The 57,671-nt window shown below is 63.4% G+C and carries 45 protein-coding genes and 1 pseudogene (1 of these 46 only partly in view); 25 read left to right on the top strand and 21 right to left on the bottom strand.

What is annotated here, in order from left to right:
- Window positions 1-767: the 5' portion of an N-methyl-L-tryptophan oxidase gene (gene solA, locus AB0N24_RS15515; protein WP_364125929.1), read on the bottom strand. 418 nt of this gene lie to the left of the window's left edge; only the first 767 of its 1,185 coding nucleotides appear in the window; it begins with the start codon at window positions 765-767; the stop codon falls past the left edge of the window.
- Window positions 768-937: 170 nt separating this feature from the next.
- On the opposite strand from solA, the gene AB0N24_RS15510 reads away from it, so the two are divergent.
- The 4 genes from AB0N24_RS15510 to otnC all read left to right on the top strand — a co-directional run bounded on the left by AB0N24_RS15510 (window position 938) and on the right by otnC (window position 4,889).
- Window positions 938-1,840, top strand: coding sequence for a LysR substrate-binding domain-containing protein (locus tag AB0N24_RS15510; RefSeq protein ID WP_364125926.1), 903 nt, complete (start codon window positions 938-940; stop codon window positions 1,838-1,840).
- 377 nt (window positions 1,841-2,217) lie between these two features.
- On the top strand, window positions 2,218-2,946 hold the full coding sequence (locus AB0N24_RS15505; protein ID WP_364125923.1) for an aspartate/glutamate racemase family protein: 729 nt from the start codon (window positions 2,218-2,220) through the stop codon (window positions 2,944-2,946).
- 30 nt (window positions 2,947-2,976) lie between these two features.
- Window positions 2,977-4,263: a 3-oxo-tetronate kinase gene (gene otnK, locus AB0N24_RS15500; RefSeq protein ID WP_364125921.1), complete on the top strand. Its 1,287-nt coding sequence runs from the start codon at window positions 2,977-2,979 to the stop codon at window positions 4,261-4,263.
- Window positions 4,245-4,889 (top strand): 3-oxo-tetronate 4-phosphate decarboxylase, encoded by a 645-nt coding sequence (gene otnC, locus AB0N24_RS15495; protein WP_364125918.1) that lies wholly within the window; start codon window positions 4,245-4,247, stop codon window positions 4,887-4,889. Before otnK ends, otnC begins: the two co-directional genes overlap by 19 nt.
- A gap of 111 nt (window positions 4,890-5,000) precedes the next feature.
- Here otnC and AB0N24_RS15490 read toward each other — a convergent pair whose 3' ends face one another.
- From AB0N24_RS15490 to AB0N24_RS15480, 3 genes are all read right to left on the bottom strand, one after another.
- Window positions 5,001-7,172: a glycogen debranching N-terminal domain-containing protein gene (locus AB0N24_RS15490; protein ID WP_364125915.1), complete on the bottom strand. Its 2,172-nt coding sequence runs from the start codon at window positions 7,170-7,172 to the stop codon at window positions 5,001-5,003.
- A gap of 188 nt (window positions 7,173-7,360) precedes the next feature.
- Window positions 7,361-8,671: an aromatic acid/H+ symport family MFS transporter gene (locus AB0N24_RS15485; RefSeq protein WP_364125912.1), complete on the bottom strand. Its 1,311-nt coding sequence runs from the start codon at window positions 8,669-8,671 to the stop codon at window positions 7,361-7,363.
- A gap of 135 nt (window positions 8,672-8,806) precedes the next feature.
- On the bottom strand, window positions 8,807-9,790 hold the full coding sequence (locus AB0N24_RS15480; RefSeq protein ID WP_364125909.1) for an AraC family transcriptional regulator: 984 nt from the start codon (window positions 9,788-9,790) through the stop codon (window positions 8,807-8,809).
- Between the two features lie 288 nt (window positions 9,791-10,078).
- Between AB0N24_RS15480 and AB0N24_RS15475 the strand changes: the two genes are divergently transcribed.
- The 6 genes from AB0N24_RS15475 to AB0N24_RS15450 all read left to right on the top strand — a co-directional run bounded on the left by AB0N24_RS15475 (window position 10,079) and on the right by AB0N24_RS15450 (window position 18,195).
- On the top strand, window positions 10,079-10,873 hold the full coding sequence (locus AB0N24_RS15475; RefSeq protein ID WP_364125907.1) for an SDR family oxidoreductase: 795 nt from the start codon (window positions 10,079-10,081) through the stop codon (window positions 10,871-10,873).
- Between the two features lie 196 nt (window positions 10,874-11,069).
- Window positions 11,070-12,314 (top strand): styrene monooxygenase/indole monooxygenase family protein, encoded by a 1,245-nt coding sequence (locus AB0N24_RS15470; RefSeq protein WP_364125904.1) that lies wholly within the window; start codon window positions 11,070-11,072, stop codon window positions 12,312-12,314.
- A gap of 50 nt (window positions 12,315-12,364) precedes the next feature.
- On the top strand, window positions 12,365-14,131 hold the full coding sequence (locus AB0N24_RS15465; protein ID WP_364125902.1) for a flavin reductase: 1,767 nt from the start codon (window positions 12,365-12,367) through the stop codon (window positions 14,129-14,131).
- Between the two features lie 16 nt (window positions 14,132-14,147).
- On the top strand, window positions 14,148-15,737 hold the full coding sequence (locus AB0N24_RS15460) for an NAD(P)/FAD-dependent oxidoreductase (RefSeq protein ID WP_364125900.1): 1,590 nt from the start codon (window positions 14,148-14,150) through the stop codon (window positions 15,735-15,737).
- An 8-nt stretch (window positions 15,738-15,745) separates the two neighbouring features.
- Window positions 15,746-16,522: a cyclase family protein gene (locus AB0N24_RS15455; protein WP_364125898.1), complete on the top strand. Its 777-nt coding sequence runs from the start codon at window positions 15,746-15,748 to the stop codon at window positions 16,520-16,522.
- On the top strand, window positions 16,519-18,195 hold the full coding sequence (locus tag AB0N24_RS15450; RefSeq protein WP_364125896.1) for a thiamine pyrophosphate-binding protein: 1,677 nt from the start codon (window positions 16,519-16,521) through the stop codon (window positions 18,193-18,195). The genes AB0N24_RS15455 and AB0N24_RS15450 overlap by 4 nt, the downstream gene beginning before the upstream one ends.
- 106 nt (window positions 18,196-18,301) lie before the next feature.
- Here AB0N24_RS15450 and AB0N24_RS15445 read toward each other — a convergent pair whose 3' ends face one another.
- Together AB0N24_RS15445 and AB0N24_RS15440 are read right to left on the bottom strand one after the other, a co-directional pair.
- The gene (locus AB0N24_RS15445; protein WP_364125893.1) at window positions 18,302-19,165 is read right to left on the bottom strand and encodes a PaaX family transcriptional regulator C-terminal domain-containing protein; all 864 of its coding nucleotides are present in this window, start codon (window positions 19,163-19,165) and stop codon (window positions 18,302-18,304) included.
- Window positions 19,166-19,244: 79 nt separating this feature from the next.
- A complete protein-coding gene (locus AB0N24_RS15440; protein ID WP_364125890.1) occupies window positions 19,245-19,385 on the bottom strand; it encodes a hypothetical protein in 141 nt (46 codons plus the stop codon).
- Between the two features lie 194 nt (window positions 19,386-19,579).
- Here AB0N24_RS15440 and AB0N24_RS15435 point away from each other — a divergent pair, with 194 nt between their 5' ends.
- Window positions 19,580-20,005, top strand: coding sequence for a thioesterase family protein (locus AB0N24_RS15435; RefSeq protein ID WP_364125887.1), 426 nt, complete (start codon window positions 19,580-19,582; stop codon window positions 20,003-20,005).
- 153 nt (window positions 20,006-20,158) lie between these two features.
- On the opposite strand, the gene AB0N24_RS15430 is transcribed toward AB0N24_RS15435, so the two are convergent.
- Window positions 20,159-20,557 carry a RidA family protein gene (locus tag AB0N24_RS15430; protein ID WP_364125884.1) on the bottom strand — a complete coding sequence of 133 codons (399 nt, stop codon included), beginning with the start codon at window positions 20,555-20,557 and terminating at the stop codon, window positions 20,159-20,161.
- Between the two features lie 160 nt (window positions 20,558-20,717).
- Between AB0N24_RS15430 and AB0N24_RS15425 the strand changes: the two genes are divergently transcribed.
- From AB0N24_RS15425 to AB0N24_RS15400, 6 genes are all read left to right on the top strand, one after another.
- Complete coding sequence (locus tag AB0N24_RS15425; protein ID WP_364125882.1) at window positions 20,718-21,623, top strand: fumarylacetoacetate hydrolase family protein; 906 nt, start codon at window positions 20,718-20,720, stop codon at window positions 21,621-21,623.
- Between the two features lie 5 nt (window positions 21,624-21,628).
- The gene (locus AB0N24_RS15420) at window positions 21,629-22,108 is read left to right on the top strand and encodes a cupin domain-containing protein (protein WP_364125879.1); all 480 of its coding nucleotides are present in this window, start codon (window positions 21,629-21,631) and stop codon (window positions 22,106-22,108) included.
- A 4-nt stretch (window positions 22,109-22,112) separates the two neighbouring features.
- A complete protein-coding gene (locus AB0N24_RS15415) occupies window positions 22,113-23,030 on the top strand; it encodes an acyl-CoA thioesterase domain-containing protein (protein WP_364125877.1) in 918 nt (305 codons plus the stop codon).
- A gap of 31 nt (window positions 23,031-23,061) precedes the next feature.
- On the top strand, window positions 23,062-24,723 hold the full coding sequence (locus tag AB0N24_RS15410) for an AMP-binding protein (RefSeq protein WP_364125874.1): 1,662 nt from the start codon (window positions 23,062-23,064) through the stop codon (window positions 24,721-24,723).
- A 13-nt stretch (window positions 24,724-24,736) separates the two neighbouring features.
- Window positions 24,737-27,130, top strand: a complete 2,394-nt coding sequence (locus AB0N24_RS15405) for a bifunctional salicylyl-CoA 5-hydroxylase/oxidoreductase (protein WP_364125872.1) — start codon at window positions 24,737-24,739, stop codon at window positions 27,128-27,130.
- A gap of 174 nt (window positions 27,131-27,304) precedes the next feature.
- Window positions 27,305-28,318: a 2-oxoglutarate and iron-dependent oxygenase domain-containing protein gene (locus AB0N24_RS15400; protein ID WP_364125870.1), complete on the top strand. Its 1,014-nt coding sequence runs from the start codon at window positions 27,305-27,307 to the stop codon at window positions 28,316-28,318.
- A 179-nt stretch (window positions 28,319-28,497) separates the two neighbouring features.
- On the opposite strand, the gene AB0N24_RS15395 is transcribed toward AB0N24_RS15400, so the two are convergent.
- Window positions 28,498-29,946 carry an SLC13 family permease gene (locus AB0N24_RS15395; RefSeq protein ID WP_364125868.1) on the bottom strand — a complete coding sequence of 483 codons (1,449 nt, stop codon included), beginning with the start codon at window positions 29,944-29,946 and terminating at the stop codon, window positions 28,498-28,500.
- 12 nt (window positions 29,947-29,958) lie between these two features.
- A complete protein-coding gene (locus tag AB0N24_RS15390; RefSeq protein ID WP_364125865.1) occupies window positions 29,959-31,077 on the bottom strand; it encodes a PrpF domain-containing protein in 1,119 nt (372 codons plus the stop codon).
- A 241-nt stretch (window positions 31,078-31,318) separates the two neighbouring features.
- Between AB0N24_RS15390 and AB0N24_RS15385 the strand changes: the two genes are divergently transcribed.
- A complete protein-coding gene (locus AB0N24_RS15385; RefSeq protein ID WP_364125863.1) occupies window positions 31,319-32,257 on the top strand; it encodes a LysR substrate-binding domain-containing protein in 939 nt (312 codons plus the stop codon).
- Between the two features lie 36 nt (window positions 32,258-32,293).
- On the opposite strand, the gene AB0N24_RS15380 is transcribed toward AB0N24_RS15385, so the two are convergent.
- Complete coding sequence (locus AB0N24_RS15380) at window positions 32,294-34,924, bottom strand: AMP-binding protein (protein WP_364125861.1); 2,631 nt, start codon at window positions 34,922-34,924, stop codon at window positions 32,294-32,296.
- Window positions 34,925-35,253: 329 nt separating this feature from the next.
- On the opposite strand from AB0N24_RS15380, the gene AB0N24_RS15375 reads away from it, so the two are divergent.
- From AB0N24_RS15375 to AB0N24_RS15355, 5 genes are all read left to right on the top strand, one after another.
- A complete protein-coding gene (locus tag AB0N24_RS15375) occupies window positions 35,254-36,621 on the top strand; it encodes an MFS transporter (protein WP_364125858.1) in 1,368 nt (455 codons plus the stop codon).
- On the top strand, window positions 36,618-37,454 hold the full coding sequence (locus tag AB0N24_RS15370; RefSeq protein ID WP_364125856.1) for a RidA family protein: 837 nt from the start codon (window positions 36,618-36,620) through the stop codon (window positions 37,452-37,454). Before AB0N24_RS15375 ends, AB0N24_RS15370 begins: the two co-directional genes overlap by 4 nt.
- The gene (locus tag AB0N24_RS15365) at window positions 37,448-37,837 is read left to right on the top strand and encodes a RidA family protein (RefSeq protein ID WP_364125854.1); all 390 of its coding nucleotides are present in this window, start codon (window positions 37,448-37,450) and stop codon (window positions 37,835-37,837) included. The genes AB0N24_RS15370 and AB0N24_RS15365 overlap by 7 nt, the downstream gene beginning before the upstream one ends.
- Entirely contained in the window at window positions 37,834-38,481 is a 648-nt protein-coding gene (locus AB0N24_RS15360; RefSeq protein ID WP_364125851.1) for an RraA family protein, read from the top strand. Before AB0N24_RS15365 ends, AB0N24_RS15360 begins: the two co-directional genes overlap by 4 nt.
- A 241-nt stretch (window positions 38,482-38,722) precedes the next feature.
- Window positions 38,723-38,935, top strand: coding sequence for a hypothetical protein (locus AB0N24_RS15355; RefSeq protein ID WP_364125849.1), 213 nt, complete (start codon window positions 38,723-38,725; stop codon window positions 38,933-38,935).
- Between the two features lie 23 nt (window positions 38,936-38,958).
- Here AB0N24_RS15355 and AB0N24_RS15350 read toward each other — a convergent pair whose 3' ends face one another.
- From AB0N24_RS15350 to AB0N24_RS15325, 6 genes are read right to left on the bottom strand one after another with little or no spacing between them, the layout of a single operon-like run.
- Complete coding sequence (locus tag AB0N24_RS15350; protein WP_364125846.1) at window positions 38,959-40,191, bottom strand: PLP-dependent aminotransferase family protein; 1,233 nt, start codon at window positions 40,189-40,191, stop codon at window positions 38,959-38,961.
- Complete coding sequence (locus tag AB0N24_RS15345; protein WP_364125845.1) at window positions 40,188-41,477, bottom strand: M20 family metallo-hydrolase; 1,290 nt, start codon at window positions 41,475-41,477, stop codon at window positions 40,188-40,190. The genes AB0N24_RS15350 and AB0N24_RS15345 overlap by 4 nt, the downstream gene beginning before the upstream one ends.
- Window positions 41,478-41,486: 9 nt before the next feature.
- Window positions 41,487-43,220 carry an amidohydrolase gene (locus AB0N24_RS15340; RefSeq protein ID WP_364125843.1) on the bottom strand — a complete coding sequence of 578 codons (1,734 nt, stop codon included), beginning with the start codon at window positions 43,218-43,220 and terminating at the stop codon, window positions 41,487-41,489.
- 19 nt (window positions 43,221-43,239) lie between these two features.
- Window positions 43,240-44,646 (bottom strand): gamma-aminobutyraldehyde dehydrogenase, encoded by a 1,407-nt coding sequence (locus tag AB0N24_RS15335; protein ID WP_364125840.1) that lies wholly within the window; start codon window positions 44,644-44,646, stop codon window positions 43,240-43,242.
- 12 nt (window positions 44,647-44,658) lie between these two features.
- Complete coding sequence (locus AB0N24_RS15330) at window positions 44,659-46,284, bottom strand: thiamine pyrophosphate-dependent enzyme (RefSeq protein ID WP_364125838.1); 1,626 nt, start codon at window positions 46,282-46,284, stop codon at window positions 44,659-44,661.
- Window positions 46,281-47,612, bottom strand: coding sequence for an MFS transporter (locus AB0N24_RS15325; protein ID WP_364125835.1), 1,332 nt, complete (start codon window positions 47,610-47,612; stop codon window positions 46,281-46,283). Before AB0N24_RS15325 ends, AB0N24_RS15330 begins: the two co-directional genes overlap by 4 nt.
- Before the next feature lie 155 nt (window positions 47,613-47,767).
- Here AB0N24_RS15325 and AB0N24_RS15320 point away from each other — a divergent pair, with 155 nt between their 5' ends.
- Window positions 47,768-48,946 (top strand): helix-turn-helix domain-containing protein, encoded by a 1,179-nt coding sequence (locus tag AB0N24_RS15320; protein ID WP_364125832.1) that lies wholly within the window; start codon window positions 47,768-47,770, stop codon window positions 48,944-48,946.
- Between the two features lie 24 nt (window positions 48,947-48,970).
- On the opposite strand, the pseudogene AB0N24_RS15315 reads toward AB0N24_RS15320, so the two are convergent.
- The 5 genes and pseudogenes from AB0N24_RS15315 to AB0N24_RS15295 form a co-directional block, all read right to left on the bottom strand.
- Window positions 48,971-49,359, bottom strand: a pseudogene (locus AB0N24_RS15315) (FAD-dependent oxidoreductase); the annotation flags it as partial.
- An 81-nt stretch (window positions 49,360-49,440) separates the two neighbouring features.
- Window positions 49,441-50,823, bottom strand: coding sequence for an MFS transporter (locus AB0N24_RS15310; protein ID WP_364125829.1), 1,383 nt, complete (start codon window positions 50,821-50,823; stop codon window positions 49,441-49,443).
- Between the two features lie 331 nt (window positions 50,824-51,154).
- A complete protein-coding gene (locus tag AB0N24_RS15305; RefSeq protein WP_364126134.1) occupies window positions 51,155-51,775 on the bottom strand; it encodes a DUF998 domain-containing protein in 621 nt (206 codons plus the stop codon).
- A gap of 116 nt (window positions 51,776-51,891) precedes the next feature.
- Window positions 51,892-53,244, bottom strand: coding sequence for a potassium transporter TrkG (locus AB0N24_RS15300; protein WP_364125826.1), 1,353 nt, complete (start codon window positions 53,242-53,244; stop codon window positions 51,892-51,894).
- An 82-nt stretch (window positions 53,245-53,326) separates the two neighbouring features.
- Complete coding sequence (locus tag AB0N24_RS15295) at window positions 53,327-55,306, bottom strand: amino acid transporter (RefSeq protein WP_364125823.1); 1,980 nt, start codon at window positions 55,304-55,306, stop codon at window positions 53,327-53,329.
- 323 nt (window positions 55,307-55,629) lie between these two features.
- Between AB0N24_RS15295 and AB0N24_RS15290 the strand changes: the two genes are divergently transcribed.
- Window positions 55,630-57,606 (top strand): amino acid transporter, encoded by a 1,977-nt coding sequence (locus tag AB0N24_RS15290; RefSeq protein ID WP_364125821.1) that lies wholly within the window; start codon window positions 55,630-55,632, stop codon window positions 57,604-57,606.
- Window positions 57,607-57,671 lie beyond the last annotated feature (65 nt).

The raw sequence follows: 57,671 nt of genomic DNA, 5'->3' as shown, positions 1-57,671 counted from the left end.
GCTTTGTCCGTCCTTCCGTCTTCCTCCGCCCTCCTGAGGAAGACGGGCATGTCTTCCCTGCAGAATGCTGCTGGATCCGCAGCGGGGAACCATGTCAGGATCTGCGGCAGGACTGAAAGGTGAACACCGAGTTGGTTGCACACTGCTCCCGCACCATTGCCCTGCGAGATGATCACACGTGAGGCGATGATTTCTTCCTGATCGGTCCGCACGATGTACCGGTCACCGTACGGCTCAACGCTGTGCGCTTTCCGGTTTCCTAGGAATTGAGCGCCAAGCCGGGTGGCCTCGGCCAGGGCCGCTGTCACGGCCCTCTCAGACTTCAGATAGCCTCCCTGTGGATCAAAGATTGTGACATCCGTGTCCCTGATCACATGTTCGGGATACTTTGCCCTGGCCTCGTCTCCCCGGAGAAGCTCGTAGTCGAGGCCATGGTCTTTCCCCGCTGCAAGGAGCGATGCCAACCGCGGATTGTGCTCGTCATAAATCGTGACAGCGCCCGTAGTGTTGAGCAGCGAGGTTCCGCTGATCTTCTCAAGATCACGCCACAGATCCTGTGACCGCTGCAATAGAGGTGTGTAATGCCCGCCTTCCGCGTACACCTTGCGGAAAAGGCGCGATTCGCCGGCGTAGGCAGAGAAGGGGCCGGGGATCGAAAACCTGTCTACTCCAATGACCCGCTGGCCATGGGAGGCGAGCTGCCAACTCGCCATGCTTCCTACCGAGCCAACTCCGACGATGACAACGTCCGTCTCGAGTGCAGTCATGCTTCTACCTTGCTTTCCCTTATTGCAAGCCGGTGTCCCGATCCCGGGTCTGCCTCTGAAGGGCCCTACCGTCGGCTGTGCTTCCAGTCAGTTCAGCGTACGACACAAGAAGATGCTGATTAAGAGCCCATGAGACAATGCATTGTTTCCAAAAACGAAAGAAGCAGGAGATGGACCTTACATCGATCGATGACTTGGAGTTCTTTGAACAGGTTTCCCGTTCCCAGAGCCTTACTGAAGCGGCCAGGAACTGGGGAAAGTCGGTGTCAGCGGTGAGCAAACGCCTGGCCGCGCTTGAGGCGCGACTGGGGGTCCCACTGGTCCGACGCAGCACCCGCCAGTTGACCCTCACCGAAGAGGGGCAGCGCTATGCGACAGGTGCCTTGGCCATCCTCCAGCAGAAAACTGATCTCGAAGACGCACTGTCCGTCCAGCATGGAGACCTCAAAGGACGTATTAGTGTGCATTCGAGCCTGGGGATCGGCCGTAAGCACATTGCACCGCTGCTGGGGGAGTTCGTTCAGCAGCACCCGTTGATCCAAATAGACCTGGAGCTTTCACCGCTGCCTCTAAACATCTCGGGTACGAGTTTCGACATCGCCATCCGGGTCGGAGGATTGTCCGACTCCAGGCTCAAGGCAAAACTCCTGGCGCGGAATCGGAGGATTGTGTGCGCGGCGCCCGGTTACATTGACAGTGCCCCGCCGCTACGGACCATTAGGGACTTGGAACGGCACAACTGCATTGTCCTGCGTGAAAACAACGCCGATTACTCGCTGTGGCGCTTTGGCGAGAAGGGGCATGAATACGTCGATGTCAGAGGCAGCATGATCAGCGATGACGGGGATGTGGTGACCGACTGGTGCATCCAGGGCCTCGGCTTGATCATGCGATCCACGTGGCATATCAACCCACTGATCCAGCAGGGCGTACTTCAGCAGGTCCTCCCGGAAGTCCCAACGCCCAGCGCCGACATTTACGCTCTCTACCCCGCGACGACTAGGACACCGCGCCGTATCACCGAGGTTATGGAGCACCTGCGGCAGGGCCTGGCGGCGAGGATAGGTTCTTAGCGACGTCCTGGCGCGTGGCCTCGTGCTGCAGGGCAGATTGTCGGCCTGACCTTGGATGACTTCGTGCTGCGGGCGATGACCTTCAGTGAGGCAGCACCGGCGAAGCCTGCTTCTATCGTCTTGGGAAACAATGCATTCTCTCGTGGGCCGTTAATCAGCATCTTCTTGTCTCGTACGCTGGTCTGACTGGAAGCAAGCCAACGGTGGTGCCCTTCAGGGGCAACCAGCGATCGGGACAACGGCGTTCAACAAGGGAATGGCCCCACCATGACTAATTCCTGGATAACGACCGAGCCCTCGGGGAGGCCTATCGGCCCATCTACTCCCGCACGATCCGGCAGCTTCATCAGCCGCTCCAAACGACGGAAAAGATGATCATGAACTCACCCTTGAACACCCTCGATCCCCTTGCGGTGGCAGCCCAGGACACGAGCCACACTCCGTTCCTCGCAATGCTGCATACGGTCCCTGGCTTGGTAACGGGCATGGAAACCCTGGCCGCGGGCACGGTTCCCGGCCTCCGTGTCCTGCACTACGTGGACGAGTCACTGCTCCAGGACACCGTTGCCCACGGAACAACGCCAGGACATGTTCGACGGCGGCTGGTCAACTATGCCCGGTACGCCGAGGAATCAGGTGCCCAGGCATTGTTCGTCAGCTGCTCCTCCATCGGCGAAGCGGCAACCGCCGCCGCGGACTTCGTCTCCATCCCTGTCCTGCGCATCGATACTCCGATGGCGGAGCTCGCCGTTGCATTCGGAGACCGGATCGGGGTGCTCGCGACCCTGTCTGCGACCCTTGGCCCAACCACCCGGCTCGTCCAAGACACAGCCAAAAGGCAGGACAAAACGCCCACCATCACCGCCAGAATAGTCGACGGCGCTTTCTCCGCCCTGCGCGCTGGTGACCGGGCGATGCATGACAGGTTGGTGCTCGCCGCTTTCTCGGAACTGGCAGCGGAGTGCGACGTCGTCGTTCTCGCCCAGGCCTCCATGGCCCCGGTTATTGAGCACACCCAGGACCAGTCGGGAGGACCTACCGTCCTTGCTTCCCCCGACTCCGGGATGACCCAGCTCAGCACTGTTTTCCCTTCCAAAGACTCATAGACCACGTCACTACCCGAGAAGGATCCGACCATGTCAAACACTCAAATGACAGCGAATGTCCCATGGCTGGGAGTCATCGCCGACGACTTCACGGGAGCCTCCGACGTGGCCGGCACTTTGGTGGGCGCAGGGATGCGGGTAGTGCAGACCTTCGGCATCCCCGACCCGTCGATGCAGCTGCACGACGTTGACTGCGTAGTCGTTTCCCTGAAGACCCGCAGCGTGCCGGCCGCCGAGGCTGTAGAAGAGTCCCTGGCGGCGGCACGCGCCCTCAAGTCCCGAGGCGTCCAGCAGCTCTACTTCAAATACTGCTCCACGTTCGATTCAACCCCGGAAGGCAACATCGGCCCGGTGGCCGACGCCCTGCGCAAAGAGTTCGTCCCGTCCGGCCAGATCACAGTCGTCGCTCCGGGTACCCCGGCACTGCGGCGGACCGTGTACAACGGTGTGCTGTTCGCCGGCACGGATCTCCTGCAGGAATCATCCATGCGGAACCACCCGCTGACCCCGATGACCGATTCGAGCGTGCCAAGGCTGCTCCAGGCCCAAACCAAAAACCTCGTGGGCCACATCGGCACCAGCGCAATAGAAGCCGGTGCCCCCACAGTTCAGTCCCGCTTCCAGACCTTGAGCGGCCAAGGTACCGGGTACGCCGTCGTTGACACTCTTACTGACAGCCACCTGGCAGTGCTGGGGGCTGCGGTGCTCGATCACCCGCTTGTCACCGGCGGATCGGGACTGGTCGGTGGGCTGGCGGCTGCCCGCGGGTTCCGCGTCCACGCAGAATCGGCGAGCGCCGCGAGGCCAACGGGCCCGGCCGCCGTCGTCGCCGGCAGCTGCTCGGAGATGACGAACGTCCAGATCGACACGTTCCGGCAGTTCCGCCCCTGCTTCCTGGTGGACCCTGTCGCCATCGCAGAAGGACACGACGTCGTTACCGAAGCGCTGCTGTTCGCGCGGGAAAACCTTGCGGACGGACCGATCCTGATCCACTCCACCGCCTCCCCGCAGGACGTCTCGAGAGGCCAGAGGGAACTCGGTCAGGCCCGGGCCGCGGAAATAACCGAAGACAGTCTTTCTACGATCGCCGAAGGGCTCGTCGGCTTAGGCTGCCGTCAACTTATCGTCGCCGGCGGAGAAACCTCCGGTGCTGTTGTCCGCAGGCTCGGCATCACCACAGCCCGTGTCGGCAAGGAAGTCTCTCCCGGCGTGCCATGGCTGAACACGGAAACTGACCCCGGGCTGTCCATCCTGCTCAAATCCGGAAACCTCGGAATGCCGGGACTCTTCCTTGACGCATGGGACCACAACCGGTGACCGACATGGATAGCCGCAACGAGCTCGTCCGACTGGCCAGGTCCCTGCACCAAAGAGGACTAACCAGAGGAACATCCGGAAACCTCAGCGCACGGGTGGGGGGCGGAATGCTGGTCACCCCAACCAACGCCTCCCTGGGTGAACTCAGGACAGACGATCTGGCCATGGTCTCCGACACCGGTGAACACCTGTCCGGAGCCCGCCCGTCCAAAGAGGCATTCCTTCACCTGGCGATGTACCGGGCGAGGCCGCAGGACCATGCCGCCGTCCATCTGCATTCCACCTACGCCACCGCCCTTTCATGCCTGGACGAGCTCGACGACGATGACGTTCTGCCACCCTTGACGGCCTACTTTGTGATGAGGGTGGGACGGCTGGTCCGGTTGCCATATTTCGCACCCGGAGACCAAGGCTTGGCCGAGACGGCCCAAAAAGCCGCAGCAACGAGCCGTGCCCTGCTGCTGGCGAACCACGGGCCGATCGTTTCCGCGCCTTCCCTCGCACAGGCAGTGGACGCTGTTGAGGAAGTAGAAGAAACAGCACGACTGTTCTTTCTCCTCCACGGCCACGCGACGCGACCCCTCCAACCCGCCCAGGTCGCCCAACTCTCCGCACACCGAACATAGGAACCGGGGTTTGGCGGGCGGCGCCATGGCGTCTTCCTCGTACGACGGCGGCGGGTCACCTTGGGTTCTCAGGGAACTTGGGGGTAGCCCGCCGACCGTTGGCCGCGGCGGCTACCCGTCGGGCCTGGGCGCCGCGTTTCGGCGAAGGATCTCCAGCTCCGCAAAGTCGGTCAGCGGAGGACGGGTTCCCCTGTGGAACACCATACCTTCCGGTAATCCCTCCACTGCCGCCTGCGTCCCGGAGATATCCACGGTGACCCTTGCCGCACCCACCGGCACGTTTGAAGCATGCATGGCTCCCCACGATTCCGGCAACACCGGGTCCATCCAAAGCCCGCCCAGGGAGACATGGGCCTCGTAGCGCAAAAGGCTCCGGAGCAACATAACCGGGGCCGCAGACGCCCACGCCTGCGGAGAGCAGGCCGTAGGGTAGGGGAGCGGCTCAGGGAACTGGGCGCGGCTAAACCCGCAGAACAGCTCCGGAAGCCTGTTGTCCGTATATTCGGAGGCCTCTAACAGTGCTGAGGACAGGGTCTGGGCTTCCTTCACAAATCCGTAGCGCATCAGGCCGGCAACTATGAGCGCATTGTCATGTGGCCATACCGAACCGTTGTGGTAGCTGACCGGATTGTACGCACCCATGTCCATCGCCAGGGTGCGAACGCCCCAACCGCTGAACATCTCCGGAGACATGAGCCGGTCGGCCACCAGGCGAGCCTTGTCCACGTCGACAATGCCGGACCACAAGCAGTGGCCCATATTCGACGCGCAGGCATCGACCGGCCGTTTGTCCCGGTCAAGCGCGATGGCGTAGTACCCGCGGTCCGGCAGCCAGAACACCTCGTTGAACCGCTTCTTTAATCGTGCAGCGCGGTCCTGAAGTTCGGCCGCAAGGGGCTTGTCGCCGGCGTCGTGGGCCATCCAAGCGCGGGCGATGTAGGCGCTGTAAACATAACCCTGCACCTCGCAGAGCGCGATGGGCGCCTCCGCCAGGCGGCCGTCGGCAAAATTGATTCCATCCCACGAGTCCTTCCAGCCTTGGTTGATGAGGCCCTGATCGTTGAGGCGCTCATACTCGACGAAGCCGTCACCATCACGGTCACCGTAGTCCCGGATCCAGTCCAGGGCGCGGTCCGCGTGGGGAAGCAGCGCCGCGATGTCCTTCGCGGGGACTCCCCAGCGGGAGACTTCGCCCAGCAGGGCCACGAACAGGGGCGTGGCGTCGACGCTGCCGTAGTAGGCGGACTTGCCGCCAAGTGCCAGACCCGTGCCGACGCCAAACCGCACCTCGTGCAGGATCCGCCCCGGTTGCTCTTCCGTCAGGATGTCCTCCACCGAGCCCTGTCGGTCGGCCAAGGTCTGCAGCGTTCCGAGTGCCAGCGACGCGTCAAGCGGCAGAATCATGGAAGAGGACAGCAACGAGTCCCGACCGAACAGCGCCATAAACCAGGGCGCACCCGCAGCGGCGACCATGCGGTCGGGATGGTCCGGGTCAACAATTCGCAGGGCGCCGAGATCGGCATGGCTACGAAGCATCGTTCGCTCCACAGCCGGATTGCCCAAACTCAACACAGGAATAGTCGCTACCCACGCCTGCTGCCGCCTGTCCTGGGGCGAAACGGTATCCGCAGCCGGCTGGAACGGCAGTCCTTCCGCGACGTCCCCCAATTCAGGCACTACTGTCGCCCGGACACTCCACTGTCCCTGAGCAGGAATAATCGCGTGGAACAGGAGACCATCGGTGCTGACGTCACCGCCAGCTGCCCGCACGATGACGTCTTTCCTCATCCCCTGCCAGACGGCCTCAATCCTCAACGCCCCGTCCTCAGGCCGACGTGTCTGTTCCCACTGCCGATGAAATCGCCCATCCTTTACTTCAAAGAGATCAGCGAAATCAGCATCCACGGAGAGCGCGATGTCACAGGCAGCCGGCTGTTGGGAGTAATTGTGGATAGCGATGTCCTCCAGGATTCCGGCCCCCAACTCGCGACGGCGGACAACCGTCAGCGGGCTGTCCGCCCGGCCGTCCGCACGCACGGCCCGGCCAACGTAGGTCGCCCGAAATGGAGAAGGAGTCCACGCACCTAGGGGCTCCAGCTCCTGACCGTTGACGGTGAGGCACCAGCGGGAAAGGATTCTCGTGTCCCGATGGAAAACCCCATGGGGGTGGTGAGCGAAGATGTCCCCGTTCTGCAGTGAAATGCAGAAGGACGATCCCTCCACTAGTGTTACCGCACCCAGTCCAGTGGGACCGGCTGCATTGTCCGCATTCCATCCGGCCATTCTTGGCTCCCCTTTGAAGATCGCCACTTCGTCATCGCGTTGGATTGATTGAATCTACGCCCCGCAACGAACGCGCGCCAGATCGTCGGCCACCTCGGCGCGGCCGCCCGGCTGATAGCTACGGGAAGTGCCGGCGACGGCGTCAGACCCGAGACTGAGCTGCAGATCTGACGCCGTCCAAAGGCGGGTTAGGGGTGAAGCCTTCGTGGCACGGCGAAGACAACGACGGCGCCAACGACCGCAAAAATCGCGAACATGTAGAAGTTCATTTGCCAGCCGAAAGCCAGGCTGGCCACCGCGCCGCCGATAATTGGGCCGCAGATCGCGCCGATCCTGCCGACGCCCAACGACCAGCTCAGAGCTGTTGCACTCAATGATTGTGGGTAGTGGGTTGCGCAGTAACCGCCCACCAGAATTTGGGTTCCCACCGAACCGAGGCCGGCGAAAGCAACGATGACCAGCAGCAGGGCCAGAGGCAGCTGCAGAGTCAACATCAGGATGGCAAAGAAGGCGAGGAGGAAGGAGGCCGTGACCACCTTTTTGATGCCTATCCGGTCCGCAACCATGGAGGCGCTGATGGAGCCTATTATCGCGCCTGCATTGAGCACAAGGAGGAATGTCAGTGAGTCGCCGAGGTTGTATCCCGCCTGTCGCATGATCTGCGGCAGCCACGTGTTCAGCCCGTAAACCAGCAGCAAGCCGCAGAAGTTGGCCAAGGCGAAAAGGATGGTGGAAAGCAGGAATTTGCGCGTGAAGATGGTTCTCAGGCTGGATTTTCCGGCGGCATGCGCCGAACCCTTGTCCTCAGTGGAAACAATGTCCGAATAGATCAGGCCAAACCGTTCAGCCGTAGCCTCCGCTTCCGCAGTGCGTCCGGTGCGGGCGAGATATGCCACTGACTCCGGGAGCAGCTTCCATGCCACCGGCAGGAGGGTTACCAGCGGCAGGGCCCCGATCGCATACAACCAGCGGAATTCGACGTGCTGGAGTAGGTTGATCGCCAGCAGGGAGGCTCCCACGCCACCCACCGAATAGCCGCTGAACATGAGGGCGTTAGCTATCTGACGCCGTTCCTTGCGGGCGTACTCGACGGTCAGGGCAATGCAGGTGGCTACCACGCCGCCCAGGCCAAGTCCCGTCAGGAAGCGCAGCCCGCCGAAGATCTCGGCAGAAGGGGCAAACGCGGTCAGCAGCATGCAGATGGAGAACATCGTGATGCTCGCCAGCATGATGCGACGCCGGCCCAGCCGGTCAGTGAGCATCCCGACAGACATAGTCCCGAGCAGCATCCCCACCAGGGCGAGGCTGCCGATCATCCCAGCCTCGGCAGTCGTCAGCCCCCACTCCTGGTACTTCAGGATGGAAGGAATGGTCGAGCCGTATATAACGAGGTCGTATCCGTCAAAGACGATGGTGAGGAAACAGAGAAGAAGGACGGAGTGTCCCTTCCAGGCGGGCGGGGCCGCGGTACGGGTTGCCGTTGGCAATGACTGTGCCATGAATGCCTCTTGTTCTTCGCAAAGAGCGTGTGGTGTGGGTCACGCCAATAGTGTCACGGTTTATTTGCGATAGTAAAGAGAACTCCATAGATAGATTCTAACGATCGTCACGCCGCCGTAACATCTAGCGGTGTTTTACCTCCGGAGACTCTCGGAGGGCAACTCGCCGAACGCGTCGAGGTACAACGCCGAGAAGCGTCCCTGATGCGAGAACCCGCAGCGTTCAGCTATGGAAATGATCGTTTGCTCCCGAGGGTCCGCTGCCAGAAGCATTTCGCGGGCCCGCTCAAGGCGAACCCTGCGCAAGAGTTCCGAGGGCGACGCACCGCACTCCGCCCGAAGGGCGGTCTGGAGAGTGCGAACCGAAACGCCCAGGCATTCGGCGATGTCAGGCACGGAAAGATCCTCAGTGGCATGCCGCTCAAGGAGCTCGCGGAACCTCCGGATCAACCGGCTTTCGGATTCCTGGTTGCGTTCAGTGTCCGTCGCCGGGGCCTTATCCATAGCCATGAGCAGCCGCGACATCATGGTGTCCACTAGCAGCCGCTGGACGAAGACGGGCGCGGAGGCCTGGGGCAGGCGGATCATGTCATCGTGGAGTTCGACAACGGATCTCAGGAAAGCACGCCCGGGCCCAGCGGTGAGGTTCATTGAGTAGCCCAGGTCCATGGCCCTGCCTGCGGCCTCGCCATACACCTGTTCGGCGACAGCGGCGAGCGCCAGGCGACGCACATAGACGATCAAGTGCGGTGTACCGCGCTCCCAGACCATCGAGAAGGGGCGATCGAGGGGCGGAACCGTCGCCATCCTGGGGCTGGATTCGACAGTGCTTGAGCCCACGTCCATGCGGGCGTGCCCCGTCAGGGGAATCTGGATCAGATGGAAGCTCTCCAGGCCCTGCGGGTTGATGCGGACCTCGGCGCCGTAATCGAGGTATTCAATGCCGACGTCTCCTCTATGAAGGGACCGCAGCTTCATGTCCACGGTTGTCCCACGCGTTTGAGGAACGAGGTCGTGGCTGCAGAACAAGTTGCTAATCTTCTCGTGCGCGTCATCGACGTCGGATGTGGCTACCGTGGGGCGGCCCCTCAAGACGTCACGCGGAAGAATCCTGACCATTGGGGACCTGACTTCCCGGGTTTTCGCTTTTTGGATGAGCCCTGCGCCAAGTGGATATACCGGTTTTCAGGGTGTGAATAGAGTCACTTCTAGGACAAGTATGACGCACGTCATATAGAAGCGACAACGAAATCCACTGAGCGGGTGAGCACAAGTGAAGAACGTCAGGCTCGTGCACGAGCGGCGCGTGGAGTGGGAACGGACCCACCCGAAGCCCGCGTCGAAGCCCGCCGCCAAGTAGTTGTTAACAACAAACCATCACGTTTATTACCTATGAAAGGTTTGGCTATGCCCGGACTCTCAGGCAGGACCGCGATCGTTACCGGAGGCGTTACAAAGATTGGCCAAGGCGTAGTGACGGCGCTGCGCGACGCGGGTGCCGCCGTCGTGGTCGCCGATATTGACGCGGAAGGAGGCGCCCGACTTGGCACGCTCGGCAGCGGCATCCACTTTGCGCAGACAGACATCACTGATGACGAGGCACTGTCCCGCCTCATGGACGAAACCGTCATCTCGCATGGCAGCATCGACATCCTCGTGAACCTCGCGTGTACATATAAGGACGACGGTGCAGGATCCGGCCGGAGCGACTGGCTCGAGGCACTCAACGTCAACCTCGTCAGCGCGGTGATGGCCGCCAAAGCGGCGCGTCCCTACCTGAAGGCCTCCCGGCACGGCGCAATCGTCAACTTCACTTCCATTTCCAGTTCCGTAGCCCAGACGGGGCGATGGCTCTACCCGGCAAGCAAGGCGGCCCTCGTCCAGCTAACCAGGAGCATGGCAGTGGATTTCGCAGCGGATGGCATCAGGGTCAACTCGGTGAGTCCGGGGTGGGTCTGGAGCAACATCATGGACACGCTCAGCAACGGAAACATCGACAAAACGGATGCTGTCGCGGCCCCGTTCCACGTCCTGAAAAGGGTGGGCAGGCCCGAGGAGATCGGCGACGTCGTCGCCTTCCTTGCCGGTGACCGTGCAAGTTTCGTCACCGGCGCTGACTGGGCGGTCGACGGCGGGTATTCCGCCCTGGGCCCCGAACGCGCCGAAGAAACCATACCCCTGCTCGCTGCTGAAGAGAGGTGAGTTCACGTGAAGAACGTCAAGGTGGTTCACGAGCGGCGCCAGGGATGGGAGCAAATCCAACCACTGCGGCGCCAATGCCGGCCATCAACTAATTTCCCGTTCCCAACCGAGCCAGATACGCCTTCCGTGTTCGCCGCGGCGACCGGACCCCAGTCATCCAGGCATCACGAGAGAAACTAAGGACAAGGGCAACAACATGACACAACAACGCCACATCACCATCATTGGAGCAGGGCAGTCAGGGCTGCAGCTGGGAATCGGACTGCTGGACGCCGGGTTCGCAGTGACAATGGTGTCCAACCGGACCCCCCAGGAAATCCGGGAGGGCAAGGTTTCCTCAAGCCAGTGCATTTTCCATGACGCCCTGGAACACGAACGCAGCCTCGAACTGGATTTCTGGCCCGACGCCCCCACCGTCGACGGGATCTCATTCACCGTTCCGCACCCTGAGACTCCGGGGGAGAAGGCCATCAGCTGGGCCTCCCGGCTGGACAACCCCGCCAAGTCCATTGACCAGCGTGTGAAGTTCCCCAGGTTCATGGAAGCCTTTGTCCAACGAGGCGGTGAACTCATATTTGAGGACGCGGGAGTCGAGGATCTCGAGAGGCACGCCCGGGCATCCGATCTCGTTATTGTTGCCGCCGGTAAGGGCGAAATCGCACAACTCTTCACCAGGGACGCTCAGCGAAGCACATACGATGCGCCCCAGCGGGCGCTTGCGCTCACCTACGTGAACGGAATGAAGCCCAGGGCCGAATACTCGGCCGTTTCCTTCAACATGATTCCCGGCGTCGGAGAGTATTTCGCATTCCCCGCGCTGACAATCACCGGTCCCTGCGAAATCATGGTCTTCGAAGGCATTCCCGGCGGACCCATGGACTGCTGGAAAGGCCTCACGCCGCAGGAGCACCTGGAAACGTCCAAGAACATCCTTAACACGTACCTCCCGTGGGAGGCCGACCGTGTGTCCGGCGTCGAGCTTACCGATCCCAACGGCTTCTTGCAGGGTCGGTTCCCACCAACGGTTCGCCATCCCATCGCCACGCTGCCCAGCGGCAGGCAGGTGCTGGGCCTGGCCGACGTCGTTGTTCTGAACGACCCGATCACCGGTCAGGGATCCAACAACGCCAGCAAATGCGCAGCCTCCTACCTGAAGAGCATCAAGGGGCACGGCGACGGCGCCTTCGACGCCACCTTCATGCAGGCCACTTTCGAAAGCTACTGGAACTACGCGCAGCACGTAGCCCAATGGACAAACGCCCTCCTGGCACCGCCCCCGCCGCACGTTCTGGAACTTCTTGGCGCAGCGAATCAGTCACAGGAAATCGCCAACCGTTTCGTGAACGGATTCAACAATCCGCCGGACTTCCAGGAATGGTTTATGTACCCGGACAAGGCTGCCGCCTATCTGGCAAAGGTCGACTTCGCAAAAGTTCCCTAGCCACTTCTCTACCCCACTGCCCAACGACTTCGTTTGAAGAAAGCCTGGAAATGCGAAAGATTGCAATTATCGGAGCCGGTGAATCCGGCGCCCAGCTGGCCCTGGGCCTGCAGCGGGAAGGGTACGCGATTACGCTGTTCTCCGACCGCTCTGCCGCCCAAATCCGGACAGGCAAGGTCATGTCCAGCCAGTGCATGTTTGCCACCGCCCTCGCGGCGGAAGCACAACTGGGCCCGGCACTAAAAAACCTCTATGACACCGGGACCGTGCCGGAGATCAATTCCATCCGGTTTCGTGTCGAGGGCGAAGGTCCGGCGGATTCGATTGAATGGGAGGCGGCTTTGGATGCGCCGGCGCGCTCGATCGACCAGCGGATCAAGAGCGCCGCCTGGATCGAGTCGTTCGTGGCCTCAGGCGGGGACTTCCGTATCGAGAAGGTCACGCCGCGCATGCTGGAGGAACTCTCGCGCGATTACGATCTGGTCATCGTCAGTACCGGAAAGGGGGAAATCGGGCAGATCTTCCCCAGGGACAAGGCCAAGTCACCGTTCGATCGGCCGCAGCGAGTCCTCGCCCTGAACTACGTCACGCTGGGCAACCTGGGCGGGGAGCAGCCTGGGGCTGGAGAACAGACCGAGCAGCATGGTGACAGCATTCGCATGGCCATGGTGCCCGGTGTCGGCGAATTCTTCACCTTCCCCGGACTGACGGTTTCCGGCCCGTGCCAAATGATGGTCTTCGAGGGCGTCGTGGGCGGTCCTATGGACCGCTGGACCGACGTCAGCACCCCGGAGGAGCAACTGCAGCGGTCCCTGGAAATCCTGGAGGAGCACTTTCCCCATGAAGCGAAGAACTTCGCAAATGCGGTCCTGACGGACGACGGCGCAACCCTCCTGGGGCGCGTCACCCCCACGGTGCGTTCGGCCGTCGGGGAGTTGGCCAGCGGAGGACTGGTTTTCGGCCTCGGAGATGCCGTGCTTCTCAACGACCCACTCACGGGCCAGGGCTCAAACAATGCCACCCTGGCTTCCCGCTACTACCTCGATTCCATCATTCGCAGGGGGCAGGAGCCTTTCGACCGGAAGTGGATGGAACGGACCTTCGATGAGTTCTGGCGTGGGTGGGGCCAATGGGCAGTCGCGTGGACAAATGACATGCTCAAGCCCCGGAGGGACCACCAACGGGTGGCAATGAGCGAGGCGTCGGCACATCCTGCTTTGGCGTCAAGCATTGCCGCCGGATTTGATGATCCCCGAACCTTCTATCCATGGTGGTTCGACCCCGCGGCAGCCGCAGATTTCGTGCAGGCCCAGAAGGCGGAGGATTCAGCCGCCTTTGACCTCAGGGATTTCAGGGGCGCGCTTGGACAATTCGCCACCGGCGTCACCGTGGTCACCACTCTCGCCACGGACGGACGCAAGGTGGGCATGACCGCCAATTCCTTCACCTCCGTCTCGATGGAACCCCCTCTGGTGCTGTGGTGCCCCAGCAAGCGGGCTCCAAGCCTCACCGACTTTGAGGAATCCACCCACTTCGCGATCAACATCCTTGCCAGTGACCAGCACGTGCTGTCGCGGCAATTCGCCACTCCTTCAACCGACAAATTCGCCGGAGCCGAAACCACCGAAGGAATTGCGGGGGTTCCCTTGCTGGAGGGGGCGGTGGCCACGTTCCAGTGCAGGACCGTATCCCGTCACGACGCCGGTGACCATGTGATCTACGTGGGCGAGGTTGAGAAATACGAAAACCCCGGCGGGGTTCCCCTGGTGTTCCAGGGCGGAAAATATCACGCGACTGCCAACCATCCGGACTTCTGATAGGAGGTGGCGCTGCATGAACTCCAGCGAAATAGCGATCATCGGTTCAGGGATCAATTCTTTAGTGGCGGCAGCCGAGCTTGCCCTCGCAGGGAAGGACGTGTGCCTCATCGAACGGCAGGACAGGCTGGGAGGGTTCATCCACTCCTCCCAGCGGACGCTGCCAGGTTTTGTCCACGACACCTTCTCCTCCTGGCACCCCCTGTTCGTCTCGGGAAGCGCCTATCAGTCCCTGGGCCAGGAACTGCATGCCAGAGGGCTGGAGTACTGCAACACCGACGGCGCCGTCACGGCGAGCGTGGCTGCAGACCCCCGGACCGGTGCGCAGCGGGTTGTCATTGCTTATCGTGACCCGGGGGCTACCGCAGAGACTCTGGAAATGCCTGGGGATGAAGGCGCCTACCTCACGATGCTGGAAGACCTCAGCCGCAATGCCGGCACCATTTTCGGTGCCTTCGGCGCGGAGCTCAGATCCTTCAGGCAGGTCGCGAAGATCGCCTTCGGTGCGTTGAAACGGGAACGGTTCAAGGGCACGGAGTCTTTCGTGCGGGACGCCGTGATGAGCGGCCGCAACTATCTCAGGAGCCGCTTCGACGGGTGGGAGGCAGACCAGCTCTGGTCCCCTTGGCTGCTACACGCAGGCCTTGGCCCGGACCAGGCCACCGGCGGCGTCATGCTTCCGGTGATGGCCTTGAGCATGCACGGGCATGGGCTTCCCGTGGTCAAAGGTGGTGCCTCGAACTTTGTTGCTGCCTTCGAGTCACTGCTGCGTGAAAAAGGCGTGCGAATCCTGCTGGATACAGAAGTGGACGAAGTACTTGTGGAGGCCAACAGGGTTGTGGGCCTAAAGACATCCCGGGGCCACATGACGACCAGCACCGTCCTTGCCAACGTGTCTCCGCAGGCACTGTACTCGCAGCTGCTCAGCCAGGCACCGGATGGTCCGGCCAAGGCGGCCGCCCGGTACCAGAACGGCCGCGGGGCCATGCAGATCCACCTAGCCTTGGACAAGCCCGTGAACTGGCAGGACGCCAGGCTGAACACCGTGCCTTTGGTGCACCTGAGCAACGGCTCCGACAGTACGGGCATCGCCTGCGCCCAGGCCGAGGCAGGCTTGTTGCCGACGGAGCCGACGGTGGTGGTGGGGCAGCAGTGCGTGCTCGATCCGTCAAGGGCGCCCAGCGGCAAGGCGACTCTCTGGCTGCAGCTGCAGGAAGTGCCCTTCGCGCCAAAGGGGGATGCCGCCGGGGTGCTCAGCGTTGACAACGGCTGGTCAGCGGAACTGAAGGAACAGTACATGGAACGTGTCCTGTCCAGGCTCGAGCAGTTCGCACCCGGAACGCGGGACTCTGTCTTGGCATGGGACATCCTGGCACCCACTGACCTGGCTTCGGAGAACCCCAACGCTGTCAAAGGCGACCCCTACGGGGGCTCCGCGGAGCTCTTCCAGAATCTCCTGTGGCGTCCCTTTCCGCAGGCCGCGGGGCACAGGACCCCGATCAGGGGCTTGTGGCACATAGGCGCTTCCACCCACCCTGGTCCGGGGCTGTCCGGCGGGTCGGGTCACCTCGTAGCCCAAAAACTGAACTCAACATCTAAACCATAGGAGAATAAATGTCTGTCCTAAGCGGGCTGGCGGCAGCCCTGTCCGATGGCTCCATAGAAGTCATCGACCTCACGACGCCTCTCAGCGTTGACACCCCCATACTTAGCCTGCCCCAGCCGTTGGCCAACACGGTTGGCCTCACGCTTTCGCCGGTGAGCAATTTCGACGACGCCGGTCCTGCCTGGGCGTGGAACGACGTGACTGTCGGAGAGCACGCAGGGACCCACCTGGATGCTCCCATCCACTGGATTACCGGCCGCGAGGGAAAGTCGGTGGACCGGATTGAGCCCCGGCGCCTGGTGGGCCCCGCCGTCGTGATCGACAAAAGTGCGGAGGCTGCGCAGGACCCGGATTTCCTGCTCGAACCGGAGCATTTTGAACAGTGGCAAGAAGAGCACGGGCAACTGCCTGAGAACTGCTGGGTGATCTTCAGGACCGGGTGGTCCGCCCGCGGGGGGAACGCGGCGGAATTCGTCAACGCTGACGAAAACGGCCCGCACACTCCGGGCGTTTCTGTTGCCGGCGCCAAGTGGATTGCCGGCAACGACAGAATCAGCGGGTTCGGCGTCGAAACCGTCGGTATCGATGCCGGGCAGGCGGCAAGTATGGATCCCATGTTCCCGGTCCATTCCTTCCTTCTCGGGGCGGACAAATACGGGGTGACATCACTCCGGCACCTTGATCGGCTCCCGGCAGTAGGAGCGACGCTGGTGGTCGCTCCCTTGCCGATCGTGGGCGGAACGGGCAGTCCCAGCCGCGTCTACGCATTGGTGGAGGCTTCATGAACGGGCAAGTGCAAGTGTCCGCCCTGGTGGGCAGGACGTTGGCGAGGCTGGGCGTTGGGCATGTGTTCGGGGTGGTGGGCAGCGGAAATTTTGATGTCACCAATGCCCTGATGAAGGAAGGCGTCCCCTACACCGCGGCCCGGCACGAGGGCGGAGCGGCCACCATGGCTGATGCCTACTCCAGGATGTCGGGGAAGGTAGGCGTCGTGACAACCCACCAAGGGTGTGGGTTGACCAACGCCATCACGGGAATCGGCGAGGCGGCGAAGAGCCGTACGCCCCTGATCGTGCTCACTGCTGACACCCAGGCGGCTGCGGTCCGGTCGAACTTCAAGATCGACCAGGACGCGCTGGTGCGCAGTGTAGGGGCAGTGGCCGAACGGATCCATTCAGCCGACACGGCAATCGCAGACACCGTCAGGGCCTTCCGCACCGCAGTCAATGAGCGCCGTACCGTTGTCCTGAACCTGCCGCTGGATGTGCAGAACGCTGCGGCAGCGGACCTGGTTGGCGCTGTTGGGATTCAGGTACCGTCACGCATCCGGCCTGATGCTGCCGGCGTGGAAAAGCTGGTGGCCCTCATTTCCGAAGCCCGCCGTCCCGTCTTCGTCGCCGGACGCGGCGGGCGGGGTGCGCGTGACTCGATCCTGGCACTGGCCCGGCACGCGGGGGCCCTTGTGGCGACCTCCGCCGTCGCCAGTGGCCTCTTCAACGGCGATTCGCATAATCTGGGCATTTCCGGAGGGTTTTCCTCCCCGGTCACCGCTGAGCTCATCAGTGGCGCGGACCTGATTGTCGGATGGGGCTGCACGCTGAACATGTGGACCATGCGGCATGGCCGGCTGATTTCCACCGGCACGAAGGTGGTGCAGATCGACGTCGAAGATGCCTCCCTGGGAGCCAATAGGCCGGTTACGCTGGGTCTTCTCGGCGACTCGGCCCTGGTGGCCGAAGATGCCCTGGAGGCCCTGCAAAGGGTTCAGCCCGCCGCCGCGGAAAAGTACCGCACCGAGCAGAATGCCCTGACCATCAAGCGGGGCTCGCGGTGGCGCGATGTTGAAACACCGGATCTGTCCACGGAGTCCTCCATCGATCCGCGGGTGATCAGCCGCGAGCTCGATTCGATCCTGCCGGCGGACAGGATCGTGGCCGTCGATTCGGGCAACTTCATGGGTTACCCGAGCCAGTATCTGGCCGTACCGGACGAGTTTGGCTTCTGCTTCACCCAGGCCTTCCAGGCGATCGGCCTGGGACTGTACACGGCCATAGGGGCGAGCGTGGCCCGCCCGGATCGCCTGCCGGTCCTCGGGGCGGGCGATGGCGGGTTCCTCATGGGCATCGCCGAGCTGGAAACCGCCGTACGCCTCAAGCTGCCCCTTGTCTGCATTGTCTACAACGACGCCGCTTACGGCGCCGAGGTCCACCACTTTGCTGAACATCACGATGCGGCAGAGCTGGGCACGGTATCGTTCCCGGAAACCGACATCGCGGCCATCGCGAGGGGATACGGCGCCGACGGCGTCACAGTACGGACCCTGGATGACCTGCAGCCGGTGCGGGACTGGGTTACGTCCTACCGGGATGGACAGCAGGAACGCCCTATCGTGATCGACGCCAAGATTGCCTCTGATGGCGGATCCTGGTGGCTGGCGGAGGCATTCCAAGGCCACTGACTGCCGAGCAGGTTCGGCCGCAGGAGGGGCCGCGTTATTGCAGTGAAGGGGTCGGGTCCGGCATCACCGGTCCGGCCCCTTCCCGGCGACAGCCGGGCTGCACGTACTAACTCGCTCCGACGACGGACAACGCGTAGCGCTGGGCCTTCGGGCCAAGCAGCTCGTGCAGCCTTGTGAAGAGCTCCTGGGCGGCAAGTCCGTGCCACTTATCGGGCAGGAACTCCTCGGGAAGGCCCGGGTCCATGTAGGGCAACCGGCGCCATTCGGTGACCATGGGGACGTAGTCGGCGAAGGCCTGCTTCAGCAGCTCGGGGGAGTCGGAGTCCTCGCCTTCAAGCTGCAGCCACCGGCGCAGGACAGGTTCGTGCCGCTCCAGGAAGTCCGTGTACAGCGCCTCCAGCGAGGGCAGGTCCCACCACTGCCCTACCTTCTCGTGGATATGGCCCTCTGTCAGGTGGGTTGCCTTGAACAGGTCGACATAGTCCATGAGCCCGGCCCGCCGAAGCTGCTGATCCACCTCATCCGCCAGATGGCCCGGAGCAATCCACAATCCCGGAGATACCTGACCGCAACCGACACGGGTCAGGATGGTTCGCAGCTTGTGCCGGAGGTGCCGTTGCGCCTCGGGGACCGAAAAGGATGCCAGGAGCCAAGCGTCGTCCTTTTTGGCCCTGCTGGGAGAAAAAATGCGTTCATCGCCGGCTCTGAAAACATCTTCGAGCTCGGGGGACAGCCGGTAGGCTGCCAGGCCGCCACGTTTCAGGCTCTCCAGGACTCCGCGCTTCTTTAGCCGCGACACTGAAGACCGCACGCCGGCCGACTCGACTCCCAAGTCGCTCAACAGCTGTATCAGGTCGGCAACAGCAAAAGTTCCGTCCTGGGTGCGGGCATATAGACCGTAGATGGTCACGATCAGGTGTTGATGGCGCGGCATCGGGGCAACGTCGGGGACGGCATCGGCCTTGGCCATACAGTTCTACCTCTAATAGTTCGGGATTCAGTTACAGTCTTAGGCTACCTCGGCAGGCCTTTGGCAAGCTGAACCTCGTCTAAATGAACGTCAGGCCCGCCCATGGAGTGGTCACGGGTGTGGTGCCCCCGAATACGGCTTTGAACTCTTCCTCGAGCACGATCCTCATGGACAGTTCGTGTGCAGTTTCCTTGTTCTCTTCAAAGCGTGAATCAGACATCGTCGTCTCCTTGTGAAGTGCATATGGGACGGAGCACTCGATGTCTCCGCCCATGCATGCAGGATGCACTCAGTATATGCCGTTCTGGTGACGGTCGTAAAGACTTCGCGATAACTCATTATGTTCGAACGATTGCGATCGTCAAAATTGGTATATCCTGAGTCTCGGAACCGAAAGGAGCCCCTGTGGATGCCATGTCCCGAGCGAATCCCCGTGCCAGTATCGAGCGCACGGTGGAGTGGGTGGATACCGATGCGTCCGGCCACCAGCACAACTCGGCAGTGATGCGTTGGGTTGAATCCGCCGAGGCCGAGCTCTTCCTGCGCACGCTCCAGCTGCCTGATTACTTTCCGAGCGTGCCCCGCATCCACCAGGAGATCCACTTCAAGTCCAAGCTTTGGTTCGGCCAGGGGATTACCGCAACGGTCGGCATCTCCAAGCTGGGCAGGACCTCCATGACCTATGCCTTTGAAGTCCACGGTCATCCGCACGGCCAATGGCCTGGCGGCCTGGCTGCCTTCGGGGCGGTGACAGTGGCCCACGTTCCACCCGGGTTCCAGAAGGCACAACCCTGGCCTGCCGCCGTCGTGGATGCGGTTGCCTCTGCGGGAGTGGAGTAGCGGGGGTCCCCGCCCGGTGGTGCCGGATTTGCGGCACAGAAAAGGAACCTCCGGCAAAGCCGCCGGCCCGATTGGAGCCGAGGGTTTCGTCGGAGGTTCCTGTCCAGATTTGGGGAGCTCCCCGCCTTTGGAGTCCCTAACGTCCGGCTGACGTCAGCGGTCCCCGACGACGGCAATTCCCTGGATCTCAATCATGGCTTCCTTCTGCCACAGGCGGGTTACTCCGATTCCGGCCATTGCCGGGTATTCCGAGCCTGCCATTTCGCGCCAGATCCGTCCGATTTCCTTCCCGTGCGCCATGTAGTCATCCACGTCGGTCAGGTAGATGGTGACGCTGACCAGGTCTTCGGGATGACCACCGGCTGCCGTCAGGGTGGTCAGCACGTTCGAGAATGCCTGCCTGAACTGTTCCACAATGCCGCCCGGGACGATCTGCATGTCGCGGTCCAGCGCGGTCTGGCCCCCAAGGTAGACCGCGTTTCCGGCAAGGACGCCGTGGGCGTAACCGGACGGCTTGGGCAGTGCTTCGGGGTTGATGGTCGTCTTGCTCATGGTTGTTCCTCCTGAAAGTCAGTGGTGGATCCTGCTAGCGAAAAAGACCCTTGTTTGAATCCTTTCCGTCGTGCTACCTTGAGCATATGTGACGATCGTAAAAAAGTCGACATATCAAAATTCTCAAACAAGTCAGCACAGATCGAAGGGAATCAGACGGATGAAACTGGCCACACTCCGCACCAGCGGGGACGGTACAACGGCGGTCATCGGCCTGGGCGCCGATGCGTTTCTGCCGCTGCCCTACCGGAACGTTGGAGCACTCCTGGCCGATCCGAACTGGCGGGCTAACGTTGAGGCCACGGTTGAGCGATCGGGCGCTGGCCGGGCGGTGTTCGACGCCGGCAGCGCTGTGTTTGCGCCGTTGGTACCCGAAGCCGGCAAGGTCATCTGCTGCGGTTTGAACTACGGTGACCACATTCAGGAGATGGGCCGGAATCTTCCCGAGTACCCGACCCTCTTCGCGAAGCATGCGGACACTCTCACCGGCGCTACGGACACGATCAAAATCCTGGGAAGCGAGAAAGTCGACTGGGAAGCCGAACTGGCGGTCGTCGTCGGAAGCGCCCTCTTTCAGGCGAGCGAAGAGCAGGCACAGAAGGCGATCGCCGGATACACCGTGGCCAACGATGTGTCCATGCGCGACTGGCAGAACCGCACACTGCAGTGGTTCCAAGGAAAGGCCTTCGATGCCACAACTCCGGTTGGGCCGGTCCTGGTCACACCCGAGGACGAGGACGTCACCGGAGACTTTGAGGTCCGCGGCTACGTGAACGGCGAGCTGGTACAGGCAGGGAACACCAGAACGCTGGTCTTCAGTCCTGCGCGCCTGCTGTCCTATATCTCACAGTTCACCATCCTCCGCCCGGGGGACCTCGTCCTCACGGGCACACCCGGGGGAGTGGGCATGGGAATGATCCCCCCGCGCTTCCTGGAGGACGGAGACGTCCTGAGAACAGAAATTCCTGGCATCGGACGCCTGGAGAATACGATCCGGATCCATCAAAACGAGGGCGCTGCCGCCAAGCGCACGCCCGTTATCGCAACCACCGCTATCAAGGAGTGAAGACCATGACCACCACCACCGAGTACCTGACCGAGGGCGACAATTCGATTTACGCCGGCCCTGACGGCAAGGTCGTCCCCGTTGTCACCCGGGCCGGGCAGGAAGATACCAACACCGCGCAGTCCGGCGATTGCATCCGCGTGTCCGGCGTCTCCATCCAGCACACACCGGCCACGAAGATCTGGTTCGGACAGGTTTCCAACGTCCCCGGTTACCGTTCCCTGCCTCACCACCACGGCGAAGCCGAGACCGGCGGTTACGTATTGCGTGGCCACGGACGCATTTACTACGGCGAAAACTTCTCCGAATACCAGGACATGAAGGCAGGTGACTGGGTCTTCGTCCCTCCGTTCATGCCGCATGTGGAGGCCAACATGTCCGTTACAGAGGAACTGGTTTGGCTCACCACCCGTACGCCGGAGAACATCGTGGTCAATCTTGAAGACGTTGCTGATGACATCCTCGACGGATACCGGCGGGCATAGCGCCATGAATGCCACAACGCCGGCCAAGACGCTGAGCTCAGCCACGTTTCTCCGTGCTGTGGAGTTGACCCCGGTTCCGGCACAGGTGCATCAGGAAGCCTACGAGGCTGTCACCCAGTTCGTTCCCTGGCCCAAAGCCTATGGCGGAGACATGGTGGCACAGTCGGCGGCAGCCATGATGCGCTCGGTGGAAAATGATCGGGCGCTGCATTCAATGCACAGCTACTTCATGCGTCCCGTGGATGTCGGGGCGACCGTGCGGTACGAGGTGGAGCACCTGCGCGATGGCCGCGGCTACTCCACGCGGAGCGTACGTGGCTACCAGAACGGTAAGACCGTCTTTGTGGCCATGGGATCCTTCCAGGTCCCCGAAGAAGGGTCCGACTACCAGGCCGCCGTTCCCGCGGAACCGGCTGCCACCACACTCGATCCGGAATCGCTGCGCAGCGCAGCCGAGGTTCTGGCCGGCGTCGATAGCCCTGCCGCGGAGTACTGGTCCACCGGGCGAAGCTTCGACATGCGCCACGTCCCGGGCCCCGTCTACGTGGAGGTCGAGGGCGGCCGCGAGGCCCACCAGGCCATCTGGGTGAAGGCTTTCGATGCTCTGCCAGACCTCGGAGACCGGCGAATGAACGCCAACCTGCACCGTGCAGCCCTGGCTTATGTCTGTGACTACACCATCCTGGAACCACTCCTCCGGGCCCAGGGCCTGCACTGGTCCTCTCCCGGCCTGACCACGGCCAGCCTGGACCACTCCATGTGGTTCCACCGCGATGGACACCTGGATGAATGGGTGCTGTACGCACAGAAGGCCATTTCCGGGCAGAGCAACCGGGGGATGGCTCTCGGGCATTTCTTTAACCGGGACGGCCGTCTGCTGGCCACTGTCGCCCAAGAGGGCATGATCCGTCCCGGATCCTAATCCGACATCAGAAGCAAGAACCTTAGAAGGAGTGGCCATGACGACATCGGCCCATGTGGATACATTTACGCGGGACCACCTGCCGCCGGCCTCGACCTGGCCGGCACTGGAGTTCACCCTCCCCGAGCTTCAATACCCCGAGCAGCTGAACGCGGCGACCGTTCTCATCGATGACGCCGTAGCGCAATTCGGTGGCGACCGTCCGGCCCTCCTGACGCCGGACGGCACAGCATGGAGCTACGCTGAATTGCAGCTCCGCGCCAACCAGGCCGCCCAGGTATTCACCGAGGACTTCGGCGTGATGCCGGGCAACCGGGTCATGCTGCGCGGCCCGAACAACCCGTGGCTCGTCGCTGCCTGGCTGGGCGTGCTTAAGGCGGGCGCGGTGGTTGTCACCACCATGCCGATGCTGCGGGCAGCTGAGGTGGCGACACTTATCCGGCTCACACGACCGGTCCTGGCAGTCTCGGACTGCCGTTTCATGGACGACCTTACCTCAGCAGCCGAACGTGAGCCCGTGACTGTCCTGGCATACGGTGGCACGGACCAGGCAGACTTCGTCCAGCGGTGCGCCGCCAAGAGCGGAAGCTTCACGAATGTCGAAACCGCGGCAGACGACGTCGCCATTCTGGGCGCGACGTCGGGAACTACCGGCGACCCGAAGGTCACCATGCACTTCCACCGGGACATCCTCGCGATCGCCGACACTTTTGGCCGCCACATCCTGCAGCCAACCCCGGACGACGTGTTTGCCGGGTCTCCGCCAATCGCGTTCACTTTCGGACTCGGCGGCCTGGTGGTGTTTCCTCTGCGGTTTGGCGCCTCCGCGCTGCTGACGGAGCGGGCGGCGCCCGTAGAACTTGCGGAAAACGCGGCTGACGCCGGGGCTTCCATCCTGTTCACTGCGCCTACCGCATACCGCGCCATTCTGAAGGCCGGCCGCGGAGAATTACTTAGCCGCCTGCGCATCGCCGTGTCCGCGGGCGAACATCTCCCCAAGGAAACCTGGCAGGCCGTTTATGATGCCACCGCCGTCCGGCTCATCAACGGCATCGGCGCCACTGAAATGCTTCACGTATTCATCTCCGCACGCGGCGAGGACAGCCGTCCTGGAGCTACCGGCAAAGCCGTCCCCGGATACCGGGCGGCTATCCTCGACGACAACGGCGTCGAGCTGGGCCCTAACCAGCCCGGCAGGCTAGCGGTGGTCGGCCCCACCGGATGCCGCTACCTGGATGACCCGCGGCAGTCCAACTACGTCTGGAATGGCTGGAACGTCACTGGTGACACGTTCGTCCGGGACGAGGACGGCTACTTCGTCTACCAGTCACGTTCGGACGACATGATCGTCTCCTCCGGGTACAACATCGGCGCACCGGAAGTGGAGGCGGCCATCAACGAGCATCCGGACGTTCTGGAGAATGCGGTAGTCGGCCGCGCTGACCCGGAGCGCGGAAGCGTTGTCTGCGCGTTCGTAGTGTTGCGGGAAGGCGTGGAGGCAGATGCGGCCAAGCGCAAGGAAATCCAGGACTTCGTCAAGCTCACGATCGCCCCGTACAAGTACCCGCGCGATATCCGCTTCGTCGAGGAACTGCCCCGCAATCCCAGCGGCAAGCTGCAGCATTTCCGGCTGCGGCAGTACCTCGAAAGCGAAAACAACCACCTGGCCGACGCGGCCGCAACCCAAGCCTAGAAGGGACCGATCCATGAAGATCGCAATCGTCGGAGGCGGCCCCGGGGGCCTGTACTTCGCAGCACTGATGAAGCAGCTTGACGCTTCCCACGACATCACGCTCTGGGAGCGCAATGCAGCCACGGACACATTTGGCTTCGGCGTGGTGTTCTCCGACGAGACGCTGGGCGGCATCGGAAACGCCGACCCTGTGGTCGCCGAATATATGAGCCGCCGCTTCGCACGCTGGTCGGACATCGACATCCACTTCGGCGGGGAGACCCTGACCGTGGGCGGCCAGGGATTCGCCGCGATGAGCCGCAAGGAACTGCTGGAACTCCTGCAGCGCCGGTGCCTGGAACTTGGAGTGGACGTGCGGTTCAGCACGCTCGCCCCGCCCATCCAGGAGCTCGAGGCCGACTACGACCTGGTGCTGGCTTCCGATGGCGTCAATTCGCAGATCCGCGCCACGTACGCCGACTCTTTCCGCCCCAACCTCGACCCGCGACCGAACAAGTTCATGTGGCTGGGCACCGACCTCGTTTTCGAAGCGTTCAAGTTCTTCGTCAAGGAAACCGAGCACGGCGTCATGCAGATTCACGGATACCCGTACTCAGATGAGGGATCGACCTTCATTGTTGAAATGTCCCCTGATGTGTGGGAGGCGGCCGCCTTTGACGAGACTGCCGGCGAGGTGTTCCCGCCCGGGGCCTCCGATGAAAAAGCCATTGAGAAGATCCGGCGCATCTTCACAGAAGAGCTGCAGGGCCACGAAGTGCTGGCCAACAACTCCAAGTGGCTGAATTTCACCACTGTGCGGAACAGCAGCTGGCGCCACGGCAACATCGTCCTGCTCGGCGACGCCGCGCACACCGCCCACTTCTCCATCGGTTCGGGCACCAAACTCGCCATGGAAGACGCGCTGGCCCTGGCAGCCTGCCTCCATGAACACCGGGAGCTCGAGCCCGCTCTGTCCGCCTACGAGCTGGAGCGGCGACCTGTGGTTGAATCCACTCAACGAGCCGCACAGGCCTCGCTGGAATGGTTTGAACGGATCAGCCAGTACAAAGACCAGGAGCCCACCCAGTTCGCGTTCAACCTGCTCACCCGTTCCCGCCGGATCACCCAGGAAAACCTGCGCCTCCGCGACCCGGAATTCGCCGAAGCCGTGGACCGCAATTTTGCCGAACTGCAGGGCCTGCCCACGGTTGCCCCGGCCATGTTCCAGCCGTACAGCATCGGCGGGCTGGAACTGAAGAACCGGATTGTGGTCTCTCCGATGGACATGTACTCCGCCACGGACGGGATCCCCGGGGACTTCCATATGGTGCACCTCGGATCCAAGGCACTGGGCGGTGCCGGACTCGTGATGACGGAGATGGTCTGCGTCTCCGCCGAAGGCCGCATCACTCCCGGCTGCTCCGGTCTCTACACGGACAGCCAACGGGACAGCTGGAAGTCCATCGTGGACTTTGTCCATACTCGGTCCACGGCGAAAATCGGTGTGCAGTTGGGCCACTCCGGGCGGAAGGGATCCACCCGCCTGATGTGGGAGGGCATCGATGAGCCCCTGGAAACCGGGAACTGGGAGCCAGTCGGGCCGTCCGCCCTGCCCTACGGGCCGGAAAACCAGGTCCCCCGCGCCATTGATCGGGCCGAAATGAACCGCGTCAAGGCTGATTTCGTGGAATCTGCCCGCCGCGCGGCCGACGCCGGCTTCGATCTGCTCGAGGTTCACGCGGCGCACGGCTACCTCCTCTCATCGTTCCTCTCTCCGATCTCCAACCGCCGGACGGACGAGTATGGAGGCAGCCTCGAGAACAGACTGCGCTTCCCGATCGAGGTCTTTGACGCGGTCCGGAATGTCTGGCCCGCGCACAAGCCGATGACCGTGCGTATTTCGGCGACCGACTGGATCGAAGGCGGCAACAGTTCAGATGACTCGATTGCAATCGCCAAGGCCTTCATTGACCATGGCGCGGCCGGCATCGACGTCTCCACCGGGCAGATCGCCAAGGAGGAGAAGCCGGCCTTCGGCCGCAGCTACCAGACTCCGTTCGCCGACCGCATCCGTCAGGAAGTCGCCGAGCCCGCAGGCGTAGCCGTTATCGCGGTCGGGGCCATTTCCACCTACGACGACGTCAATTCCGTCCTGCTTGCAGGCCGGGCCGACCTCGTGGCACTTGGGCGCACGCACTTGTACGACCCGCAGTGGACGCTGCACGCGGCCGCCGAGCAGGAGTACCGGGGCCCCGGATCAGAGTGGATTCCGCAGTTCAGGGCCGGCCGCCGGAAACCGCCAAGCAGCCGTACGGACGCAGTTCGTCCGAGGCTTTCCCTGTTGAGGGAACTCGATTCGGAGGAGACCACCTCACACCTGCGTTGGACACCTGCAGCCTTGACTCCGGAAGGGGCGCTGACTCCCTGACCTCTCGGGCTACCGACTGTTGTTCCTAAATGGGGAAGCCCGTCAGCAATGTGCCGACGGGCTTCTTCGGTTGTGGTCTTACGCCACGTTCATACCCGGCGTAGTTGCCCGGCCGTATCATGAAAGCAGACACATGCGCCGGCTTGCCAAGTTCGCTGAAAAGGACTGGAGACGTTGCCACTCGAAACATTGCCCGTAGTCGACTTCTCCCGATTGAACGCGGGCGCGGAGGAGGCTTCCCGGTTTCATGACGAACTGCGCAACGCCATGCATGAGGTCGGGTTCCTGTACCTGGCTGGCCATGGCGTCCCACAGGGGCTCACGGACGCAATGCTGGACGTGTCCCGCCGCTTCTTCGAATTGCCCGAAGGGCAGAAGCTCGCGATCGAGAATGTCCACAGCCCGCAGTTCCGTGGCTACACCCGTGTCGGCGGGGAACTTACGGACGGTGCAGTGGACTGGCGCGAGCAGATCGACATCGGCGTAGAGCGGCAGGCGGTGGCGCAGGGCCCGGGCGTCGCGGACTATTGGCGCCTCGAGGGGCCCAACCTGTGGCCGGAGGCGCTGCCCGAAATGCGGGATATTGTCGCCGAGTGGACGGAGCGGCTGAGCACGATCTCATTGACTCTCCTGCGTGCGCTGGCCGTGTCCCTCGGCGCGCCCGAGGACACCTTCGATGAGGCATTCGCCGCACGGGCTTTCCCCATGCTCAAGGTTGTACGGTACCCGGGGTCATCGCACGAGGAACCCAAGCAGGGTGTCGGCTCCCATCGGGACGGCGGGGTGCTGACACTCCTCCTGGTGGAGCCCGGCAAGGGCGGCCTCCAGGTCGAGTACCAGGGCACCTGGATTGATGCACCTCAGGTACCCGGAACCTTCGTGGTCAACATCGGCGAGATGCTCGAGCTAGCCACGAACGGCTATCTGAAGGCGACCTTGCACCGCGTGGTCTCGCCGCCGCGCGGCACCGACAGGATCTCTCTTCCGTTCTTCTACAACCCGGCACTGGACGCGAGGATGCCCCAGCTCGCGGTGAGCCCTGAGTTCCAAACCAAGGCGCGCGGCCTGTCAGCTGACCCGACGAACAGCCCGATTCTGGAAACCTACGGGGATAACGCCCTTCGCTACCGGCTACGGGCCCACCCGAACGTAGCCGCGGTGCACCACGCGGACCTGTTGCAACGCTGAGTGCGCGGCCCTTTCCCTCGTTTTGCTGGCGGGCCGGGCTCATGGACTATGACCGGGGATGGTTGTGGGAGGAGGCAGGGTGACCTGGTGGTCACCCTGCCTCCTGTGCATGCTGCGCAGTTCTCGCGCCCGGCTTTCGGGCTACCTGTTGCGATGGAGTGCGGGAACGGCAGCACGCGTCACATGATGCCGGTGGGTACCAGCAAGGCCCATGCCAGCGCCGGGGCCACCAGAACCACTCCGCCGGCGTACATCATCAGTTGCTTGTAGACGCGTTGGCGGTCATTCTCCCGGGCGTTGGCTACAACGAGGGCACCGTCGGTGGAGAAGGGAGAGACGTCCACCACTGTCGCGGCGATGGCGAGTGCAGCGACAGTTCCCGAAGCGCTCAGCGAACTGGACGCCAAGAGAGGACCGGCCAGGGGGATGAATGCGGTCAGCAATGCCGTGGAGGAGGCAAAGGCTGAGCCGACGCCAATCACGTAACAGAGCACCAGTGCGATCAGCAGGGGCGCACCCAGGGCGAGGGCTTGCTCAGCAAGGGTGTCGATGACGCCGACGTGCTGGAGGAGCGAGACATAGGTGATCATGCCGGCCACCAGCAGGACGGTAGACCAGGAGATACCGCCGATGAAGGTCCGGTGTTCTTTGATGTTGATCAGTGCCAGCAGAAGGCCGGCGGAGAGGGCGACGAAGCCGATGGGCATATGGAAGCCAAGGGTGCAGATAAGCATCGCAGCGATCAGCACCAGCGTGAGGATTTGCTGGCCGTGAGGACGCGTGGTGCGGGGCGCGTCAGCGTCGACATGCTGGGCACCCTCGCCGTCCCGCAGTTTGCCTAAGAGGGCAAACAGTGCGACGGTCAGGGCCGAAAGGATGAGATTGAGGGCGAAGCTGGAGGCAAAGAGTCCGCCTTGAGAGATCGGGAAGCCATTTTTCAGCGCGATGTCGTGTACCAGCACGCCGGCAACGGACAACGGGGAAAATCCGCCCGCATGGGCCCCGTTGATGATGAACGCACCCATGAGTACGGGGTGGATGCGCGACTCGTAGGCGAAGCCGATGGCAGCGGGCGCCAGAAGTGCGACGGCCGCGGGGGAGAAGGTGCCCAATGAAGTGAGTGCGGCAGCCATAAGAAAGAAGACCCATGGGAGCAGCATTGTCTTGCCCCTGACGAGGCGCACACAGGTCTGCACGATGATGTCGATGGTGCCGTTCCGCTGGGCCATGCTGAAGAAGTAGGTGACTCCGATGATCGTCAGAACGATGCTGGCGGGGAAGTCCGCGAGTATCTCCTTGTCGCTCATTCCGAGCATGAAGTACCCGACGCCGAACGATGCGACCAGGCCCATCACGCCGATGTTCAGCGGCCATTTCGTGGCGACGACGAACATCACGACGAGGATGACCAGCGGGATGATCTGTGTAGCGGTCATGGTCGGCTCCGATTCCGAGGTGGCCGCCGGGTTGAAAATGGCACCCCCGAACACGAGGGCTACCAGACCCAGGATCGCGATCGCGACTACCGTTATCAGCAGGATACGGCGGCGACGGGCTGGACGCTTAGGACTGTCTTCCCGGATTTCGCTCTCTGCCTCGGGAGCAGGTTGGTAAATACTCTTAGTCATGATCAAGGCTCCTCATTGAGTGGCTGATGCTAGTGAGGCTTCGACGGCGCTGCCGAGGGCCTCGGGGAGGTGGATGATAGTGGTGGCAATGGTGCGGGCCGTTCGGTCGACACCGACCAGCAGGGACCCGTCGCGCTCTTCGCTCCAGGTTTCGATCACTCCTGCGGGAGTGCGTAGTCTCAGGGTGGCCGGCGGCGTGTCGCCTGTGATGCTGTTGAGCACGGTGCCCGGGGTCCGTGCGGCGAGAGTCAGGGCGATGCTGCCGGTGATGGCCAGGGCCGGGTGGGGCTTGCCCATCGAGAGCATCATGACGTTGACGTCGCTGGCCGGGTCCGACTGGGTGGGGGAGGCGATGATTGCGAGCTTGGGGATGGCGCGGGCAGCTTCGCCGATCGTTGGTGCCAGCCCCATCCGCACGGCAGCTTGTCGACGGATGTGCTCCAGGGTTTCCAGCTGTAGCTCCACCCCGGCGACCCAGCTGTCGTACCGGGTTGGGTCCAGGCCAAGCTCCTCAGCGCGGACGATCACTACCGGCGCTCCGGCGTCGACCATTGATACCGTCCAGCGCGTTCCGCCGGCGGTTATTGTGTCGGTTGCGGCACCGGTGGGCAGCAGTTTTCCAGTGGTCTTGCCGGCTGGATCCTGAAAGCCGAGACCGACAAGGTAGCCGGGGAACGCAACCCCGGGCATCTGAGCGTCCGGAATGATGGGCAGAGCCCCTGCGGGAGTGGCGACCCGCTGGACGATGATCTGGCCGGTGTTTGTGTTGCGGGTGACGATGCGGGTGTTGTCCCCGTGGGGGATCACCCAGCCCTTTTCGATCGCGTACAGGCCGACAACCGCGGAGCAGTTGCCGCAGTTGCTGCCCCAGTCCACCGCTGCCTCTTCGATGCCGACCTGGGCGAAGGTGAATTCGACGTCAACATCGTCGTCGGCGGCCCGGCGTAGGATCATGGCCTTGCTGGTTGTCGAAGTTGCCCCGCCGACACCGTCAATCTGCCTGGGGTCCGGGCTTCCGAACAGCCGGGGCAGCAACTCGTCCAGGCTGGTACGGGCTTCGTCCAGGTGCTCCGTTTCGAAGACCCAGCACTTGCTGGTGCCTCCGCGCATCCATTCAGCTTCAATTTTCATCGTGTTTCCCTACATCTCCTAGTTGCCGCGCATACGTTCAGGGCCTGCTAATAGAATGAGCCGGATCACAAATGAAGACAATGTTCAATAATTTATGGGGGATGTAGGGATACTTAAGCCAGCGCGAGGACAGGCTTTCACATTCGTCGCTGCGGGGCATCTTCGCGACAATGTCACAAAATCAGCCGCTTGATGGCGCACGATTGCATAGAATAAACCAAACACACAGAAGGGTGAACCATTGCTTAACGATGAAGGTCAAGATTTATTCGACATCCGTCGGTTGGCGCTGCTGGTGGAGGTCGTTGAGCAGGGATCGATCACGGCAGCGGCCGAGGTGATGATGTACACGCCGTCAGCCGTTTCCCAGCAACTGCGCAAGCTCGAACAAGAGGTGGGGCAGCCGCTACTGAACCGCCGCTCCCGTGGGGTTGTGCCCACCGAGGCTGGACAGCTGCTGGCGGGCCATGCCCGCAAGATCGTGCGGCAAATGCGGGCAGCCCAATCCGATCTGGACCAGATCGCAGGCCTCAATCGCGGGTCCCTGACCGTCGGCACCTTCCCCACCCTCGCCGGGTCCTTCCTGCCCCTCGTCATCAGGACCTTCAAGAAGCGCTACCCGGCCATCAGCCTGTCGCTGCGCAGCGCACGCTTCGACGAACTCGTGGCAGACCTGGAGTCCGGGGTCACCGGATTGTGCCTGCTGTGGGACTACCCCTGGAATCGCTTCCACGACGAGTCCATCCGCGTAACCGAAGTCTTCCAGGAGAGCACTGTGATTCTGGTAGCCAAGGGGCATCCACTCGCCGGCCGCAATGAAGTGAAAATGGAGGATCTGCGCAAGGAGTCGTGGATAGTCCGCGCTGAGGCGCACCCGGTGGTGGAGGTCCTGCAACGTTCCGCCCACGACGCCGGGTTCGAGCCGACTATTGGCTTCCTGGCGAATGATTACCAAGAGGCGCAGGCCATGGTCAGCGTGGGAATGGGCGTGGCCATGGTGCCCAAAACTGCCGTGGCCCTCCAGCACCCCGACGTGAGGGTGCTCAGTCTCGGGGCCGCCGCGCCCCTGCGGCGGGTATTGCTGGCCCAACGCCAAGACAAGGTCTACGCCCCGGCAGAGGTCGCCTTCCACTCCACGCTGCTGGAAATCGCCCGCGAACGGGCCAGCGATTATCTCTAGAGGACAAGGCCGAGTGAGCGGTGCTAGCCAGGGTGCTCATACGTGCAGGCTGGTTCCCGCCCGTATTTTCAGCTGTGCTATCTGGCGTCTCCTGAGCCACTTTTCCGCCAGGCCCATGGACCGGGTGGCTGCGGCCCAGTAGAGGGTGCCTGCTGCCAGGGAAGCGATGACGGCCATGCCCTTCTGCGCCGGATCCACGAGCGGGTACACCAGCCAATGAGTGACGTAAATGTACAGGGACGCGCTTGCCAGCAGGGCGGTCAGCCGGTGGAGTCCGCGCGGGACGGACAGGGTGGGAAGCCAGAGCAGGATGAGGAAGCCCGCAAGGATCGTTGCGCTACGGTACTGGTCGTCGAAGGATTCAGGGATGGTGAGCAGGGCAATGGCTGTCACGGCTGCCTGCTGCCACAGCGTCCGCGACGCGGCAGCGGCCCAACCCAGACCGAACAGCCATAGGACTGGGCCCTGGCCCGGATAGCGGGTGTCGACAAGGTCGAAGAGCAACGGCAGGTCAACGGCTATCAATGCCAGGGCGAAGGCCCACGGCCATCTGCGCTGGGCACGATCGGCGGCGGGAATCGCCAGCAGGGCGGCGAGACCTAGCAGGATGTGGACCAGGATCTCGATGAACCAGAAGCGGGAATAGTCCGTCCATCCCTCCGGACCCAGCAGGGGATTGAGCAGGAAAACATTTGCCCAAGCATAGGTATCAGTCACTGCGAAGGCGAAGCCGATAACCACAACGCTGGGCGCGATGATCCGTGCAATGCTGCGCAGTTGCCGTCGGAGCCGGGCACGACGGGTGCCGGTCAGCTGGAAGCGCGCAAAGTTATAGCCGGCGACCGCGATGAGTACGTGGGCGGTGCCTTCCCAGTGGAAGAAGCCTATATGTGTCGAGACGATGAAGATGATGGCAACGGCGCGGAGGACAATCCCTGTTTCCATGGGGACAAGCATCCTCCGGTACCATCCCCGCGAAGTGCGCGAAGTCCGACCGCCCGGCTGGCCTGCAGACTCGCCTGTGGTCGCGGCCGCCGGACTCTGCGGGTGGTGCGGGGCAGGCGCAAGTTCGCAGACAGGCATCAGGTGCCAGCCCTTGGGGATGTATCCGAGCGCAAATTCCAGCCGGACCGACGCTGCCACGTAGGACAGCGAGTCACCGCCCAACGAAACGAATGTGTCCGTATCGGCGATGTCCTCCTGTTCAAGGACCTCCGCGAAGATCGTCCGGACGTCAGCAGGGTGTGCTACCGGTTCCGGTCCAGTGACAGTGCCGCAGCCGCCGTCATTATTTTGGGTCGCCAGGGCCAGGACGGCGGGGTAATCAGGCTTTCCGTTGGCGAGCCGCGGTACGGAGTCCACGGAATGAAGCTGCACTGCCGAACGCGGTAGTCCCAAGTCCTGGGCAAGCGTTTTGGCCACCAGGGCAAGGTCGTGGTTGCCTTCCACCGCGGCGACCACTGCATCGTCCGAGCCTGTAGCCGCGGTGGTCAGGCCAAGGTCGGCCAACAGCCGTTCGACCTGGCCCAGGTCTACGCGCAGACCCACGATTTTGACGAACCGGCTGCGCCTGCCAACGATTTCGTAGAGGCCATTGGACCCGCAACTGGCCAGATCACCGGTCTGAAGCTCTGTGATGACCCGTCCCAAGGCAAGGTCTTCGGGCCGTTCGGCGTACCCCAGCATGACGTTGGGACCTGAGTAGACGAGCTCGCCGGCGTCCAGACCGGGGACGGGCTCCAGCCTGAAGGATCCGCCGGGCACGGCCACTCCAATGGCGTGGGGGTACTCTGCTGCCAGGTCAGGGGGCAGGTAGGCCATGCGGGCGGTGGCCTCCGTCTGGCCGTACATGACGAACAGGTCCCAGCCCTGCCGCCGGCCCAGTTCTGCGTAGGAACGTACACGGTCCGGATCCAGCCGCCCGCCGGCCTGAGTAATGTAGCGCAGGCTGGGTATGTCCATGTGCTCAAATCCCACCCGGTCGAGGAGATCGAAGGTGTAGGGCACGGCGGCGAAGGAGGTCACTTTTTCGGTGCGGACCAGTTCCCAGAAACACGGGTCCACGACTGAGAGGTCGGTCAGCGCCAGGGACGCGCCCACCAGGAGGTGGCTGTTCACCACACTCATCCCGTAACAGTAGGAGAGGGGGAGCGTGGTGGCCGCGGCGTCGCTGGGACGCAGGTGCAGGTACTGGGCGATCGCTAACGCATTGGCCTGCACGGAGTCACCGGACAGGCGGACGAGTTTGGGCGAACCGGTGGATCCGGAGGTGCTCAGCAGAAGCGCCAGCTCCGGGTGCAGCTCATGCCGGGTTTCTTCCCGGCGTACGTCCAGTACCGCCTCACCGTCGGATGCGCGGACCACGACATCCGGATCGTACGCGGCAACGAGCGTCTCGGTGGCCGTCCCGCCGCCCGTGGGCAGGATAAGCAATGGATTGCCGGAAGACAGGGCGGCCATGTAGACCACCAGGGACGGGAGGGAGTTCTCGGCCTCGAGGGCAATCAGCCGCCGGCCGGGGCCGAAGGTACGGGTCGTGTCCTCCACGCGTCGTGCCAGTTCGCTGTAGCTCACTGATTGGTCTTTGGTCCTGATGGCGGGGCGGTCTCCGAAGCCGGCCAGCTTGGCGGCGAACGAGACGCCGGCCAAGTCTGGCTGTACATCCACGCCCTGCACAGTAGAAGGGAAAGCTAACCTAACTCAAGTGGACTTTGTCACCGGCCGCGAACGTTACGCGGCAGACAGGACACCGACCCCTGAGGGGGCGCGGTTAGGCCGAACACCACCACAGTGAGCACGACGCAGGCGACGACACTCTTCGCCGCGACCGCCACAACGACCCGTTCCCGTCATCGTCGGGCATTTGGGCATATGCCCCGTTTTAACCCCACAACCGGGGGAAAAACTCTCTTGAATTGTGATGTGGCGCACACCAGAGTTGAGTGCACCGATCGGTCCCATTTCACATCAGCCACCTCTCACGTTGGAGAAGAGCCATGCCTCAATCATCCGTTGCTCCACCCGCAACAACGTCCGGTCCCAAAGCGGACAAGATGCGAAAGATCGCAGTAGCCAGCGTTATCGGAACCACTGTCGAGTGGTACGACCTGTTCCTCTTTGCTACCGCCTCGGCCCTTGTTTTCAACAAGATCTTCTTCCCGAGCTTTGATGCGTTGGTCGGAACCATGTTGGCGTTCGGCACCTTCGCTGCTGCCTATGTCGCCCGAATGGCCGGCGCCGCCCTCTTCGGCCACTTCGGTGACCGGATGGGGCGCAAATCGATGCTCCTCACATCACTGTTGACGATGGGTGCCGCGACGTTTGCAATCGGCCTCCTGCCGGACTACGCAACAATCGGCATCGCAGCGCCGATCCTTCTGCTCTTGCTTCGAGTCATCCAGGGACTGGCCCTGGGCGGGGAATGGGGCGGAGCAGTCCTGATGGTGGTGGAGCATTCCCCGAAGGACAAGCGTGGATTCTACGGATCCCTGGTCCAGGTCGGTGTCCCCGGCGGAACGATGATCGCCAACCTCGTGTTCCTGATCATCGCCGGAATCATGCCTGAGGAAGCCCTCCTTGCATGGGGCTGGCGGATTCCTTTCCTCGCCAGTGTCATCCTCGTTGCTGTGGGTCTCTACATTCGGCTGACCCTCGAAGAGACTCCCTCATTCCAGGCTGTCAAGGACGCGGGAGCCAAAGCAAAAATGCCGCTGGCGGAATTGTTGCGAAAGTATTGGAAGCAGGTTCTTCTCGGCGCGCTGGCGACTATTTCCACCGGAACAGCCTTCAATATTCTGGTTGCGTTCGGGCTGACCTACGGCAAGACAAAGCTGGGGTTTTCCACGAATGACATGCTGATTGCAGTCCTGGCGGCTTGCGCGGTGGGAATCATCATGCTCCCGGTTTTCGGCAAATTATCAGACAAGTTCGGCCGCAAGCCGATTATCGTCGGCGGGATAGTAGCCGAGATCGTGGTCGCATTCCCGCTGTTCTGGCTGATGGACACCCGTTCCCTCGCCGGCTTGGTCTTCGGATACATCCTGCTGATGACGGCATTTTGTGCGAACTACGGACCGATCGCGACTTTCCTGGCCGAACTCTTCGGTTCGCGGGTGCGGTACTCCGGTCTCTCTGTCGCCTACATGCTCGCCGGTCTCCTTGGCAGCGCCATTACACCGGTCGCCACAACGGCTTTGCTGAACGCCACAGGCCAAGGGTCCTCCGTGGCATGGTTCATGATCGGCTCGGCTGCTGTTTCCCTCGTAGCGCTGCTCCTCCTCACTGAAACGCTGCGTTCCAACATCGACGCAATCCACGAGGCTCCCTCCGAGGTTGCCGACCGCGACGAACTTGCCCGCGCATGATCCGCCGCATCGGCACACCGGACGGCGTCAACGCCCGCTCCAGTCCATCGCCCCGGGCCATCGTGGCCAATGGCTTGGTGTTTACCTCAGGGCAGGTACCGCTGCGCTCCGTCCCTGAAGACGAGAGCCGGAACTTCGCCGACGACGTCCGCCTGGCGCTGGAAAACCTCGCCGCGACTCTCGAAGAGTCTGGGTCCAGCCTGAAACACGCACTGAAAATAACGACGTTCCTCACCGATCCACGGCTGGCCGAATATAACGAGATCTACGCGGACGTCTTCGGCGAAAACCTTCCTGCCAGAACGACAGTTATGGTGTCCGAAAGCGATTACAGCATCGAAATCCATTGCATAGCGGCGGTGGCACACGGCCAAAAGCCACCGCTTATTCGCCGCATCGCCAACGCTCCAGGAATGGCTCCGGTCCTTGGACCCTATTCCCAGGCCGTCGTCGCAAACGGAATGGTCTTCACGTCAGGCCAGATCCCGGCCCGAACCAGCATGCAGGACCAGCCGGAGGACTTCGCCGGAAAGGTCCGCCAGACCCTGGCCAACCTGGAAGCCATTCTCCTTGAGGCGGGCTCTGATCTCGCCCACGTCGCGAAGGTCACCACCTACTTGACGGACCCGGAGCAGTTGGTTGAATACAACGGAGTGTACGCCGAGGCTTTCGAGTCAACGTTGCCGGCCCGCACTTCATGCTGCGTTGGCATCTGGGACATAGCGCTGGAAATCGAGTGCATTGCGTTCGTGGCGGACGGACCGCCCCAGGGCCCATTTACGCATGAGCCGAAATTCGTCTCAGTTACTCAGGAAGCGGTGCAGGCATGCTGACGCGACTGGCTACATTTCCAGGTATGGCGGCCTCGGTGGGACCGTTCTCCCAAGCTGTGGTTGCAGGGGGATTTGTCTTCACCACAGGCCAGATCCCTCTGATCGCCGGAACGGACGATCGGCCGGCGGACTTTGGCGGGAAAGTCCGCCAGGTGCTGACCAATCTCCAAACCGTTCTTGAAGGGGCGGGCTCCAGCCTTGACCACGTTGTCAACGTGACCGTGTATTTATCCGACCAGAGTCAGGACGAGGAGTATCGCCGCATCTATGCTGATGTCTTCGGTTTCCGTGCACCTGCACTCACGTCGATCTGCGTGGGGATCTGGGATTTCTCCTTCGAGATTCAGTGCATTGCTGTCTTGAAGGAGGGCAGCAGCTCATGAACGGCACAATTCGTCTGACCCAGGCCTTGGATGCCGAGCTGGTCAGCCGGCTTCAGTCCGTGAGCTTTCCCACCATCGGGCATTTCCTGGAGGAAGGGTTCCTCGACTCGGGCATCCGGTCGATGCTCCGGAACGTTCACCTTGTTGGCCGGGCCGTGACCGTTCGCATTGCCTCCGCGGATGCCTTCGCCACGAACCGGGCGCTGGCGCTTCTTGAGCCTGGCGATGTCCTTGTCATCGAAACAGGGCATGATACCACTCATGCCCCTGTGGGTGCTGTCACCGCCTATGCAGCCCAATGCGCCGGCGCCGCAGGGATCGTCGTGGACGGTGTGGTGACTGACATCGTGGAGCTCCGGAGCGCGGGGCTTCCGGTGTTCGCCCGCGGTACCAGTGTCCTCACGGCAAAGCGCACGTTCGATGCCAACAGTGCCGTGAATGTTCCTGTGCTGTGCGGCGGGGTGATGGTGCACCCCGGCGACGTCGTGATGGCGGACGATAACGGTGTCCTGGTTCTCTCGCCGGAGGATGCCGCTGCCATTGTTGACCTCGCACTGACAACGGATCGTGCTGAGCCGGACATTCTGCGACGCCTGCGTTCGGGAGAGGCTATCGACACGGTTCTTCCCGGCGGCATGGAATAAGCCCCACGCGCCCGGCCGGGATATCCCGGCCGGGCGCTTTGCTGTTTCACTTAAACCGAGTCCACGGTTGGGGTGTCAGTGGCGGGCCGCAGAGCGATGCGGATCCAACGCGCGAACGACCGGTCGAGGATGGTGACCAAGGCATCGACCTGGTCTGGGCGCAACTTGTCCAGAATGAGCGACCGAGCCCTCGTCGTTTTAGATCGGCGAGGCTTCAGAGACCAGCCGTCGGCCGGCCTGCGTGATGGTGATTCTCGGCGCCCGAGCATCACCCGACGAGCGAAGCCGCGCACCGAGCGACACCCCGTTCGACTGGGACGATCGGGCCACCTGGCCCGCCGCGCTCGAGGGCGCGGGCCCACGACTTATGTCCTTCGCCGACACCGCCCGCGAACCAAGGGCCGCCACAGGATGCAGCATCACCTACATTCCCGTCACCGTGTGGAGCATTTAGTCCAGGGGAGCCGCGAGGCGGCTTTAGAGCCGTGCGAGCACTGTAGCGAGCCGGTGGATGCCCTTAGTGATGAGGTCGGGGCTGAGCGCGCTGAATGCCAGGCGCAGCTGATGGGACGGCGCGGTGCTCGGCGAAAACGCGGCTCCCGGGAAGAACACCACACCGGCGACTACCGCCGTCTTGATGAGTGCCTGGGTGTCCGCCGACCCAGGCAACGTGAGCCAGGTGAAGAAGCCGCCTTCAGGCCTGGTCCAGGTCACGCCGTCGGGCATGGTCTCCGAGAGCGCAGAAAGGGCCGCGTCGCTTCGGAGCCGGTAGGCGGCCCGGGAGAGATCGAGCTGGCCCTGCCAGTCGTAGTCGCGCAGATAAGCAGAGGTGAGCATCTGGTTGAAGGCCGGCGGGCACAGGGTGCTGGACTCTCCGATGATGAGGAAGCGCTGCTTCAACTGGGGCGGAACCAACGCCCAGCCGAGCCTGAGCCCGGGAGAAAATATCTTGGAGAAGGAACTCAAATAGATGACGTCCAAGGGGTTGGCCGCCCGCATTGCAGGGAGCGCGTCTCCACGGTAGCGGAGCAAGCCATACGGGTTGTCTTCCACCACAAGGATGTTGGCATTCCGGCAGATGTCCACTACCTGCTGCCGCCGCTCCAGGCTGAGCGTTACACCGGTCGGATTGTTGAAGTTGGGAATCGTGTAGAGGAACTTGATGTGCTTCCCCAGTCCCCGTAACGCGTCGATGCGTTCCTGCAGAGCTTCCGGGATCAGCCCCTCGGAGTCCGTCAGGACCGGCTGGACGTCTACTTCATAGATGGAAAACGTGCCGAGGGCGCCCATGTATGTGGCATCATCCGTCAGCACCGTGTCCCCCGGATCGCAAAGAATCTTCGTCACGGTGTCAAGGGCGGACTGGGATCCGATGGTCACGGAAACGTCGTCGGGGTCGGCGTCAGTAATGCCCTCGAGGGACATGATCGTGCAGATCTGCGACCGCAGTTCCTCGGTTCCCTGTTCCGCACCGTACTGCAGCGCCCGGGAACCCTGGCTGGAGATGATGGCGGCCGCCGTCTCGCCAAGGGCATCGAGGGGCAGTGCGCCGACGTCGGGGTTTCCACCTGCCAGCGAAATAATCCCTGGCCGGGCAGCGGCGGCAAAGATCTCCCGCACGGCCGTGGACGGGGTGGGTGCAGCCCGTCGGGCCCACAGTTCCGTGTGGTCCGGGCGGACGGACATGACGTCCGGCCCCATCACGGTCATGGTGCGGTTTCCCCAGCGGTGGACACGGGCTCCAGCGCGCCGTTGCAGAGCCTGTTGGTCACTTCGGTGAGCATGGCGAGGCCCGCCACGATGTCCTCGTCGGTGGTGTATTCGTGTTCGTTGTGCGAGATGCCGTCCACGCTGGGCACGAAAAGCATCACGGTGGGCACAATGTCCTTCATGTTGGTGGAGTCGTGCCCGGCCAGGGTCATCACCGGCTTGTTCTCCAGGCCAAGGTCGGCCGCCACCTTGGCCGCGAGTTCAACGCCCTCGGGCTGGTACGGGGTCACCGGCCAGGAGTGGGAGTGGCTGCGTTCCACGGTGACGTTCGCCATCCGCTCAATCTCGGTGATCCGCCGGTGCAGGAGGGCATCCGCTTCAGCCAGGACACCTTCGTCGGCACTGCGCAGGTCCAGCAGCAGGTTCACGCGGGACGGCACCACCACCGGCGAGTTGGGGTAGACGGTCAGCTGCCCCACCGAGGTGTGCATCACGCCCGGGAAGCGGTCGGCCAGCTCGCGGGCGGCCACCACCATCATGGAGGCGCCCAGCAGGGCGTCCTTGCGGTCGGCGATCACCGTGGAGCCGGTGTGGGCCTGCTCGCCGTTGACCACGAATTCGTACTTGTTGGCCGCCCAGTTGGAGTGGACCAGGCCGATGGTGATGCCTTCCCGCTCCATGCTGCGGCCCTGCTCGATGTGGATCTCGGCGCAGAAGGCGGCGTCCGGCCCTTCGTAGTCCCCCCGGCAGCCGATGGCATCGAGTGCGTCGCGGACGGAGACCCCGGCGGCATCGGTGGTGGCCAAAGCCGTCTCCAGCGCCAGCTTTCCGGTGTACACCGAGGAACCCATCATGGAGGGCTTGAAACGCGAGCCTTCCTCGTTGAACCAGTTCACCACTGCGATATTGAACCTGGGCCGGCCGTCCGGACCCGCGGCGTTCCACTGCTCCACCAGGCGGAACGCGGCGTGCGCCGCGGCGAGAACGCCGTAGGCACCGTCGTAACGTCCCGCCGTCGGCTGCGAGTCCATGTGCGAGCCCACCACCACAAAAGGCGCCCCCGGAACGGCCTCGTAAAGGCCCCACTGGTTTCCGACCCTGTCAGACGTTACGGTGAAGCCGCGGCCCTCGAGAAGACCCGCAAGCCAGCGCCGCTGCTCGCCGTCGGGCGTGGTCGCCGCTTGGCGGTCCACACCGCCGTTCTCCGTTGATCCGAACTGGCCCATGATCCGGAAGTCCCGGATGAACTCGACATCCTCGGTGCTGAAAGCTGTTGTGGTGGTCAAGGTATTCCCCTATGAATCGTCTGATGGGATGTGCTGCAGCACCCTGGGCCCGCCATCGGTCGCCTGCAGGCCAGGAGTTAGATGGGTGAATGTCCCGCCGACGGAGGTGGCGAGCACTCGGAGCCCGGAGATATCGTCGACGGCGAGCGGAGAGCCGGACAGGACAGCGAAGTCCGCCAGTTTCCCGGGGGTCAGTGCGCCCTTGAGATGGGACATGCCCGTGGCCGCGGCAGCTCCGGTGGTGTAGGCCGCCAGGGCCTGGCGGGGGGTCAGCCGCTCATCCGGGTTCCCGAAGACATTCCCGGTTGAGGTGCGCCGGTCCACGAAGGCCTGCATTCCGCGGAGGACGTTGCCGTCTGCCACCGGACGGTCCGAGCTGCCGGCGAGGGTCACGCCGGCGGCCAGGAATGACGCCGCGCGGTAGGCCCAGCCCAGCCGTTCCTGGCCCAGCGATGCGGTCATGCCGTCCCCTCCGTCGGCGAAGAAGCTGGCCTGCGGGGTGACCGCGATTTCTGCCTCCGCGATCCGGGCCACCTGTTCAGGCCTGGTGATGGACGCGTGTTCAATCCGGTTCGGCACGGTCCGCGGCCCGTACTTTTCCGCGCACGCCGTGATGATGTCAATCGCCAGGTCGACGGCCCGGTCGCCGATGGCATGGGCGGCTACGGACCAGCCTGCCGCGTAGGCTGCCTCGATCCGGTTCCGCAGCGATTCCGGATCGGCTTGGAAATACCCGGTGTTGCTGCTGTTGTCGGTGTGTCCGTGGCTGCAGTAGGCCTCGCTGACGGCCGCCGTTTCGCCCAGCAGCGAGCCGTCCAGGAAGACTTTGGCCGGCCCGAGGGAGAGAAATTCGTTGCCGAATCCGCTATACATGCCCAGATCGAGGCCCGCCGCTCCGGCCGGATCGGCGCCATGCCCGTCCAGCGGGTGGAGCGCATCCAGGACGGGCATGAGCTGCGCGCGTGCGTGCAGCCTGCCGTTGGCCATGGCCTGCTGGTAGGCGGCCAGTTCCACGGGGCTGTGGCCGATCCATCCGCCGCCGATACCGGCCTCCGTGAAGCTGGTAATGCCTTCCGTGGCGTAGTACCGGGTTCCCCGGTCCAGTGCGGCTTCGATGCCAGCCACGGTGTAGGGCAGGATCAGCTGTTGGATCAGCTGCTGGGCGGTCTCCTGGACCAGTCCCGTGGGCCGGCCGGCGGCGTCGCGGACTATCACGCCGCCGTCGGGGTCGGGAAACGATGGTGACTCGGCACCCGCCAGTCGTAGCGCGGCGGTGTTCACCACCGCCATGTGCCCCGAGTTGTGCCGGATAAACAGCGGCCGGTTTCCCGTGATCCGATCCAGTACGGCGATGTCAGGAAATTTGCCCCCATATTGGGTCTGGCTGAATCCGGTGGCCATGAGCCATCCGGTCTCCTGGTCCGGGGTTTCCTCCTCGCCGGCGGCCCCCATCGTGGCCATGTCCGCCTCCAGCAGGGCGTAGAGCTGGTCCAGGCCGCGGGCGCCGGAGACGTCCACTTCGCCCAGGCCCAGCCCGAACCAGGTGGTGTGGCAGTGGGCGTCGATGAAGCCGGGAGTCACGGTAGCGCCGTCCAGGTCCAGGACCTGTGCCGCGTCCAGTCCGTCCAGGTCTTCATCGAGGCCGACGATGCGGCCTTGCCAGATTCCCAGCGAGGTGGCGTGCGGGTGGCGGTCATCCATGGTGATGATGTCCGCGTTGCGGAGCAGGAGATCGAGTTTCATGGGTTACCTAGCGTGGTTCTCAGCGGTGGGAGGTGGTGACGGACTTGATGCGGGTGTAGTCCTCGAGCCCGAAGACGGACAGGTCCTTGCCTGTTCCGGAGTGCTTGAAGCCGCCGTGCGGGGCCTCGGCCGGGATCACCTGGTGGCAGTTGATCCAGACGGAGCCGAAGTCGAGCTCGTTGGATACCCGGGTGACCACACCGTGGTTGTCGGACCAGACGCTGGAGGCCAGCGCGTACTTGGTGCCGTTGGCCAGCTCAATGGCTTCCTCCTCCGTGGCGAACGGCTGCACAGTGACGACGGGACCGAAGATCTCGTCGCACACCACCTCGTCGCTCTGGAAGACGCCGTCGATCACCGTGGGCTCGAAGTAGTAACCGGTGCCGGTACGCTTACCGCCGGAGAGGACGGTGGCGTTGGCCGGGAGCCGGGACATAAAGCCCTCCACCCGCTCAAGCTGCGCGGCGCTGTTCAGCGGGCCGAGGTCCGCGTCGTCGCCACCCACGGTAAGCGCGGCCGCAGCGGCACCGAGCGCCGCCGCGAACTCAGCATGAATGGACTGCTCCACCAGCACGCGAGTGACAGCGGTGCAGTCCTGGCCGGCGTTGAAGAAGGCGCTCAGCGCGATTTCCTTGGCTGTCCGGGCGATGTCCACGTCGGCGAAGACAATCGCAGGCGCCTTGCCGCCGAGTTCCAGGTGGACGTCCTTGAGTGTCTTGGCCGCGGCGGACATGACCTGGGCGCCGGCACGGGTGGAACCGGTGATGGAGACCATTTCGGGAATCTCGTGATCGACCATCGCGGCGCCGGCGTCGCGGCCGCCGCAGACGATGTTGACGACGCCGGCCGGGAACACTTCCTGGGCCAGTTCGCCCAGGAGCACCGTGGACCACGGCGTGGTGTCCGCGGGCTTGAGGACCAGGGTGTTGCCGACGGCCAGGGCAGGGCCGATCTTCCAGATGGCCATCATGAACGGGTAGTTCCACGGGGTGATCTGCGCGACCACGCCCAGCGGCTCGCGCCGGATGGTGGAGGTGAAGCCCTGGACGTACTCCGTGGAAGCCGTCCCGGACACTACCCGGCACGCGCCGGCGAAGAACCGCAGCTGGTCCGCGCCGCGCAGGATCTCCAGTTCACGGGTCGCGGCCCGGGGCTTGCCCGTGCACGCGACTTCGGCCTCGAGCAGGCGGTCCGCGTTGGTTTCGATGAGGTCCGCAAGCTGCAGCAGCAGCGCCTGGCGTTCGCCCGGCGTCGTGCGCTTGTAGGCCTTGAACGCCTGCTGCGCGGCCTGGAAGGCGAGGCCGACGGCGGTTGCGTCGCTGTCCGGGGCGGTGCCGATCTGGAGTCCCGTGGCGGGGTCGAAGAACGGCAAGGAGCCCGCAGCCGGAACGGACTGGCCGTTGATGATGTTGTTCAGCGTGATCATGGAATGCTCCGGTCAGTTGCTGGCGGTCTTGGGTGAACGGGTGGCGGGGTCCTGCGGCAGGTGCAGTACGGCCGGGAGCGCGGAATCGGCGGCCCGGCGGAAAGCGGCGGCGAACTCCTCGGCCCTGTCCACGCGTTCCCCATAGCCGCCATAGGAGCGGGCCAGAGCGGCGAAGTCCGGATTGGTCATGTGCGTGCCGGACGGACGGCCCGGGTAGTGGCCTTCCTGGTGTTCGCGGATAGTGGCGAAGATGCCGTTGTCCACCACCAGCACGATGAACCTGCCGCCGTGCCCCATGGCAGTGGCGATTTCCTGGCCGTTCATCATGAAGCAGCCGTCACCGGCCACCGAGATGACCTGCCGGCCCGGAAAGGCCAGCGAGGCGGCCACGGCGGCGGGGATGCCCATGCCCATGGCGCCGTTGCGCGGGGCGGCCAGGGAGTTTGCCGAGTTGTGCTTCAGGTAGCGGGCCGGCCACAGCGTGTGGTTCCCGGCCCCGTAGGTGATGACGGCGTCGTCGTCCATTTCCTGCTTCAGGATTTCCATCACGACTGCGAGGTCTGCCCCGGTGCCACCATCAGGCTGGGCGGAAGAGAACTTTTCGTAATCGGCGCGGGCCTCGGCCAGCCAGCCGGCGGCGGGCTGTACGGCGGATGCCGTGGCAGCGAGGGCGTGCGAGAACGATGCCACATGGGCGGGAATGTGCTGGTCCAGCCGGCCGAAGTGGCCCAGCAGGTCGGCATCGAGGTTGACCACCACGGTGACGGCATCCAGGCCGCGCTTATAGCCATCCGAGAGAACGTCGGCGCGGACGCAGCCCACGAAGACCAGCAGGTCTGCTTCGTCGAGCCGGCGGGCGTTGTTATCGCTGCGGGCGTAGCCGAGGTAGCCGGCGTAGGCGTCGCTGTCGTGGGGAAAAGCGTCGTAAGCGCGGAAGTCAGCCAGGACGGGCACGCCGTGGCGGGAAGCCCAGCCGGCCAACGCTTCGGAAGAAGCCTGGTTCCAGCCCTCGCCGCCGACCACGATCAGCGGCTTGCGTGCTGCCGCCAGGCGCTGCTCCAGCGCGGCGAGGTCCGAGGCTGTCGGTTCGGTCCGTGCAACGGCGCGCGGTTCCACCGTGCCGGATTCGATGGCGTGGACCAGGACGTCCTCAGGGAGCCCGATCACCACCGGGCCGGGTCGGCCGCTCAGGGCGGTGAAGATCGCGTCGTCCACCACGAGGGCGGCGGACGCGGCGTCGTCGAGCGTCACCACTTTCTTGGCGGTGCTGCCGAACCAGGCGTTGATGTCGAATTCCTGGAAGGATTCGCGGCCGCGGTCCGCCACCGGGATGAGGCCCACAAAGAGGATCAAGGGGGTGGCGTCCTGGTGGGCGGTGTGGATGGCAATGAAGGCGTTGGCCGCACCGGGGCCCCGGGTCACCATGGCCACGCCGGGCAGCTCAGTGAGCCGGCCCTCGGCGAGGGCCATAAAGCCGGCGCCGCCTTCGTGCCGGGTCACCACGGTTTCAATGCTGGAGCCGTGCAGGCCATCCAGCACGTCCAGGAAGCTTTCGCCCGGGACGCCGTAGACGCGTTGGATGCCGGCACGTTCAAGCTGGGCAACGATCAGGTGCCCCGCGGTGGTTGAGGTGTTCAATGCTTCATTCCCTCTTCTTCGATGCTGAGTGCAGGCAGGAAAATACCGGACAGCGCCGTCATGACGGACACCACCAGCAGGATGATGGCGCCAGGCCAGAACGAGTTGCCGCTGGCGGCAACCAGTGCGGTGGCAATCAGCGGCACGAAGCCGGAAATGACGCCGGCGCTGTTGGAGGTGATGGCCACCCCGGTGTACCGGACCTTCGTGGCGAAGAGCGAGGTCAACGCTGTGCCGGAGACGGCGTAGGGGACCGAAAGTGTGCACACGCCGACGATCATGGCCAGGATCACCAGAACCGGGTTGGCGGTGTCGATCGCGAGGAAGACGGGTACAGCGACAACAGCGGAGGCGATGCCGCCCCAGAGGATGACCTTGCTGGCGCCGTACTTCTCGCCCATCCGTCCTGCCCAGATCAGCACGAAGATCTCGAACACAGCCGCGAGGAGCGAGCCAATGAGGAGGATCTCGTAGGGCATCTTGAGGACCTTGGTACCGTAGAAGACCACGAAGCTGGTGATGAGATAGAAGCCGCCGATGCCCAGCAGCGCCGAGCACCCGCCCACCAGGATCTGGCGCCAGCTCTTGGTCAGGACGCCCCGGATGGGGGCGTGCTCCGTCTCGCCGGACTCCATGAGTGCCTCGAACTCGGGCGATTCACTGAGCTTGCTGCGGATCCACATCGAGATGGCCAGCAGCGGGATGGCCGCCACGAACGGTATGCGCCAGCCCCAGGCATCGAAGTTGGTCTGCCCAACGAGGTAGAGCATGCCGAAGAAGCCGCCGGAGGACAGGATGGTGCCGATCGGGGAACCGATCTGCGGCAGCGCCGCGTAGCGTGCACGCTTGGAAACGGGGGCGTTTTCGACGGCGATGATCACCGCACCGCTCCACTCGCCGCCCACTGCCAGGCCCTGCAGGATGCGCAGCGCGACCAGGATGATCGGGGCCGCGACGCCGATGGTCGCATAGTTCGGCAGCAGACCGATCAGGCCCGTGACAACGCCGATGCCCACGATCGTGATCATCAGGATCTTCTTGCGCCCCACCTTGTCGCCCAGGGCTCCGAAGATGAATCCGCCGATGGGCCGCGCCACGAAGCCCACGGCAAGCGTGGCGAAGGAACTCATGGCGGCGACAAAGGGGTCCTCGGAAACGAAGTACTGGGCGTTGAACACCAGGGCGGCTGCTGTGGTGAAGAGGAAGAAGTCGTACCACTCCAGCGCGGTCCCCACGAGAGCGGCCAGGGCCACCTTCCTCGTGACGCGCTCATCAACAACGCGGGGCACCTGTGCTTCCAGACCGGTTGGGGGGCTGCTACTTGCCATGATGATTTCTCCAAATGCAAAAGTTGGTTCGAGTAGTGCTCGGTAGGGGGAACCGAAAGAGGGCTGTGATAGGACTCACCTGACTCAATTGTGTCAGTAGATCTGCTCAAAATACTTAGCTGGTAGCAACCGAAAATGGGCTGTATCGTGTGAAAATGCACAATTTAGATGATGCCGCCGTCAGTCGCAGATGGTCAGAGCTCGTGGAGCTGCTTCACGACAGGGTGGATATCTTGGCTGGGAAGTTCATTACCCAGGTGCGGGAGATCCCGGAATATCGGGAATCCGCCGTTGACACCAACGAGATCATGCAGACGGCCCGGGAAACGTTCCATCGCCTTGTGAACGCCCTCAGGAACGGCGGGCGCCGCCCCGGCGGCGAGCTCGACGGAGAATTTTCTGCGGCCTTGGGTGCCAAACGTGCCCGGTCCGGAATTCCAGCCGAAGCCCTCATCTCCGCGGTGCGCTTGGACTTCACGATTCTCTGGGCAGAGCTTTTGGCGATCGCTGATCCGGCAGATGCGGTGATGTTGACAGCCCGGGTGGATCAAGTGTGGCGTGTTGTGGACGAGTTTGCCGCCCGCACGAACGCTAGTTACCTCAACGAGCGTGTGCGCATGGCACAGGAGGAGTCAAGCATCCAGAACGAGTTCATTGCGAGGCTGTTCAGCGTCGTGCATCCTTCCGCAGAAACGGCCGCCCAGGTTGCCGAGGCGCTGGGAGTGTCGGCCACTGCGCGGTTTGGTGTTGTGGCGGCCAGCGGAAGTTCCGCTGCTCGCTTGCGAGCTGCGAAGGGAAACGCCTCGGCAAGGCGCAACCAAAGACTGTTCCTCCGTGAATCGGGCGACATGGCCTACCTGTTCTGGCCCGTGGTGGCGCCGCGGACGGGCGAGGACGCCGTTCCCGCCCTAACGGTGCCAGAGGTACTTAAGGACATCCCCTGCGGTGTAGCCGAGGCGAGCGGACTGCGGGCATTGCCCTCGGCGGCGCGAACTGCCTCAAGCTTGGCTGCCCTCTTACATCCCGGTGACACTGGCCCCCTTTCGGCGGACCTCGCGTGGCCCAGACTGGCCAAGCGACAACTCCAGGAGGCCGGGCTCGATCTTCTCGAAGAGCTTGATGTTGCGCTTGAGCGTTGTCGTGGTGTCGAGCGAGAACGGCTGACGGAGGCGGCTCGGCATTTTCTTCAGTCGGGCAGTGTCACAGTCACTGCAGACCGCATTTTCTGTCATCGAAATACCGTCCAAAACAGGCTTAACCGTTTTCAGGAGTTGACCGGAATCGATCTGACGGTGCCGGCTCAGGCTGCTCGGTTGGTTGTGGCCTGGGCCTGATCACGGGGTCAAAGTCCTGGTCCGTTATGGCAGATAGGCCAGCGCGTTCTGTCTGCCATAACGGACCTGAGTGGTTGGCCTCTCCTGGGCCAATGCCGGGACGGTCCCAGCTTGCCGCAATACGACCGGTGCGAGGTCGTGGAATCTGTCACCGGGCCCCGGGTTTACTGGTGCGGACCTGCCCCCCAGCTGGTTCAGAACGCCCATACGGCATTCAATCCTGTAGTTACGGCTCCTTCGGCCCACCCTGCAGTCCAAGACACGTCGTCTCCGGCGAGATAGATCCCATCACTGTTGGGGTCCTCCTCATGCATGAATTGGGTGAAGAGCCGCCGCTGATACCTGTAGTGTCCGGGGAGGTTTATCTTGAAAGCGCCGGCAAACCCTGGTTCGTCCTCCCATGAGACCGTCACCCAGGAGACCGTCACCCAGGAGGCGCGGGGGAATGGATCGAGCTCGGCGCCGCCGCCTTCACCACCTCAAAGGAGTTCACTTCATGCGCGGGCGCTCCTAAGCGGCTGCGAATTGGCGGCGTTATCAGCTTCGAGATCCTGGAGGGACTTGCCCTTAGTGTCGGGGGAGAGAAGGGTGGCCAGCGCTGCGACGAGGCAAATGCCGAACGTGGTGAGCCCGATGACCAAAGGAACGTTCGTTGACCCGGGGGGAGCGACCGCCGTGAAGATGCTCGGGAAGAACGAGGCGATCATGAGGCCTACATTCTGCGACACCGCGAACCCGGTCACTCGGATCCGCATAGGGAACTGCTCCTGGAAGAACGTGGCGAATGTCGCGTTCCACATCTGGAAGAAGATTCCCTGCACAATGACGATGCACACGAAGACCAGCGGCAGGCTCCTCTGGTCGATTGCCCACAAGTATCCCCCTGCCAACAGACCGCCACCGATGCCGCCAGCCACCATGAGCCCTCGCCGGCCGATCCTGTCGGACAGAGCGCCGAAAAGCGGGATCGTCACTACGGCAGCCACGTTAGCCACGAGGGTGACCCAGAGGAACTCGCTGCTGGAGTATCCGATGCCGTAGCCCTTTTGGGTCGCGTAGGACACGCCAAAGATGAGGGTCGCCATGCCGATCACGTTCGTGAAAGTCATGATGACGCAACGGACAAAGACCCATGGGTGGGTGCGCAGGAGGTCAACGAGCGGGAACCGGGGCTTCGCCTTACTCCTATCGGACTGCGCCAGGTACGCCGGCGGCTCCTGTACCCGACGACGGATAAGGTAGCCGGCCAGGATCACGAGCGCGCTCAGAAGGAACGGGATGCGCCAGCCCCAGGTTTCGAACTGGTCGTCGGGAAGAAAAGCGGCGAGCGGAAGGAGGACAGCGGTGGCCAAGATGGAGCCGACCTGCGTGCCCTGAAGACTGAAGCTGGCGAAGAAGCCGCGCTTGGCATCGGGGGAGTGCTCAACGATCATCGCGCTGGCACCGCCGAGCTCGCCTGCGACCGCGAAACCCTGGATCAGCCGGAGGATGACCAGCAGGACGGGTGCCAGGATGCCGACCTGTCCGTACGTGGGCAAGAGTCCGACGGCGAAGGTCGCGAAGCCCATTAGCAGCATCGCGAAGACGAGCACGTGCTTGCGGCCGTGCCTGTCGCCGTACGCGCCCAGGACAACAGCGCCAACCGGACGAGAGAGGTAGCCCACCGCGTAGGTCGCCAGCGAGGCGATGATCGCTACGGTCGGGTTCCCGGACGGGAAGAAGATGGCGGGGAAGATGAGCGTCGCGGCCAACGAGTACAGCGCGAAATCGTAGTACTCAAGCGCGCTTCCGATCCAGCCGCTCATCGCGGCTTTCTTCGGGTCCCTCCGGCCGATGTCGGCCGTGAGGCTTGCGCGGATGTCTCCGGGGGTGCTCATTCGATAAGATCCTTCGTCGTCTTTGGCAAGGAACCGGAATTCCATTCTGCAGTGTGCTCCATGATCGAGATCATGGAAACGGCTGGAAAGCCCTTTCCGTTGAATCGATTCATTTAGCATATGAGGTGATGCGCATTACGTCAACGCCTACACGAAACTGCAGCACCACGGACCCGCGTAATTGCAATAGCCCGGAGGAGTGGCGTTGGAGGAGGCGGGCGGATATGGCGTGATTGTCCGCAAGCGAAGGCGCCGGTCGCCGCGGTGGGATTTCGGCGCCGGGACGTCGCCATGGCACACCATTTTCGGGTTCGGAGAACGGGATCTGAACCTAGGGCTGTGCTTGGCGGATGGTTGCCCGGCCCGGGTAGCGGTTGCCCAGGCGGAATGCGACCGCGAAGATCCACGTCATGAATGTGACCAGAATGATCCGTTGGACGAGGCCTTTCCATTCAAACAGTCCGTTCCCGGGCTGCTGGCTGATTCTAAGCACGGCTACTCCTAGGGTGAGGACGATGCCGCCGGCCAGTGTCCATCCTGCCAGCGGGCGCCAGACCGGGTCACGGCGGAAGCGCCTGTAGAACACGAAGCAACTGATCGGTGCGAATGTGAATACCAAGGCACCGAAGATGCCGTGCACGATGCCGTGGGCGCTGTGTTGGTCCAACATCACGGACGGGTCGGTGGTGAAGGGCCCGGAGGCCATCAGGCTGACTCCGATGATCTTTATCAGCGCGGGGCCGAACCGGGACCCCGCACCGGTGCTGAAGTACGCGGAGAGCCCGACTCCGAACACAAGCATCAACGCGCCGGTGAGGACAAAGTTGAGGATTTGCACCCAGCCGAAAGGGCCAAGGGACAGTTCGCTGACGAACATGCCCGTCTGGGAGTATCCGGGGGACAGCCACCCGTAAATTGTGAAGACGGACACGAAAAGGACTGCCCCGATCATACCCGCGGCGGCGGCCAGCCTGACACGACGACGTCCACGCGCCCCCCGGCCGGGGGCAGAGTTCGAGATCACAAGGTGAAGCCTAGTACTACCAGCGCTTGCCTGAGGCTGGCAGCTCACCCGATGATCGGCCTCTCCTCCGGCAAGTGGTAGAGCCTGGGCTTCGCGGACAGGGCCAGGGAGGAGGCCACGGTGATGGTTCCGATGCGGCCGATGAACATCAGGGCCATCAGCACCCATTGGGCACCGGGCGGCAGGTGGTAGGTGATTCCGGTGCTCACTCCCACCGTGGCGAACGCGGAGATGGATTCGAAGAGGACCTTTTCCAGGCTGTAGTCGGTGAGCATGAGGAGCAGCAGTGTTCCGCCGATGACGGCGGCGACGCCAAGCAGGGCGACGGAGAGGGCCTGCCGCTGGGCTGATGAGCTGATGGACCGGTGTGCGATGGTGACTTGTTCGCGGCCGCGGACCTCGTTCCAGATTGCGAATCCCAGGATCAGGAAGGTGGTGATTTTGATGCCACCGGCTGTGCCCGCGCTTCCGCCGCCGATGAACATGAGGACGTTGGTGACCATGAGGGTTTCGGGCGTTGCGGCGCCGTAGTCGATGCTGTTGAAACCTGCGGTGCGTGGAAAGACGGTGCCTGCCAGCGCAGCGAGGAATTTGCCGCCGGTACTTAGCCCGCCAAGGGTTTCGGGCCGGTTCCACTCGAAGGCTGCGAAGAGCGCGAAGCCCAACCCCAGCAGTGCGAGGGTTCCGTAGACGGTGAGGCGGACATGGACGCTCCAGGCCTTGAACCGGGCGCCGTCGCGCATCAGGGCGATGATCACGGGGAACCCGAGTCCACCGCCGATTATGGCCACGCAGATGGGAACGATGAGCCACGGGTCTTCTGCGACACCGATCAGGTTGTCGCTGTAGAGGGAGAACCCGGCGTTGTTGAATGCCGAGACGGCGTGGAAAATGCCGTGCCAGAGGGCAGTTGCCGGGCTGCTGTCGTAGGCGATCCAGAACCGGACGGAGAGGAAAACGGCCGTCGTCACCTCGAAGATGCCCATGATTCGCGCCACCCGGACGAGCACTGTGCGGACGTCACCAAAATTCAGGGTTTGGGTTTCGGACTGAGCCACCAACTGGCCGCGGAGGCCCAGGTTCTTGCGGACGAGCAGCGCGAGCAGCGTTGCCAGCGTCATGATGCCGAACCCGCCCACCTGGATGAGTCCGAGGATGACCGCCTGGCCGAAAGGCGTCCAGAATGTCGAGGTGTCCACCGTGATCAAACCCGTGACGCAGACGGCCGAGACGGACGTGAAGAGCGCCGGCATCAGCGCATCTACGTCGGCGTCGGTCCTGGCCTGTGGCAGCAGCAACAGGCCTGCACCCAGCAGGATGACCGCCAGGAAGCCGACGGGCAGGGACCGGACCGGGTGCAGCAGCAACCGCTTGAAGCGCCCGTCCGGCCGTCTCATACCGTTCCTGGGCCGGAATGCGATCCCCTGACGCCACCCGCGCGGGGTTTTACCTGCAAGACCAATGTTCACAGTGACGCCGTCACCCTACGTGGATACGTGGACGCCGGGCGGGGTCCGATTCGTGCTTCCGAAGGATCTCCCTCACAACCGGTGGCGTGTCGCCGCGGCCCAGGAGGAGATAGCGCATCAGGTGGGCGAGCGGGTTGCCTTCGGACCATTCGAAGTACGCGTGCGGGATGACGCCTGCGGTGTCCCGGAGGGCCAAAAGGACCGCCGCGATGGCGTTGGGGGCGGCCGGGCTTTCAACCCGCAGGACGCGGTAGCCGTCGACTTCGACACCGTGCACATCCAGGGTCCCGCCGAAGTTGGAAGGGTCGATGATGTCTATTTCGAGGAACATGACGTCAGCGGTCCCGGGGACGGCGTTCTGGCCCCGCTGCTCAAATTCCTTTTCGGAGTATTCCTGGTTGTCGCCTGCCTGGCGGCGGTTGGCGATCAGGTTCAGGGCGCCGTCGTAATCCAGGGAGTCGGCGATGAAACGGCGGGCGTTCCCGTCAAACCTGATCACGTCCGCGCGCAGTTCCGTGGTCCGTGCTACGCGGGACACCAGCGAGATGGCGATGATGCCGAGGATAAAGAAGGCAGAGATGGTCAGCCCGTCGGGCTTCTCGATGACGTTTGCGGCCAGCGCGTAGAGCAGGATCAGGGACAGCAGCGCGAAACCCATCCCTGCCAACCGTTGGCGGCGCCGGAGGGCGGAGATCGTGACGGCGATGGATCCGGAGACCATCATGGCCAGGATGCCGGTGGCGTACGCGCCGGCCTGGGCGTTGACGTCGGCATTGAAGCCGATGGTGATCAGGATGCTGACAGCCGTGTACACGAGAACTACGGGTCGCACGGCGCGTCCCCATTCCGGGGCCATGCCGTAGGCGGGGAGGTAGCGCGGGACGATGTTGATGAGCCCGGCCATGGCCGAGGCGCCGGCAAACCACAGAATCAGGATGCTGCTGACGTCGTAGACCGTGCCGAAGGCGTCTCCCATTTGCTGGTGCGCCAGGTAGGCCAGGGCTCGTCCGCTGGCCTCTCCGCCGGCTTCGAATTCCTCGGCCGGGATCAGGACCGTGGTGACGAAGCTGCTGCCCAGGAGGTAGACGCTCATGATGCCAGCGGCCGCGGTGAGCAGCTTGCGGGTGTTCCGCACCCTGGAAGCAAGGCGTTCCTCGGGCGTCTTGCCGTCGGAGGCCACCAGGGGCATCATGCTGACGCCGGTTTCGAATCCGGACAGGCCGAGGACCAACAGCGGGAAGGCAATCACGGCAGGGCCGAAGATGTCCCCGATGCCGCCGCGTGCTGTCAGGTCCCCGGTCCAGGCGGCCAGGGCTGCGGGATCGCTGATGACCCTGGCCACCCCGGCGAGGATGACCACAGCGTTCAGGAGCAGAAAGACGGCCACCAGCGGAATGGCCACAACGACGGCTTCGCTGAAGCCGAGCAGGAACACGCCGCCCAGTATCAGCAGCAGGACCACGGTGATGAGCACGGCCTGTCCGTCGAGGAACTCGGGGAGGTAGGGGTTCTCCAGCATGTGCACGGTGGCATCTGCCGATGAGAGCGTGATGGTGATGATCCAGGATGTGGCCACGAATCCGAGCAGGATCAGGACGAACAGCTTCCCCCGCCAGAACGGCAGGAGGCGTTCCAGCATGGCCACTGACCCTTGTCCGTGGGGGCTTTCGCGGGCGACCCTCCGGTACATGGGCAGCATTCCCAGGAGAGTGAGGGCAACGATCAGGAGCGTAGCAAGCGGGGACAGAGCTCCGGCGGCGAGGGCTGCGATCGCCGGCAGGTAGGACAGCGTGGAGAAGTAGTCGACTCCGGTCAGGCACATGACCTTCCACCATGCCTGCGGCCGGGCGTGGTCTTCAGGGCTTTCCGGTCCTATGACCGGCTGGACCCGGTGTTTCAGCAGCCACCGCACCAGCCCGTTTTCGGTGCTGGTCTGCGGCCCGGGCCGTCTGACTTCTGCGGGAATGGTCTGGTGGCCTGTGTCGCTCATGTGCGTCTCCTCTGTTGCCGGGGGCGCAGCTGTTCCAAAACGTCCGACACCTCGGCGATTCAACCTAGTCCCCGGGCAGGGCGCAAATGCGTGTTTCGGCAATTTCTTTACGGTTTCTTAACGCCGGTAGTCGTGCGGGCAGGGCGGTCGGCACGGCCGGGGCGCATCCCTCTGACCGGTAGGCAGGGCGCTGCCCGGCTGGCAGCACAGCCGCGGCGCCGTTAAGGTTCCGCAAGGATTCAGGCCCTGCCGGAAGCAACCGGACCGGCCGGTGTTAGCGTCAGCAGTGATCGCGGTGGTCCGCATCGCGTGGAGAGGCACCGATGACAACGCTGAGCAGGCCCCCGGCGGACCCTTCGGCACCGCGCCCCGGGGCGAAGGCCAGGTTCAGGGGCTGGCTGCTGTTCGGGCTGCAGGACAGCAAGGGCATCCATCAGGGCCCGGGTGCCGTGAGCGACTCACAGCTGAAGAAACACTCGTGGTGGCAGGTGATGTGCCTGACGGGCGTGGACTATTTCTCCACGCTCGGATACCAGCCGGCCATTGCCGCACTGGCTGCGGGGGTCATCTCGCCGCTGGCAACGTTGGTGCTGGTGGCTGTCACGCTGTTCGGCGCCTTGCCCGTCTACCGGCGCGTTGCGGGGGAGAGCCACCGGGGCGAGGGGTCCATCGCGATGCTGGAGCGGTTGATGCCGCGCTGGGGCGGCAAGCTCCTGGTCCTGGTACTGCTCGGCTTCGCCGCCACGGACTTCATGATCACCATGACGCTGTCCGCCGCCGACGCGACCGCCCACGCAATCCAGAACCCGTTTGCTCCCGGCTGGCTCCAGGGACAGAACGTCCCGGTCACGATCTTCCTCCTTGCCCTGCTGGCTGCGGTCTTCCTGCGCGGATTCAAGGAAGCCATTGGCGTCGCCGTCGTCCTGGTCACCGTATACCTCGGCCTGAATGTGGTGCTAGTTGCCACCACCATCGGGGAGGCATTCGTCCATCCCGTTGCCGTTGCTGACTGGTGGCAGGCGCTGACGACGTCCCGTGGGAACCCGTTCATGGTGGTTGGCATCGCGCTGCTGGTCTTCCCCAAGCTCGCGCTGGGCCTGTCCGGCTTTGAAACCGGCGTGGCGGTGATGCCCCAGGTCAGTGGCGGCCCGGACGACACTGAGGATAACCCTGTAGGCCGCGTTGCCGGGACCCGACGGCTGCTGACCACCGCCGCCGTGATCATGAGTTCGTTCCTGGTCACCACCAGCTTCACCACGGTGATCCTGATCCCGGAGCAGGAATTCCAGCCGGGCGGCCAGGCCAACGGACGCGCGCTGGCGTTCCTCGCGCACGAATACCTGGGCCACGGGTTCGGCACCGCCTACGACGTCAGCACCATCGCCATCCTTTGGTTTGCCGGCGCGTCCGCGATGGCCGGCCTGTTGAACCTGGTGCCCCGCTACCTTCCCCGGTATGGCATGGCCCCGGGGTGGGCCAGAGCCGTGCGGCCACTGGTGCTGGTCTTCACCCTGATCGGATTCCTGGTCACCTGGTTGTTCGAGGCCGACGTCGACGCCCAGGGCGGCGCGTACGCCACCGGCGTACTGGTGCTGATGACCTCGGCAGCGGTTGCCGTGACACTCTCGGCCCGCCGCCGACAGCAAAGAAAACGCACCCTCGGGTTCGGGATCATCGCCGTGGTTTTTATCTACACGACGGTTGCGAACGTCTTTGAACGGCCCGAAGGCATCCGGATCGCCGGCTTCTTCATCGCGGGCATCATCGTGATATCCCTGCTCTCACGCATCCTGCGGTCCTTTGAACTCCACGCCACCCACGTCCACCTCGACCGTGAGGCACTCGAGTTCATGTCCAACACCCTGTCCGGCCCCATCGGCATCATCGCCCACGAGCCGCTCCGGCTGACCGCCGAAGCCTACCGGCACAAACTGACCTCTGCCATCGAGGTGAGCCACCTGCCTGTCGACTCTGAGGCGCTGTTCCTGGAAGTGATCGTGGACGATTCCTCCGACTTCGAAACGGAACTCGAGGTGCGCGGCGTGACCAGGCACGGCTACGCGATCCTGGAGGTCCATGCGCCGGTGGTCCCCAACACCATCGCCTCGGTCCTCCTGCACATCCGGGACGTGACCGGACTGATGCCGCACATCTACTTCCGCTGGACCGAGGGAAACCCTGTCATCAACCTGCTGAAGTTCCTCTTCCTGGGCGAGGGCGAAATCGCCCCGGTCACCCGTGAGGTTCTGCGGGAAGCAGAACCCGACGTCACGCGCCGTCCGTGGGTCCACGTCGGCTGACTATCTGCGCTGAGGCGCCCTGATCGCCCTGGCGCGCGGGCTTCCCTGCACTGTGGAGCGGGGAT

This window comes from Arthrobacter sp. NPDC093128, assembly GCF_040683875.1.
GTDB lineage: Bacteria > Actinomycetota > Actinomycetes > Actinomycetales > Micrococcaceae > Arthrobacter.
Note: the sequence above shows the minus strand (reverse complement) of the source record. Positions and strands in the feature narration are given on the sequence as shown.

Bases quoted from the DNA above. Each gene is read 5' to 3' on its own strand.
- AB0N24_RS15510 (WP_364125926.1), top strand. From the start codon at position 938: ATGGACCTTACATCGATCGATGACTTGGAGTTCTTTGAACAGGTTTCC.
- AB0N24_RS15505 (WP_364125923.1), top strand. From the start codon at position 2,218: ATGAACTCACCCTTGAACACCCTCGATCCCCTTGCGGTGGCAGCCCAG.
- otnK (WP_364125921.1), top strand. From the start codon at position 2,977: ATGTCAAACACTCAAATGACAGCGAATGTCCCATGGCTGGGAGTCATC.
- otnC (WP_364125918.1), top strand. From the start codon at position 4,245: ATGGGACCACAACCGGTGACCGACATGGATAGCCGCAACGAGCTCGTC.
- AB0N24_RS15490 (WP_364125915.1), bottom strand. From the start codon at position 7,172: ATGGCCGGATGGAATGCGGACAATGCAGCCGGTCCCACTGGACTGGGT.
- AB0N24_RS15485 (WP_364125912.1), bottom strand. From the start codon at position 8,671: ATGGCACAGTCATTGCCAACGGCAACCCGTACCGCGGCCCCGCCCGCC.
- AB0N24_RS15480 (WP_364125909.1), bottom strand. From the start codon at position 9,790: ATGGTCAGGATTCTTCCGCGTGACGTCTTGAGGGGCCGCCCCACGGTA.
- AB0N24_RS15475 (WP_364125907.1), top strand. From the start codon at position 10,079: ATGCCCGGACTCTCAGGCAGGACCGCGATCGTTACCGGAGGCGTTACA.
- AB0N24_RS15470 (WP_364125904.1), top strand. From the start codon at position 11,070: ATGACACAACAACGCCACATCACCATCATTGGAGCAGGGCAGTCAGGG.
- AB0N24_RS15465 (WP_364125902.1), top strand. From the start codon at position 12,365: ATGCGAAAGATTGCAATTATCGGAGCCGGTGAATCCGGCGCCCAGCTG.
- AB0N24_RS15460 (WP_364125900.1), top strand. From the start codon at position 14,148: ATGAACTCCAGCGAAATAGCGATCATCGGTTCAGGGATCAATTCTTTA.
- AB0N24_RS15455 (WP_364125898.1), top strand. From the start codon at position 15,746: ATGTCTGTCCTAAGCGGGCTGGCGGCAGCCCTGTCCGATGGCTCCATA.
- AB0N24_RS15450 (WP_364125896.1), top strand. From the start codon at position 16,519: ATGAACGGGCAAGTGCAAGTGTCCGCCCTGGTGGGCAGGACGTTGGCG.
- AB0N24_RS15445 (WP_364125893.1), bottom strand. From the start codon at position 19,165: ATGGCCAAGGCCGATGCCGTCCCCGACGTTGCCCCGATGCCGCGCCAT.
- AB0N24_RS15440 (WP_364125890.1), bottom strand. From the start codon at position 19,385: ATGTCTGATTCACGCTTTGAAGAGAACAAGGAAACTGCACACGAACTG.
- AB0N24_RS15435 (WP_364125887.1), top strand. From the start codon at position 19,580: ATGTCCCGAGCGAATCCCCGTGCCAGTATCGAGCGCACGGTGGAGTGG.
- AB0N24_RS15430 (WP_364125884.1), bottom strand. From the start codon at position 20,557: ATGAGCAAGACGACCATCAACCCCGAAGCACTGCCCAAGCCGTCCGGT.
- AB0N24_RS15425 (WP_364125882.1), top strand. From the start codon at position 20,718: ATGAAACTGGCCACACTCCGCACCAGCGGGGACGGTACAACGGCGGTC.
- AB0N24_RS15420 (WP_364125879.1), top strand. From the start codon at position 21,629: ATGACCACCACCACCGAGTACCTGACCGAGGGCGACAATTCGATTTAC.
- AB0N24_RS15415 (WP_364125877.1), top strand. From the start codon at position 22,113: ATGAATGCCACAACGCCGGCCAAGACGCTGAGCTCAGCCACGTTTCTC.
- AB0N24_RS15405 (WP_364125872.1), top strand. From the start codon at position 24,737: ATGAAGATCGCAATCGTCGGAGGCGGCCCCGGGGGCCTGTACTTCGCA.
- AB0N24_RS15395 (WP_364125868.1), bottom strand. From the start codon at position 29,946: ATGACTAAGAGTATTTACCAACCTGCTCCCGAGGCAGAGAGCGAAATC.
- AB0N24_RS15390 (WP_364125865.1), bottom strand. From the start codon at position 31,077: ATGAAAATTGAAGCTGAATGGATGCGCGGAGGCACCAGCAAGTGCTGG.
- AB0N24_RS15375 (WP_364125858.1), top strand. From the start codon at position 35,254: ATGCCTCAATCATCCGTTGCTCCACCCGCAACAACGTCCGGTCCCAAA.
- AB0N24_RS15370 (WP_364125856.1), top strand. From the start codon at position 36,618: ATGATCCGCCGCATCGGCACACCGGACGGCGTCAACGCCCGCTCCAGT.
- AB0N24_RS15365 (WP_364125854.1), top strand. From the start codon at position 37,448: ATGCTGACGCGACTGGCTACATTTCCAGGTATGGCGGCCTCGGTGGGA.
- AB0N24_RS15360 (WP_364125851.1), top strand. From the start codon at position 37,834: ATGAACGGCACAATTCGTCTGACCCAGGCCTTGGATGCCGAGCTGGTC.
- AB0N24_RS15350 (WP_364125846.1), bottom strand. From the start codon at position 40,191: ATGACCGTGATGGGGCCGGACGTCATGTCCGTCCGCCCGGACCACACG.
- AB0N24_RS15340 (WP_364125843.1), bottom strand. From the start codon at position 43,220: ATGAAACTCGATCTCCTGCTCCGCAACGCGGACATCATCACCATGGAT.
- AB0N24_RS15335 (WP_364125840.1), bottom strand. From the start codon at position 44,646: ATGATCACGCTGAACAACATCATCAACGGCCAGTCCGTTCCGGCTGCG.
- AB0N24_RS15325 (WP_364125835.1), bottom strand. From the start codon at position 47,612: ATGGCAAGTAGCAGCCCCCCAACCGGTCTGGAAGCACAGGTGCCCCGC.
- AB0N24_RS15320 (WP_364125832.1), top strand. From the start codon at position 47,768: ATGCACAATTTAGATGATGCCGCCGTCAGTCGCAGATGGTCAGAGCTC.
- AB0N24_RS15310 (WP_364125829.1), bottom strand. From the start codon at position 50,823: ATGAGCACCCCCGGAGACATCCGCGCAAGCCTCACGGCCGACATCGGC.
- AB0N24_RS15305 (WP_364126134.1), bottom strand. From the start codon at position 51,775: ATGATCGGGGCAGTCCTTTTCGTGTCCGTCTTCACAATTTACGGGTGG.
- AB0N24_RS15300 (WP_364125826.1), bottom strand. From the start codon at position 53,244: ATGAGACGGCCGGACGGGCGCTTCAAGCGGTTGCTGCTGCACCCGGTC.
- AB0N24_RS15295 (WP_364125823.1), bottom strand. From the start codon at position 55,306: ATGAGCGACACAGGCCACCAGACCATTCCCGCAGAAGTCAGACGGCCC.
- AB0N24_RS15290 (WP_364125821.1), top strand. From the start codon at position 55,630: ATGACAACGCTGAGCAGGCCCCCGGCGGACCCTTCGGCACCGCGCCCC.